The following is a 57671-nucleotide window of genomic DNA, read 5'->3' as shown; positions in this document are numbered from 1 at the left end:
GGGCGTAAAGCAGACAATACCAGCCCGCCTGCCAATAAAACCGCCAGACTTATACTACTATTTACAAGTTTCATACGCATGATTTGGTGAAACGTGGTCAGGAATAGCAATGATGCCTTAGCAAACATGTATTTTACTGACAAATTTTCAGCTTTTTAATCCTCCGATCAACAACAGTATCCAGCCGGCCAGCATGCATAACCCGCCAATGGGTGCAACGGCCCCGAATCTGGTGATTCCGGTAAAGCAGATGGCGTACAGCGATCCGCTAAAAATAACGACGCCAAGCAAAAAGCCGTAGCCAGCCCACGAATAATATTTGGCCGAAGCCGCCGACGTGGCGGGTAACTGCAGCAAAATTCCGATGGCAATGAGCGCCAGCGCGTGGTAAAACTGGTATTTGACGGCGGTTTCGAACGTGTCGGTTCGCTTCGAGAGTTCGAGCATGGCCCGGAAGGCATGGGCGCCGAACGCGCCGAGTGAAACGCCCAGAAAGCCCAGAATGGCGCCGGATTGTAAAAAGAATGGATGCATGATTGCCGTTTGATCAGTTTCGAGTCCCAAATATCGCACTTCCAACCCGGACCATCGTACTGCCTTCTTCAATTGCGATCAAATAATCCCCGCTCATGCCCATCGAAAGTTCCCGGAACTGGACGTTGGACCGTTGAAAATCGCTTAGCCGGTCAAAAAGCTGCTTGAGACTGCGAAACTCCTGACGAATCTGGGTTTCATCGTCCGTGTTACTTGCCATGCCCATCAGACCTACAATCCGGATATGTGTCAGTTTCGCTAGTTCCGGAGACTGGAGGAAAGCTTCAACTTCCGGTTCATCGAAACCAAACTTCGTCTCTTCCCGGGCAATATGAATCTGGAGCAGGCAGTCGATGATGCGATCATGTTTAGCCGCTTGTTTATTGATCTCCTGAAGCACTTTCAGACTATCGACGGAGTGAATCAGGCTCACAAACGAAGCCATGTACTTGACCTTATTGGTTTGCAAATGACCGATCAGGTGCCATTGGATGTCGGCTGGGAGCAGGGGTTGTTTATCAACCATTTCCTGTACTTTATTTTCACCAAAAAAACGGCAGCCGGCGTCGTAGGCTTCCCGGAGGAGTTCGACGGGTTTGGTTTTGGTAACGGCAATCAGCCGGGTTTTTTCGGGAAGTTGGCTTTCGATCTGACGGATGTTCGTGGCAATTGTCATTGTCTGATTACTCAATTTTTGCGCAAAGATAGCGGATGCAACCGGATTCCTTCCGAAGCTGATTTGCTTGGTACGGATGGAAAATAATGCGGTGTTTTATTGAAAAAAGGGCGGGAAACCCTTACTTTACGCCAAATAACATGAATCAAATTAAGTAATACTTATCCATGGAGTCGTATAACCAGGACCGACGTAATAACCGTAAAAATTACTTATTAGTGGCATTAGGGATTCTGGCCGCCCTGAATTTGCTGCTGCTCTATTTCTATTATCAGGAGCGGCAAACCAATAAAACCCAGCAAACGACGCTGACTGACAAAACCCAGGAAATGCTGGTGACCAAGACCCGTCTTGATTCCATTTCAACGCAGCTGGATGCCAAAATTTCCGAAATCCAGTCGCTGGGCGGCCGCGTCGATTCCCTGCTGAAGGTAAAAGAACAATTGGAAGCTGACAAACGAAATTTGCGGAATGTGGCGGCTTTTGACATCAAAAAATACGATGCAAAAATCAAGGAATACCTCTCCATTCTAGATGAAAAAGACAAGGAAATTGGTCGGTTAAAGGAAGAAAACAGCATTCTTACTTCACAAAATCAGACACTGACAGAAGAAAATACGAGCCTGAAAAATGAGCGACAGGCACTGAATGACACGGTTAGTAACATTGCAGAAAAAAACCGGGAACTGGCCGAAAAAGTTACGCTGGCGTCGGCGCTGAAAGCTGAAAATCTGGTGGTTAACGCCATCAATCGACGCGGGAAAGAAAGTGACGGGGGCGAATACCGGGCCCGGCGCATCGAGAAAATTAAGATTGCGTTTCGGTTAGGCACGAATCCATTGGCGCAGTTGAACGAAAAAGAGATTTTTCTCCGGATTCTGGATCCCAGCGGTTCAGTGATTTCGGACATGGCTACGGGTTCCGGGCAGTTCATTTTTAATGGCCAGGAAATGGTCTATACCGCAAAGCAAACCGTTACATACGACAATTCGGGGCAGCAGGTCGCGTTTGTGTATGGCCGGGGCAATATTCCGCTTAAAGAAGGCACCCACCTGATCGAGCTGTATTCGGAAGGATTTAAAATCGGGCAGGGCGAATTTACCGTGAAGTAGGGGAGGAGAGCAAGAAAGGAGGAAAGGAGGATGGGAATAAGGTTTAAAAAAAACCGATCGGCCCTTTCTCATTTCCTCCTTTTTATTTACCTTTGCGTCCTCATTTTGAAATCATTATCCATTTAACACAATTGTCATGCAGTTCACAAAGAACTATGAGACGGTGTTCATTTTAACTCCCGTTTTATCTGAAGCTCAGATAAAGGACACTGTCGACAAGTTCCGCAAAGTATTGACCGATAACGGCGCGGAAATTGTAAACGAAGAGAGTATGGGCCTGCGCAAACTCGCGTACCCGATTCAGCACAAAAACACAGGTTACTATTTCCTGGTCGAGTTTACGTCGGAAACGAAAGTTCCTGAAGCACTGGATGTGGAGTTCCGTCGTGATGAGCGGGTTATTCGCCACCTGACGACCGTGCTCGATAAGCACGCCATTGCGTACAACGAGCGTCGTCGGAAAGGACAACTGGGAAAAAGCAAACAACAAACTGAAAAAGCTGGAGAGGAGAAATAATCATGAGCCTGCAGAACGAACCCGTTAGCAAAAACGAAAACCGCAAGAAATACTGCCGTTTCAAAAAATCCGGTATCAAGTACATTGATTACAAGGATCCTAACTTTCTGTTGAAACTGTTGAACGAGCAGGGCAAAATTCTGCCACGCCGGATCACCGGTACGAGTCTGAAATTCCAACGCAAAGTGGGTCAGGCCGTTAAACGCGCCCGTCACCTCGCTTTGTTACCATACGTAGGCGATTCTCTGAAATAAGTTTACGGTTTACGGATTACAGTTTATGGTTTACGATTGTTCTGCTTGTTTGGAAACCGTATACCGTATACCGAAAACCGTATGCCATGAACTGAAAACTCATTCATATCATGCAAATCATACTGAAAACCGACATCGCCGGACTGGGTTTTAAGAACGACACCGTTGACGTAAAACCCGGCTATGGCCGTAATTACCTGATTCCGCAAGGCTTTGCTGTCATGGCAACGGAATCAAATAAAAAAGTGGTTGCCGAAAACATTCGTCAGGCTGCTCACAAAGCCGAAAAAACCAAGAACGACGCGCTGGCCCTGGCCGAAGCCATCAGTCAGCAGCCGTTGACGATCCTGGCCAAAGCGGGTGAGAGTGGAAAAATCTTTGGTCGCGTTACCAATACGCAGGTTGCAGATGCCCTGAAAGAAAAAGGATTCGACATCGATCGGAAGAAAATCACCATCGACGAAGCCAAAGTTCTGGGGACGTACAACGCCATTGTCAACCTGCACAAAGACGTGAAGCAAACCATCAAGTTTGATGTCGTTGCGGCTGAATAATTTATTGATTCACAGTGCGTTAGCTTATGAAATAATTTAAGGCGGTTCGGACTTTTTCGAACCGCTTTTTTGTTATCAATACATGGACTTTCGTACTGAACTATCGCCGGAAAAACTACCGGCTTTGATCCGGCCCGACGCCCGGATCGTGACCATTGGCTCGTGCTTTGCCGAGGTGTTGGGGCGCCAATTGATCGATAATAAAGTCAAGGTATTGAGCAATCCATTCGGGACGCTGTTCAATCCGGTATCCATCGCCAAACTCCTGCTGGCGGCTGTCGAGGGCTCCGAACCGGACCCGGCTCTGTACGTTGAGCGCGACGGTTTGTGGTTTCATTACGATTTTCATTCCTCACTCTGGGGCCGCAGCCGCGACGAACTGCACCAGCGACTGACGGATAGCTTGACCCAAACCGGTTCGGCCATGCGAAAAGCCGATTGGCTGATTCTGACACTGGGAACGGCGATGGTGTACCGCCACCTCGAAACCGGTAAAGTCGTGGCGAACTGCCAGAAAATGCCCGGTTTTCTGTTTGAAAAATACCTGTATACGTACGAACACACGCAGGCGGTTTTGACTGAGCTTGTGAAAAAACTGAAACGTGTCAATCCGAAGGTGCAGATGCTGCTGACGGTTAGTCCGGTGCGTCATACCAAAGATTCATTGTCACTGAATCAGGTCAGTAAGGCCGTTTTAAGGGCCATTAGCCATGATTTGACGATCTGGCACGATCAGGTGCATTATTTCCCGGCCTACGAGATTATGGTGGATGATCTGCGCGATTACCGGTTTTACGAAGCCGATCTGATTCATCCCAATGCCGTTGCCGAAACCTATATTTTTGAAAAGTTTGCCGAATGCGCATTTGATGCCGAACTTCGCACTTTCATAACCGAATGGCAGCAAATCCGGAAGGCGTTGTCGCATCGACCTTTTCACGAAGGATCGGAATCGCACCGGCGGTTTTTGGAAAATTTGCTGAAACAACTGGAAGCAGTTTCCGCAAAAGCCGATGTTGCACCGGAAAAAATGGACGTTGAACGCCGGTTGCGGGCTTTCAAAACGATTGACCCCGGCGCGAACCAGGCCGCCTGATTCGCTGTTTACCCATCAGACCCGTACTTATGTCAACGTATAAACTCACGAAAGAATCTGTATTAAATGCCCTCGGGCACGTCGAAGAACCGGACTTGAAGCGCGATTTGGTTACGCTCAACATGGTAAAAGACATTGAATTAGGAATTGATCAGGTGCGGTTTACGGTGGTTCTCACCACCCCGGCCTGTCCGTTAAAAGAACTGATTCGCAAACGTTGTGTCGACGCCATTCACACCCATATTGGCCCGGATATCGAAGTGATTGTGAACCTGACGGCTGATGTCAGTTCGACACGATTCAATACACCGGTTTTGCCGGGCGTGAAAAACATCATTGCCATCTCGTCGGGGAAAGGCGGAGTCGGTAAATCGACCGTAACCGCCAATCTAGCCGTGGCGCTGTATAAATCCGGGGCCAAAGTCGGGATCATCGATGCGGATATTTTCGGACCGTCGATCCCGGTTATGTTTGGTGCGGAAGAGTTGCAACCGGCGGTTGGACAGGTGAATGGCAAAAACATGCTGCAACCGATCCAGCAATTCGGTATTAAGTTGATGTCGATCGGTTTTCTGACGCCGAGAGACAATGCGGTGGTTTGGCGCGGTCCGATGGCGAGCCAGGCTCTTCGGCAGTTTTTTGGTGACACCAACTGGGGCGAACTGGATTACCTGCTGATTGATCTGCCGCCCGGTACGAGCGATATTCACCTGACGCTGGTGCAAACCGTTCCGGTTACGGGTGCGGTGATTGTAACCACTCCGCAAAAGGTTGCGCTGGCCGATGCCACAAAAGGTCTCGCGATGTTCCGGCAGCCTCAAATTAACGTACCGGTTTTGGGCGTAATCGAGAATATGGCGTATTTTACACCCGCCGAATTGCCGGATTCGAAATATTATATTTTCGGGAAAGGCGGAGGCCAGTTGCTGGCCGACAAATTTGATGTTCCGGTATTGGGGCAGATTCCGCTCGTGCAGAGTATTCGGGAAGCGGGCGACGAAGGAAAACCGGTGGTGACCGAAAACGATCCGGTGACCTCGGGCGCATTTCGCTCGGCGGCTGAAGCGCTGGCCCAGCAAATTTCGGTTCGGAACGCAACCCTCGACAAAACCCGACCTGTTGAAATTGTACGGCAATAAGCCAACTCGATTGGATTTAAGAGAGAAAAAACGTATTTTTACCATTAGTCATTTGACCACCTTGTCTAACGTTAGAATGGAAACTGTACTGGATAACGAAATATTGGTAGATCGTATCGAAAAGGCATTGAACAGCATCCGACCTTATCTGGAAGCAGATGGTGGGAATGTTAAAGTGCTGGAAGTGACCAGCGATAAAGTGGTACGGCTGGAACTGGTCGGTGCCTGCGGTTCCTGCCCCATGTCAACCATGACGTTCAAAGCTGGTCTGGAAGAAGCTATTTTGAAAGCCGTACCGGAAATTTCGCGGGTTGAAGCGATCAACCTGACCCCGGCATTTTAATTATAAGCAGAACCGTTCGAGTCCGGAGTTGCAAAGACTTTTGGCCGCTTTCCATCGGATAAGCGGCCTTTTTTGTTATTTTGCGGCTATGTGCCCACGGACCGGGCCGCGCAGGCGTTAGTCCGTGTTTATCCTGGATAGGGTCGAAGCATTGACCGCTACTTTTGTCAATTGTATCTTAATTCGCTCACGGACTAAAGTCCGTGGGTACGTCCAATGAAAATAGGAATCTTCTTCGGTGGCCCGTCGCGTGAACGGGAAGTCTCTTTTGCGGGCGGTCGTACGGCCCTGACCCATATCGACAAAGCGCTTTTTCAGCCCGTGATGGTGTTTGTGGATGGCCTGGGCAATTTCATTCTGATTCGGGAAGAGTTTCTGCACAAAAGCGCTATTCGGGCTTTTTATCCCCAGCAAACCGATGTCCGGTTCAGCGTTTACATTGAATCGTTAGCGGAATTGTCTGCTGAAGAACGGGAAGCGCAGATCAATGCGATTGGCCAGCGCATTCAGCCACAAGAGTTTAGTCAGCATTTCGACCTCGTTTTTCTGGCCATGCACGGCCCCGACTGCGAAGACGGCGCGATCCAGGGCCTGCTTGAATGGTACAAAATACCGTATACCGGACCTGGATTATTGGGTTCAGCGGTGGGCATCAATAAAATTCTGCAAAATGAACTGATCGCTCTCGTCAACGGCCAGGAGAAAAAGATGTCTGTCATTGGTCGTAACGCCTGGGATCGGGCGGATAAAGCTGTTTTTTTCGAATCACTGCAAAACCGGCTGAGTTTACCCATTGTCGTAAAAGCTCCGCATCAGGGTTCGTCCATTGGTGTGGTGATTGTGCGTGAAAACGATCTGAACCATTTTATTCGGGCCGTCGATCAGTGTTTTTTTCGGCAGAAAATTGACCTGGCTGCCTGGAAAAAACGCTCGGAAGAGGAAAAGCTTACGTTTGTGCAGGATGTTACCGAACTGGATTCCGGTATCGCTTATCCGGTGGTGATCGAAGAAACCGGAGAGACTGTTTACCACCCGGGCGAACTGCTTGAAAAAGCAAACTCCTGGGCGGCCGCGGGCAATGAATCGCTTGTGATTGCGTCGAACAATGCCGAAGACGACGTGTTGTTTGAAGAATTCATCAGCGGGCAGGAGTTTTCGTGCGGGGTAATTCAGGACGATGACGGCACCGCCGTTGCCTTGCCGCCAACCGAAATTTACAACGTCACGAGTTTCGATTTTAAATCCAAATACCAGTCCAATACCACCAAAAAGCGGATTCCGGTAGAAACCAGTCTGGAACATAACCGCGAAATTCAGCTGAGTGTGTCCGAGGTGTTCACCAGTTTGGGAATGAACGTCTGCGCCCGAATCGACGGTTTTTTAACTCCGGATCAGGATGACAAACCAGGTCGGGTGCTGCTTCACGACCCGAACACGATTCCCGGTATGTCTCCCACTTCCCTCATTTTCAAGCAAATGGCTGAAATTGGGTTGAATGTTACGCAGGCTATTACGTATTTTATCCGTCAATCGCTGCGCGAACGCATCCGCTCCGGAAAAGACATTATTCGTCTTCGTCAGCAACTGGCGGATCTGGACATCCGGATGGCCGACCGGAAAAACGTGCACGTACCAACTGAGGAATTCGTGGTGGACACCACCGCCGAAGCCGTGGATTCAACCTGGCTGGAAGCCAAAGCCTGGTATGGTTCGCAAGCCGCGCTGGGGCAGACAAAACCGGTTGTGGTGCTAAAAACCGCCCAGAAGCGGCACGAATTGCCCGTTAATTTGTTGTTTAAGGACACGGTTTCTGACGTACTTGAAGCGCTCAGCAAACCGGTGCATCCGTTAATACTGGAAACGCGGGAGCGGGCCCGGACGATCACGGAACGGTATTCTTAAAAACAACTGACGTATGGATTTGCAATTGAGCGGAAAAACCGCCCTGGTAACCGGTTCGACGGCCGGTATTGGTTTAGCTGTGGCCAAAACACTGGCACAGGAAGGAGCCACAGTTATTCTAAACGGCCGGAATCCGGAAAAAGTCGCAGCATTGGTTGAGAAATTATCCAGTGAAATGCCCGGTGCCAAATTCCGGGGCATTGCCGCCGATTTTAGTAAGGTCGATGATGTGAATAATCTGCTGGCGGAAGTGCCTGAAGTCGACATTCTGGTCAATAACGTCGGCATTTTCGAACCGAAAAATTTTGCGGACATTCCGGATGAGGACTGGATGCGGTTTTTCGAGGTGAATGTCTTGAGTGGCGTCCGGCTTTCCCGGCATTATTTCCCCCAAATGCTGGCGAAAAACTGGGGTCGGATTATCTTTGTTTCCAGCGAATCCGCCCTTCAGATTCCGACCGAAATGATCCATTACGGCACCACCAAAACCGCCCAGCTGGCCATTTCACGCGGATTAGCGGAATTGACCAAAGGTACCAATGTGACCGTCAACTCAATTCTGCCGGGTCCGACTTTTTCCGAAGGTGTCGGCGATTTTATCGGCAACATGGCAACGATGAATCAGGTTTCGGTGGAAGAAACGGAGAAAGACTTTTTCAAAAATGCCCGCCCGACGTCCATCATTCAGCGGTTTGCCACGACGCAGGAAATTGCCAACATGGTGGCGTATCTGGTAAGTCCGCTGGCATCAGCAACGAACGGTGCCGCTATCCGGGTCGATGGCGGGGTGACGAAGACGATTGCATAAGGCAATAATCAGAAATAAAAAACCGGTTGAAGGTTCAATTCCCTCAACCGGTTTTTCTATTTTAAGGACAATCTTCAGCTACGCCCGTTCCTCCCAAACCTGACACAGATTCACGATCACTTCAACGGCTTTTTCCATGTCCTGCACCGAAACCCATTCCAGCCGGGAGTGGAACGCGTGTTCGCCCGCAAAGAGGTTGGGGCAGGGGAGACCCATGAACGACAGCCGCGAACCATCCGTGCCGCCCCGGATGCTCCGGCGCTCGGGGGACAGTTCACTCCGGCGAATGGCTTCCAACGCGTTTTCGACTACCTGCGGATGTTGATCCAGCACTTCCTTCATGTTGCGGTATTGCTCCCGAACCTCGAACGTAGCGCTGGAATTCGGATAGGAAGCCAAAACCGTATTCAGCAATTGCTGGAGATACTCTTCTTTTTTGTGTAAACCGGCTATGCTAAAATCGCGGATGATAAACTCCACAACCGCCTGATCCTGATTGCCTTCCAGATGCCCTGGGTGAATAAAACCGTCATGCCCCTCGGTGGTTTCGGGCGAAAGCCTGTCTTTGGGTAAGGCAGCGAGCAAGTCGGCGGCAATTTTCAACGCATTTTCCAGTTTGCCTTTCGCAAAACCGGGGTGCGTGCTAACGCCCTGGATCACAATCTTGACCGCGTCGGCCGAAAACGTTTCGTCTTCCAGCGTTCCGCGCATCTCCCCGTCGATGGTATACCCAAAATCGGCACCGAGTTTTTCCATGTCGACTTTCTCCGTCCCGCGCCCCACTTCTTCATCCGGTGTAAATAAAATCCGAATGGTGCCGTGCTTGATGACTGAATTCGTCACCATGAATTCCGCTGCGGCCATGATTTCGGCCACACCGGCTTTGTTGTCCGCGCCGAGCAGCGTTGTGCCGCTGGCGGTAATGATGTCGTTGCCAATCTGATCGTTCAAATCGGGGTGGTCAGCCAGACGAATGAGTTGGGTCGGATCGTCGGGCAAAACAATGTCCGTGCCGTCCCAGCCGTGGTGGGTCAGCGGTTTTACGCCTTCGCCAGTCACGTCGGGCGAGGTATCCATGTGGGCGCACAGGCACAAAACCGGGACATTTGATTTGTCGGAGTTGGACGGAATCGTAGCGTAGACATAACCAAATTCATCAAGTTCGGCATCCGCAATCCCGATTTCGTGCAGTTCTTCCACCAATACCCTTCCCAGATCTTTCTGTTTTTCAGTCGAGGGATTGGTCGTTGAACGCGGGTCGGATTGCGTGTCGATCTGGACGTAACGTAAAAACCGCTGGGTGACGGAGGTATTTTCCAACATGGCTACTGTCAATAAAGGCGCTGAAATGAATTAAGCCTCAACTGCCGTTTTAAATTCGGAAGTAAAGTGAAACTTGATTTCGGGATTGTTTTGCATGTTCATCCGCAGAATCCAGTCCGATTCGGCCAGAAAAACCGGGTTGCTGTCTTTGTCGTACGCAATGGCCAGCCCTTTCAGCCGGATAAATTCGTCGAGTTTCTTTTTGTCATCCGACGTCAGCCAGCAGGCTTTGGTGACCGGCAGCGACACCCAGCGACATTTGGCGCCGTATTCGTGTTCGAGCCGGTATTGAATCACATCAAACTGCAGTTCTCCCACCGTACCGACAATTTTCCGGTTTCCGCTGGTCATCGTAAACAACTGGGCCACTCCCTCATCGGTCAATTGCTGAATCCCTTTTTCCAGTTGCTTGGATTTCATCGGGTCCGAATTAATCAATTCTTTAAAGATTTCCGGCGAAAAACTCGGAATCCCGACGTACCGCATTTCTTCACCTTCGGTCAATGTATCCCCAATCTTGAACGAACCGGTATCGTACAAACCGACCACATCGCCGGGAAAGCCTTCATCTACAATGCTTTTGCTATCGGCCATGAAACTGAACGGGCTCGAAAACCGCACGTCCTTATCCAGCCGGGTGTGGTGATAAAATTTCCCACGCTCGAAAACACCCGAGCAAATGCGGAGAAACGCAATCCGGTCGCGGTGACGCGGGTCGAGGTTGGCGTGAATTTTAAAGATAAAACCACTAAATTTTGGTTCGTCCGGAAAGACAATGCGTTTGTCAGTGGCGCGGGCAATCGGTTCGGGCGAAATGTTGCAGAACGTGTCCAGTAACTCCTTCACCCCGAAATTGTTAACGGCGGAACCGAAGAAAACCGGTGCTACTTTGCCCTCCAGATAGGTTTTCCGGTCGAACGGGTCGTAAACGCCCTCGATCAGTTCCGAATCTTCGCGGAGCTGCTCGGCATCCCGTTCGCCCACTTTCTGATCCAAAACCGGTGAATCAATGTCGATTTCCAGAATATCTTCTTCCACTTTCGTTTTGTTAACGCGGAAGAAATTCATCGTTTTATCGTACAGACTATAAACCCCTTTAAAAGCCGATCCCATGTTGACCGGCCAGGTCAGCGGGCGAACGCGGAGGTTCAGTTTTGTTTCCAGTTCGTCCAGTAAATCGAATGGACTCTGGCCTTCGCGGTCGAGTTTATTGATGAAAATAATCACCGGCGTATCGCGCATCCGGCACACTTCCATCAACCGCTCGGTTTGTTCTTCCACGCCCTTTACACAGTCGATGACCAGAATAACGCTATCAACCGCCGTCAGCGTCCGGTAGGTGTCTTCCGCAAAATCTTTATGGCCCGGCGTGTCCAGAATATTGATTTTTAGGTCTTTGTATTCGAACGTCATCACCGACGTAGCCACGGAAATACCCCGTTGTTTTTCAATTTCCATGAAGTCCGACGTGGCCGACTTCTTGATTTTATTCGATTTAACGGCACCGGCGGTTTGGATGGCTCCTCCAAAGAGCAGTAGCTTTTCGGTCAATGTCGTTTTTCCGGCATCCGGGTGACTAATGATGGCAAATGTTCGGCGACGGCTGATTTCTTCGATCGTACTCATTATAAATAATCTGCAACAGCAGACGGATTTGGCGTATCTGGTCGTGTTAAAACACAAAGATACGAAATTTTTAGGGGCGGGTTGAGCAACATTCCGTCGTCTGGCCGAGTTGACAGATTGTCTTTTCAACAGAATGATTAGTTTTGAAAAAAAACGGTCTACTTAACCTAACACATGAAGAAAACGTTATACCTCGTCCGGCACGCCAAAGCAGAGGATCGTGCCAGTTTCCAGCGCGATCACGACCGCGACCTGGTTCCGGAAGGCATTATGGCTGCCGCGCGGGTGGGACATCACCTGGCCGAACTGGGCGTAAAACCGGATTGCCTGATCAGCAGCACGGCCAATCGGGCCAAGGACACCGGGAAAGTAATGGCCGAGCAGTTGCGGGTCGATCCGGAAACGCTGGTGCTGGAACCCAAATTATTCGATGGTGGCCCAAAGGCGTATATTGCGGCCATTAACAACGTGGACCGGAATTGTAAGTCGGTAATGTTATTTGGCCATAATCCCGACATTTCCTATTTCGCCGAGTATCTGACCCACGCCGATGTGGGCTCGATGAGCAAGGGAGCAGTTGCCGTCATTGAGTTCGACGACCTGAACTGGGCGGAGGTTTCGGGCCGGACGGGGCATTTGGTCGACCTCATTTCGCCCAAAAAATTGAAAGAATCATGAATAAAAACCGGCGCATCCTGTTTACGGCCGCCCTCATTTTTACCCTAATTGTTGTTTTGGTAGCCGTCGATATGGGCCGTCGTACGACGGCCCCCTGGAATAAAAAGCGACAGCTTGAACGGGCACTACCCACCGAACCGGACGGAACGGCCATCGACACCTCGGCCCTGGATGTGGCTGACACGCTCTTTATTGAGGATAGTACCAGGCGATAAGATTAGCTAGTGCCGTAAATCCCAATTAAAACCGCATGCAATCGTTCACTTCATTCTTCAAACGAAAGATTCTCCGCAATAACCGCGACCGCTGGAATTACCAATATGACAAAGGGCTGTGGGATGGGCTGAAAGGACTCGACGAATTAGCCCGGTTTAGCGTCATTGTTGGATATATTAAATATCTGAAACCGGGTCAGCCTGAAATTCTGGAGATTGGTTGTGGGGAAGGTCTCCTGCAACAGCGGCTGCAAACCCAGAATTACGGAAGATTTGTAGGGATGGATATTGCAGACAGTGCGATCCAAACTGCTCAGGCTCTGGCCGACGAAAAATGCACTTATCTGGTGGCTGACATGGATCTGTACCAGCCTAGCGGCCAGTTTGATATAATCGTTTTCAATGAGTCAATCTATTACAGCAAACATCCGCTTAAAACGCTTCAGCGGTATGCTACTTATCTTAAAGCCAACGGTTTACTGATCGTCACCATTAACAACCATAAACACAGCGACGAGCTTTGGGATAGCATCAAAGGCGGTTTTGAACTCCTCGATGAAGCGACTACCGTTACTTCAAAATCGACCTGTGTTTGTAACGTCCTTCTTCCAAAGGAGACTGTTGACGATTGACCATTGACGATAGACCATTGCTTTCGGTCGATGGTCTATCGTCAATCGTCAGCACTCCCCATTTTGGCACATCGTTTGATTGATTTTTGTGCAAGCAAATTAACTCTTTATGAATACTATTTTAGGAATTGGATCGCGGGTGCGACATGCCGAATTTGGCCTGGGTGTGATAATTAATGTAAAATCGAATGGTTACGTTGTGACTTTTGTCGAATCTGGCGTCAAAATAATAAAGCTGGACATGCCACTGGAAATTATCGAACTGGTGGAACCGGACAGTGATCTGGTGAGCCTGTTTGATGTGGAGCAATCGTTATCCAGAATCCTGCAAAAATGGGCGGATGTTTCAGAAGTTGTGCCACTGGGCGATAAATGGAAGGGTGGCAAATTAATTTTAAAACCGGGTCGTTTGGATCTGGCGTCCAAAGAAATACCGATTGATGCCTTTTTTCATAAAATAGTCATGATGCGCGACCGGCTGCGGGTGTTGGAACAACGCGTCAATGCCAGTTCGATCGACGATGAAGAGAAGGTAAATATTCAGCAGTACATCACCCGGATTTACGGCAGTATGACATCATTTAATCTATTATTCAAACAACCTGAACATTATTTTTCCGGTGAAAAAACCACCGGAGAACCTTCGTAATCATTAAAAATAAAATGTGATTTGGGTTAGGGTTAACCGACGAGATTAGTACCCGCTATTGCTGATGGCGGGTACTTTTGTTTCCAGCCGATCGGGGATGGAAATCCGTAATAATTTGCTTTAGGTAATCGCGATCGAGGTGGGTATAGATTTCTGTGGTCGTAATTGATTCATGTCCAAGCATCTGTTGAACCGCCCGTAAATCCGCTCCTCCTTCAATCAAGTGGGTCGCAAAGGAATGCCGGAAGGTGTGCGGACTGATTTCCTTCTGAATTCCGGCTTCAAGCGCCAGCTTTTTGATGGTTTTAAAAACCGAAACGCGCGAGAGTGGACCACCCCGCAGGTTTAAGAAAACCGTATCCTCCGCACCTTTCTGGATATCCAGCTGATTCCGAACGTGCTCAACGTAGAGAGTTGTGTGTTTAATCGCATCTTTCCCGATGGGAACCAGGCGCATTTTATTCCCTTTGCCGGAAATCCGGATGAAACCGACTTCAAAATAACAGCTCGTCAGCCGGAGATCGAGTAATTCGGAAACCCGTAAACCAGAGCTGTACAGCATTTCGAGCATGGCGCGGTCGCGGGTGCCGCCGGGCGTCGAGAGGTCGATGACGCTCAGAATGGCTTCTATTTCGGGAAAACTGAGGGTGTTGGGCAGTTTCCGACTCAGTTTCGGCCCGTCGATCAATTGGGTGGGATCGGTTTGAATTTCGTTTTCCAGCAGCAGAAATTTGTAGAACGCCTTCAGGCCGGAGAGAATCCGGGCCTGCGAATGCGCCGACAAACCGAGGTCGGTCAGATAAGCCAGAAAATCAAAAATCAAACCTTCCGAAACCAGCGTTGGCGAAACCGGTTCGCCCGCCAGCTCCAGAAATTCGTGTAACTTGCTGATGTCGTGCAAATAGGCTTCAACGGAATTTTCGGCCAGCGAACGTTCCAGTTTCAGGTAGTTTTTAAATGCGTTAATGTAACTTTGCCACACAGTGTAAATCCCCGATTATCCGTTGCGAATTACGGATTTATTCGGAGATACCCAATCATCCGACGGCAACAAAAACCGCCCCTGACCATTTCACTATGAAACAAATTCTTATTCTGAACGGCCCGAATCTGAACCTGCTGGGTAAGCGCGAACCGGAAATTTACGGCAGCCGGACGTTTGTCGATTACCTCGAAACCATCGAACAGGCGTTCCCGGACGTTCAAATCCGGTATTTTCAGTCGAATCACGAGGGCGAAATGATCGATAAAATACACGAACTCGGGTTTACCATCGACGGAATCGTCATCAACGCCGGAGCTTACACCCACACCTCGATTGCCCTGGCCGACGCGTTATCAGCAGTTCCGGCACCGGCCGTTGAAGTGCATATTTCGAATGTTCACGCCCGCGAATCGTTTCGGCACCACAGCTACCTGTCGGCCAAGTGCAAGGGGGTCATCGTGGGTTTGGGGTTGCTGGGCTATAACCTGGCGGTGCAATATCTGTTGAGTTTAGAGCGTAAATCGTAAGGAAACGGAAATGATTACTTTTTATCCCGGCCCTTCCAAAGTATATCCGCAGGTTGCCGGTTATGCCCAGGAAGCTATTCAGTCGGGAATTGTCAGCCTGAATCACCGCAGCCCCGGTTTTATGGCCGTGGTGGAGGAAACGATTCGATTGCTGCACGAAAAGCTGGTGATTCCGGCGGATTATCACATTGCGTTTGCGTCGTCTGCTACGGAATGCTGGGAAATTATTGCCCAATCGCTGACGGTCACGAGCAGCCTGCATCCCTACGGTGGGGCATTTGGGAAAAAGTGGATGGAATACGCCCACCGCATCAAACCGATGATTCTGCCGGGCGAAGCGGATGTGCTTTGTGTCGTGCAGAATGAAACGTCGAACGGGACGCAGGTTCGGATGGATACCCTGACGCAGTTTCGGCGGGACTTTACGGGGCTGATTGCGGTCGATGCGGTTTCGTCGCTGGGTGGCTTAGCGTTCGACTGGTCGCTGGCGGATGTCTGGTTTGCTTCCGTTCAGAAATGCCTGGGATTGCCGGCGGGGCTGGCGGTTTTGATTTATTCGCCCAACGCGCTCGAACAGGCCGAAATCATCAACGACCGGCAGTTTTACAACAGCCTGCTTTTCATTCACGAAAATATGGAGAAATACCAGACCCCATTTACGCCGAATGGTTTGGGTATTTATCTGTTAATGAACGTATTGCAACAGTTACCGCCCATTGCGGAAGTGGATGCGGTTATTTGCCGACGAGCCGCCGACTGGTACCGGTTTATTGAGCAGGAAACCGACTGGCGGTTATTGATCGAAAATCCGGAGCAGCGCTCGGATACGGTGATTGCCGTTCGGGGAAACGAAGATGCCATCCGGGCGGTGAAAACCGCTGCGCAAAAAAACGGTATCACGCTCGGAAATGGCTATGGTGACTGGAAATCGAACACGTTCCGTATTGCCAATTTTCCGGCGATTGAGGACTGGGAAATTGAAAAATTAAAGAGCTTTTTACAAACCTACAGCCCGCCAGGCGGACCCGTTTAGTCTGTGTTTCTTTGTGTCGGAAGTAAAACAAATTAAAACACGGACTTCAGTCTATAGATATGATGTTAAATTTCAAGGAGATCATTTCTGTTACACTCATTCTGTTCTCGGTGATCGATGTAATCGGTTCGTTGCCGGTCATTATCGATATTCGTAAGAAAACCGGGAAGATCGAGTCCGAAAAAGCAACCCTGGCGTCGGCACTGCTGATGGTTGCGTTTCTGTTCGTGGGTGAATCCATTCTGAAGCTTTTCGGCGTCGATGTGTCGTCGTTTGCGGTGGCCGGTGCGCTGATTATCTTTTTGCTGGGATTGGAAATGATTCTGGGGCGAAATATCTTTAAGGCCGATGACCACGGCGTCGATGCCGCCCATATTGTGCCGATTGCCTTTCCGCTCATTGCCGGTGCCGGAACGATGACAACCATTCTCTCGCTGAAAGCGGAGTACGCAACCGCCAATATTCTGGTCGGAATTCTGATTAATCTGATATTGATTTACATCGTTTTGAAGTCTTCGGCCTGGATTGAAAACCGCTTAGGGCCGGGCGGAATGAACATCTTGCGGAAAGTGTTCGGCATTATTCTGCTGGCGATTTCAATTAAGTTGATCAAGAATAATTTCTAGACTATGATTACGGTGAATTTAGATGATGAAAATGATTAAAAGAGGAAGATGATAGCTAGAACATGTTTCATTGGTCTCATAATCAATATTTTAATTACAACAAATCAACCTAATCATCACCGTAATCATAGTCATCACTGCAATCATAGTCATCATCATTAATCACTGTAATCCTAGTGCAGACACCCGATTCATTAAACGCCGTTGCTGAATTTCACCGGACTTTTCACCACCCGGTTTTAGAACAACCCCAGATTCCGTCCGAAATCCGTTGCCAGCTTCGGGTGGCTTTACTGGCCGAGGAATTAAAGGAACTGGAGGTTGCCATTGTACAAAAAGACCTGGTGGAAGTGGCGGATGCGCTCTGCGATTTGCAGTACGTTTTGGCCGGAGCTATTCTGGAATTCGGCTTGGGTGAAAAATTCAAGTCGCTGTTCGACGAAGTGCAGCGGTCGAACCTCAGTAAGGCCTGCCTGACGGTGGCGGAAGCCGAAGCAACAGTGCAGCATTACCAGAACAAAGGGGTTGAATGCCACTATGTGGAGTCGGAGGGTAAATACCTGGTGTACCGGTCGGCAGATCAGAAGACGCTGAAAAACATCAATTACTCCCCGGCGAATCTGGCCGGAATGTTGGGATAGGTAAAAAAAGTCCGACCGGTCAAGTGACCGGCCGGAGCTTCCAATAACCTAAATAAATTACAGATAATTAACGGGTTGCCATTGGTTTTACTTTCGTACTCCGACGGATTGCCCGGGGATTCCGACAATGAGTTTAAACGGCCATTTGTGAATCGTTTGGCTGGTAACTGGCCTAACTATACCAGTGTTCACTTTTGGGTTTACTGAACGAATTGGGTTGGTGATAATCTATTCGGAGCGGTTTTTGGGATCGATTCCACCACACCAGCAGGGCCAGACCAACCAGAACAGTTCCTGCCATTTCTGAATATAACAGGGTAGGAGCAACCTCGTTCAGGGGGCTGAGATCGTTGACAAACAGCGCCGTTACTTTTCCGGATAACTTTATAAAAAAGGTGGGCAATAACCCAATCGCCAGAATTCCCAGACCTGCCATAACTTTGGGCATGATCATGTCGTCGGTCACCTCTTTCGCATTGACGGTGCTTTCGGACTGGGGCAGGCCCGAAAAAACATTTTCAAAGACTTTCATAAAACCGAATAACGTCAGTCCGGCAACGACAGTGAGGCCAGTGATTACGCCCCAGATAACCAGATTGAGCGATGCGGTTTCCTGCCGGAGCCCATTTAAAAGTCCCGAATAAATCAGGAATTCCGAGACAAAACCATTGAAAGGTGGCAGGCCACAGATTGCCAGCGAACCGAGTAAAAAAGCTACCGACGTTTTTGGCATGGTTTTGATTAAACCGCTCAGTTGCTCCATATTGCGGGTGTGCGTAGCCCTATAAATGGAACCAAAACTGTAAAACAGCAACGATTTGGACAGCGAATGATTGACAATGTGCAGGATACCGCCGGTGAAACCCAATGCCGCCAAAACCGGTGATTGAAAAGCCATTCCGAGCAAACCCGCACCAATGCCAATGCCAATAATTCCGACGTTAGCAATGCTGCTGTAAGCCAGCAGTGTTTTGCCATCGTGTTGAACAAACGCCAGTCGAATACCGACCAGTGCCGACAGCAGTGAAATGGCGAGTATGACCAGCCCAATCGAGAATAATTCGGTATGAATGGAGGTGAGTACCCGCAGGATCCCATAAATTCCCATCTGAATCAGAATGCCGGACATGATGCCCGAAACGTGTGACGGAGCTGCCAGCTGCGTTGGAGGAAGCCAGCTGTGGAAAGGAACAAAACCGGCGAAACTGCCAAAACCGATCAGCAGGAGAAGAAAAACCGGGAACACTTCGTGGTTGGCGAAATAAGTGCCGAGACTATCGAAACCAAATGCGTGGTGACTTGAGTGGCTGACCAGAAAGGCACCCAAAATGAAGGCGAAACCGGCCTGAATCTGAAGGAAATATTGGAGCCCTGTGCGGAAGATTTCTTTACGTTCTACCTCGAATATCACCAGTCCAAATGACGAAATAGCCATCAATTCCCAAGCTGTCAGAAACGCAATTCCACCCCGTGCCGTGCTGGCGAGAATCATGGAAATATGTAACCAGAGCAGCGCCAGGTGGTGAAAGGATAGTTGCAGGTCCGAGCGTGTTTGACGGTATAATTTCAGATAGCCTTTGGCATACAAAACCCCCGTTAACATGGTCAAACTGATTACTGCCAGAAAGAAAGCCGATAAACTATCGATGTTGACGGGTAAGGATAAACCAATTTTTTCGAGCAGATTGAATTGCATCAGGCCACCCGACGACAACGACCGAAAAGCCCAGGAGGAAGCGGTTACAATTAAGAGAATGTGAAGAAAGAGACTGTGGTAAAATTTTGTCTGTCCCCGGAATAGGAATACTCCAAGGCTACCGGCAGCGACAACTAATAAAACAACAGACTCCATGTACAAATGAATTGTAACTCAGAAGTCAAAGTTGTCTGAAAACTGTTAAAAGTGAATTAAGGGCAAGTTAAAAACAAGTTAAATCGGTTGTATTTCCTATTCATCCAGCTCGAATGCGACCGGTTTTTCGGCTTTAACAATCTTTCGGACAGGAACCGTTACCTCCACCGAAGTGCCTTTTCCAATCTCGGATTCTACGTGAATCTGGCCTTTATGAAGCGTCACGATGCGGTGGGTCAGTGCTAGTCCGATGCCGTGCCCAATGATGCCGGACGTGGTTTCGGAGCGGAAAAAGGGCTCAAACAGGTGGGGGAGATCTTCGGGCGGGATGCCGTACCCGTGATCGGTAAAGGTCAGGAGAATGTTGTCTTCGCGGGCGTTGAGGGCCACCGTAATGTGATGATCTTCGGAGTATTTACAGCCGTTTTCAATCAGATTCTGAAATGCCATTTGGAGCAGCGATTCTTCCCCCATGACAATCAGTTCTTCCTCATTTCCGGGTAGTTTTTCATATTCAATATCGATCCGGTATTCCTCATTTTTTTGCAATAAACGACTGCGTCCCTGCCAGAGCAATTCGTCGATCCGGACCGGTTGAAAGGACAAGGTTGCCGCATCTGCATTGACCCGCGCCAGTTCGAGCAAACCGTTGACGAGGTTGTTCATTTTCTTGCCTTCTTCCAGCACACTTTCCAGCGCCTGTTTATACTCGAATTCATTGCGCGGCTGCATCAGCGTTACATCGACCTGCCCTACCATGATGGTCAGCGGTGTCAGGAGCTCGTGAGAAGCGTGTGAAACGAAGCTTTTCTGGAGGATAAAGGCCTGCTCCAGTCGTTCGAGCATTTCGTTGAAGGTGTCTGCCAGTTTGGCGAGTTCATCTTTCTGCCGTCCGACGCGCAGCCGGGCGTAGATGTTCGTAGCCGAAATATCTTTTACCTGATCAATAATATCAGACACCGGTTTGAGCGCATCACCGGCAAAAAACCACCCCGCCAGCAACACAATTCCCATACTGACGAGCCAGCTAACCACCAGAATATCGCGTAACCATTCAATCTTGGTAAAACCGTAGCGGTCGATGGCTGTGGCTACGATTACAAGCATTCGTTTATGACGATCGGGAAACCGGATTCCCAGTGTTTCGACCATACCATTGCGTTGGAAAATCTCCTTCCCGTTGCGGACCTGTTCCAAAAAATGGGGAGAAACCATCTCCCGTTTCGAGTCGGTCGAGTGCAGAATCTGGTTATTGGGCAGGTAAATGGTTACGTGTCCTTTATACAACGACATGTAATTCAACTCAATCTGTTGCAGCATTTTATCCGTAATACCGCTGACAGCAACATTTTCGAGGAGTTGAGCGGTGGCTAACGCATTCTGACGGAGACGATCATAGAACTCCCGTTCACGGTATTGATCGAATAAATAATAGATCGTGAGCGAAAACAGCAGGATGATTGAACCAACCAGCAGCGCAAAAAGTACAGTTAGCCGGGCTCTGATATTCATAATAGTGGCAGAGTGAGCAGGAAGGAAATCGGGTAGAAAGACCGGAGATGTGCCTGAAACGATAATTTCTTTCCTTTCTTCTTCGCTTCCTTATTCCTCTTTTAGCATATAACCCATTCCGATCACGGTATGGATCAGTTTAACCGGGAAATTTTTATCTACTTTCTTTCTCAGAAAATTTACGTACACGTCAATGACGTTGGTGCCGGTGTCAAAATGAATGTCCCACACTTTTTCAGCAATATCGATTCGGGAGACAACCCGGCTCCGGTTTCGCATCAGGTATTCCAGCAAGGCAAATTCCTTGGCGGTCAGCTCGATTCGCTTACCACCCCGACGGGCAATTTTTTCGTTCAGATCCAGCTCCAGATCCGCCACTTTCAGCAAATTAGCCTGCAAACTGGTATCAATCGTTCGCTTGCTCAACGCCCGCAGCCGGGCCAGCAATTCCCGAAACTCGAACGGTTTTACCAGATAATCGTCGGCCCCGGCCTCAAAACCTGCCACTTTGTTGTCGAGCGAACCCATGGCCGTCAACATCAGAATGGGCGTTTTGATGTTTTCCGAGCGCAGCGATTTGGCCAGGTCGTAGCCATTCATTTTCGGGACATTCACATCGAGCACGATGACATCATAGCTGTTGCTTAGGGCCAAATTCCGTCCGATCTGGCCATCAAAGGCAACATCGACTTCAAACGATTGTTCTTCTAACCCTTTTTTTACGAACGAAGCAAGTTTCGGTTCGTCTTCTACCACTAGAATTTTCATAACTGATCAGGAATAGGCTTATCCGGATTTATCAGACCCGTTTCGAGATACCATATATAACGCAAGTAAACAAAAAAGCTACCCGAAATTTATCTTCAGGTAGCTTTTTTCATCCTATCCACACCATTCAAAGCTAATTTTCATCAGCTCTGATGTTCAACCTCCCTTTTGTAAGAAACTAGCTGACTTACAGCGGAAATTTGATCGTTCAAAAGTAAAAGGGGTAGATTAAACCGGAGTTAAAGAGAGGTTAAAATCAGGTGAAATCACGAAGGAGGTACAACAAAAAAGCTATTCGAGACTGCCCGAATAGCTTTCCGACTATATCCACACCATTTAAAAACAGCCGCCCGTTCAGGCTTAGGCTGTCTTTAACAATGACCCGACCGGTGGTCAGGTCAATATCGTTACTTAGTTGTTTCCAAGAATTGTATGCAAATATAATAGTTGTTTACAGCTTCAGCATTAAAATTTCGTCAAAAAATCAAAGAAAAATACCTAGTTATTTTTTGATTAATGCTGGTCTCAATTCAATTCAATGGTCAATTAGGTTCAATGATCATAAAAATGCCGTTTTTTTCTCAATTAACCAAATCTGAACGAATTAAAATTAGTTGGTTCAACGGTAGCAAAGTGCAAATAAAATAAGTAATAAAAAAACGAAACGCCCATTTTTAAGGCGTTTCGCTACTTATCATATCGTTGAGTAAATCAAATAAGTGGCCTTTAAGCCCTGGCAAATAGCATCGAATGGGGGTTTAGTCCACTTTGATTGACTTCTTAGCTGCATCCACACCATCATGCGCTTTATCCGCAGCAGTTTCGACGGTATCATTAAACTGCTGCTTTTTTTCTTCGCCTTCGTTCTGCAGTTTGCCGGTCCACTGATTGACCTGCGATTTTACCTGCTCGACTTGCGATTTTACCTGTTCAACGCCTTTGCTCCATTGATCCTGTAAATCTTTGGTGCGTTTATCGGCTTCATCCTGGATCCATTGGCGGCTTTCCTGACCACTTTTCGGTGCTGTCAAAATACCCGCAACCACGCCTGTGATGAATCCTAACAGAAAATCTCTTGAACTTTTCATGGTGTTTCCTTTTTTAAGTTTGCAACTTATGAAGGTAGCAAATTTACTGAATTAATGTTTAGAATTGCGTTCCATGCGCTCTACAGTGCCTTTCGTACGCGAAGCTACTGTATCAACGGCGTCGTTGTATTTGGAAGATAGATTGCTTTTGGCATCATCATATTGATTCCGGATGCTGTTGAATCCGTCGGCAATCGTGTCCTGCAAATCTTTCAGAAATTTGTCTGAATCGTTCGAAATTTTCTTACGGGTATCTTTCCCACTGCGAGGTGCTAACAAAAGACCCAGGGCAGCGCCTGTCAAAATGGCAACCAGTAGACCACTGAAATTCGATTTCATAACCTTTAGAACGGTTTAAGTGAAACAAACGCCCGCTTACGGCGGATACAGCTGTTACTAGAAAAATTCGTACCACAGTCCGTAAGTGACATTGAAACTTAGGGGTAAGTAATTGATTTACAATGCAATTTATTTTTTGAAGGACCGGTTTACACATAGGCGGTCCTATGGGCGGATGAGGAAAAAAATCCACAAACTGTAGAATCAAGTATTGATGGAGTTACGCACCGGAAGAGAAAAGTTTATGGACCAGAGCGGTTTTTTGTTGAAAATTCAGTTTCGAAACGCCCCGATCTTTGCAACAAAAAATCCCTGCACTCAAATTTGGTGCAGGGATTCCGTACCCACCGTAACTTGTACTTAACCTAAAATGAAACCACCTAAACCTAAACGTGTCGCTAAGACTAGGTTCGTAGCGAATATGTCGACGGTCGCTTGACTATTGAGTCAACGGCGTTTTTAAATGATGTGCGAATATCAGACACCTCTTCCGCGTATTAAGCGGAGCAGGATGGCAACGATTGCAATGACTAACAGGATATGAATCAGATTATTACCGGCTAAACCTGTCCCCAATACACCAAAAAAACCTAATGCCCAGATAATAATTAAAATAACTGCGACTGTGTAAAGTAAGTTTCCCATAGTTATTGGTAAAGAGTAAAACCGTAGTCAGTAACTGCTTCTGTCTCCTTTATATGAAAAAGGTGTGCCAAAAACATGATAATAAATAGAGTATCTTTAAAAAGTCCAAATATGTAATAATTAGTAGTATCTTTCCTTGAAAAATGATCGTTTATTGATTCGAAGAGCCATTCTGAATGTAAAACAGTTGTGGAATAAATTCTACAGCTGTGGAAATTTGTGTAGAAAAAAAACGTCTTTTTATAAAATATGAAAATATTTTTTCCGTTCCGCTTTAGCCGTGTTTTGGTTTTTTTTGAGCGAATGGGAATTATTTTTGTGTGAATTCAGGCAAATAAGCGGTATTTGGACCAATGAGCCATTTTTAGGCACATTATTATCTATATACATAGTGACGTAACATTTGTGTGATGATAAACGAGATAACATTGTGGAGAGCATGAGGGGATGGCAAACCGGAACTCAGTTGAAACCGGTACTAACGAACATGACCAATACGAAGAAAGTACTAATCGTCGACGACGAAGCCGATATCTGTTTGTTACTTTCTGGTTTATTGAAGCGAATGGGCTATCAACCAACTTGTGCCAATTTTCTGGAAGAAGGTCGTCAGCGACTGGCTCAACAGGCGTTTGATGCCGTATTTCTGGATTTGAGTTTGCCCGATGGAGTGGGATTCGATTTGTTGTCCCACATCCGATCGAATGCAACCGCCACTAAAGTAATTATGATCAGCGCCTTTGATGGCATTGCCGAACGCAAACGCGCCTTGCAGGAGGGTGCCGATTATTTCATTGGCAAGCCTTTTAATCGGAAGACCATCGAACAGGCTTTACAATATATCCAAGTTTAGTTAACTTTATCCCCTCATCAAGTAACGGGCACTGTAACTGTCCCCCTATGGAAAGAATCTTAATCGTTGACGATAATACGGATATATGCCTGCTTTTAGAACGCTTTTTGTCAAAACAAGGATATAAGACGGCTTCTGTTCAACGAGGAGATGACGCCTTGGCTCTACTGCGCAAAGACTCGTTTGAGCTCGTTATCTGCGATTTTAAGTTACCAGATGTTGATGGTCTCGAAATGCTGCGTCGAATAAAAATACTCGACCCTTCAACGGCAGTCATTATCATTACGGGCTATTCCGATGTTCGCATGGCCGTGCAAACCGTTAAGCATGGGGCCTACGATTACGTTACCAAACCGCTTTATCCCGACGAAATCCTTTATACCATTAAAAGTGCCCTCGAACGGCGCAGTCAACGGACGGATGCCCGTCCAATGGCGGTTTCTCCCGTGGGCACCGATGCGGAAGACGCCCCCGATTTGAGTCCGGCAAAACCGGTTGTCCGGGTTGCCAAGTCCGCAATGATTGTCAATGGTGGCAAGCGGTTTATTTTTGGCAAAAGCCGGGCCGCCGAAATTCTTCAGAAGCACATTGATTTAATCGCTCCCACCAATATGTCGGTGATTATCACCGGCGAAACCGGTACCGGGAAAGAGTTTGTAGCCAACGCCATTCACCAGAAAAGCAAACGGGTTGGAAAACCGTTCGTGGCAATTGACTGCGGAGCCTTGTCGAAAGAACTGGCAGGCAGTGAGTTATTTGGCCACACCAAAGGCGCTTTTACGGGAGCTACCTCCGATAAAATGGGGAGTTTCGAATACGCCAACGGTGGGACGCTCTTTCTGGACGAAATCGGAAATCTCTCGTACGAAAATCAGATCAAGTTGCTTCGCGTATTGCAGGAGCGGAAAATCCGGCGTATTGGCAGTAACACCGATATTCTGGTGGATGTGCGCATCCTGGTCGCTACCAACGAAGACCTGCGGGAAGCCGTCCGTCAGGGCCGTTTTCGGGAGGATATTTTCCACCGTCTGGACGAATTCCGGATCGATCTGGTGCCACTTCGTGAACGGAAAGTCGATATTCTTCTCTTTGCCGAACATTTTCTGGAACTGGCCAACGAGCAACTGGAAAAGAACGTTCAGGGGTTTGACGACGAAGTCAAAGAAAAATTGAAGGAATATTATTGGCACGGTAACCTGCGTGAAATTCAGAACGTTGTAAAACGTGCTGTCTTGCTGTCACAAACTGACCTGATTACCCTGGAGTGCCTCCCTTACGAAATTATCTCGCCAAGTTATCAGATGGAAGATAGCGGAGCAGCGGTTTCGCCTACAACACCTGCCAATAACCTGAAATCAGTTTCGGAAAATGCCGAACGGGCCGCTATTATTAAAGTTCTGGAAAAAACCGGGTACAATAAAACCAAAGCCGCTGAAGTTCTTAACATCGACCGCAAAACGCTCTATAACAAGCTGAAAGCTTACGATATTCATCTTTGATTTTAATGAACAATGAACAGTATGTATCTGACTGTTCATTGTTCATTAAGTTTATTATTTAATCGTAAAACCCAGTGAGAGCTGTCCTACTGCATTTTTAGCTTTTCCCATTAAAAGTCTGGCACCGCCATCTTTGGCAACAGGCTGTAGCCCTTGTGCAAACCGTAATCCAAGCATTGCCGTTCCGAAATAAATGTTCAGACCACCAGCCAGACCGTAGTCGAGCGAGTTAAAGTTATCGCGGTTGATATTTCGATAATCACTTCCCAGATCACCATCCGTTAAAACCTTTGAATTCAGTAGGTAGGACGCATACGGTCCGGCCTGTAGATCCACCGAATTTCCTAATTTGAAGGTAGCCAAAACCGGTAATTCCAGATAATTCAGCTTAAACGTGTTTTTACCCGTTGCCCCCAGAAGATTGTAGTTGGCCGAAACGCCTTTTGTACTATATTGAAGCTCGGGTTGAATGGCGAAAAAACTGCTGACCGGTACCTGCGTAAAAACGCCGACGTGAAAACCAATTCGTTCATTACGGTTGTCAACATTATCTAAATAAAGGGTGCTGGCGTTGAGACCGCCCTTGATGCCGGTACGGGCTGTTGTTTGGGCCGAAACGCCCAAAACCGTCAGGCAACTGATGACAAGTGACGCGAGTAGCCATTTAACAATCGGTCTTTTCATGAATCAAAATTCGTTTGGTATATGCATCCATACCTGATAAATTTATGCCAAACGAAGTAGTTTATACTTGTAGATGGGTGTAAAATGTTGAAAATCAGTTATTAGTATTTATTTGGGCCAATGAAGCCGACAATCGAAAAAGAAAGGGATCAAAGCGGTTTTGTAGAAGATAATACTCAAAGTGTAGAAGACATTGAGTAAATAGTAATGAATTTATTAAACACCTGAAATACAAACGTGTTCCTAGTAGACAGGCGAGAGACGAACCTGGTCTTTGGAACTTAACTGGGAAATTGGTTTCAAATTATATCCACGGGAATGACGAATAAGCCATATAATACCAGCATATTAATTGCTGAAGATGATGCCGATGATCGCATGTTGATTGAGCAGGCTTTCCGGGAATGTAACCTGAAATCAGAGTTATACTTTGTGGAAGACGGCGAAGAGCTCATGGATTATCTTTATCAGCGGGAAAATTATACAGCCGCCATACGACCGAGCCTGATCATTCTGGACTTGAACATGCCCCGGAAAAACGGAATTCAGGCTTTGCGTGAAATCAAGGCAAATGAGCAATTCCGGCAAATCCCGGTCGTTGTATTAACAACATCGACGGCAGAGGAAGACATTCTCCGCACCTACGACCTGGGAGTGAGCTCGTACATCTCCAAGCCGTTCGATTTCAGTACGTTACTCGATATTACAACCACTATAAAAAAATACTGGATTGACACCGTTTCCTTACCTGATGACTCAATCCGATGAATTTTCGGAGAAACCAATCCGGGTATTGTTGGTGGAGGACGATGAAGATGATTTTGTGTTGACAAAATCCCTGGTTTCGACCCGCGACAATGCCAATATCAACCTCGATTGGGTGAGCGATTTCGACTCGGCTCTGGAACATATTTATCGCAACGACTACGATGTCTACCTGATCGATTACCGGCTTGGAGAACGAACCGGTATTGAGTTGATTCAAGAAGCCTTTAAAGCCGGTTGCCAGACGCCGATGATTTTGCTGACGGGTCAGGACGACCTGGAAGTCGATTATTCCGCTCTGAAACTCGGTGCGGCTGATTACCTGGTCAAAGGCCGGATCGATGCACAATTGCTCGGCCGCAGCATTCGCTATGCCCTGCGACAAGCCAATGTGGTGGGAGAACTGGCCGAAAAAGAGAATAAATACCGTTCCTTGTTTGAACGGTCGATTGACGCCATCTTTGTTACCGACCGGCAGTTTGAATTTCAGGAAATCAATCCGTCGCTGGAAAAACTGACCGGTTATTCAAACGACGAATTACTGAAAATGGACGTTCGGGAACTGTTTGATAAATCGGAGGTATATGACCAGTTGCGTCGGCAGATCGAAGAGTCGGACCACGTCAAGGATACGGAGATTGTGCTGGTGAGTAAAGACCGTAAAAAAATCGACTGCCTGCTTTCGGTGATTGCCATTCCCGACAAAGGTGGGATCACCAATTGGTATCAGGCCATTTTGCGGGATGTTACGCAGCAGAAAAAAGCCCAGCGTGATTTATTGGTTGCCGAAAAATTGAGCATGACCGGCCAGATTGCCCGGAGCATTGCCCATGAAGTGCGAAACCCGCTGACCAATCTGCACCTGGCTCTGGAACAGCTGAAGGAGGATTTGCCCCCGGAAGACCCCGGGTTGTCGCTCTATATCAACATCATACGGCGGAATGCTGAGCGAATTGGACAATTGATCACCGAAATGCTCAACTCGTCGAAACCGCGTGATTTGGAGTTGAAACCTTACAACCTGAACGATGCGGTGAAAGAAGCACTGTATCTGGTGCAAGACCGATTGCAATTGAAGGGCATGAAACTGGTCACCGATTTCACTTCTGAAGAGTGCGCGATTCCACTCGATAAGGAACAGTTTAAAACCGCTTTGCTGAATATTCTGATCAACGCGGTTGAGGCTATGAAAGAGTTGACCGGCGTATTGACGGTCAAAACTATTCCGGTTACTGACCGGGCCTTGATGGTTTGTGTGGAAGATAATGGCTCCGGAATTTCGGAGGCCAATCGCCAGCGGCTCTTTGACCCGTTTTTTACGGGGAAGCAAGGCGGTATGGGCCTGGGCCTGACCACCACGCAAAATATCATCAACAGCCACCGGGGGTCGATCGAGGTAGAAAGTCAGGAAGGAACCGGGACGACTTTTCGGCTGATTTTTCCACGCTGACTTTTTAATTCATACCGAATAATGGTTGAATGGCCGCTGCGAAAACAGAGGCCATTTTTTATGGAATCAGCTGTGGATTTTTTTGCCCACTGGGGAAACCGATTTCTACAGGCTTACAGTAAAAGGAGAATTTTATTTTGTGTTTTAGCGGGATGGTTTAACTAAACTAGATTGATAATCAGCATACTAATAGTTTTGAAATTGATGAGTTAGTGGGTTCAATAAAATGGCATAATTATCTCATTAAGGTTGGCATCAACAAGCGATAAAAGAACATGGTCTGGAATCAAACCCGTTTTCCCGCAGCAATGCGTTCGCTAACTCCCAGTGTTCGGGCAAAGGCAATTGAAATTGCTAACACCCTGTTAGCGAAAGGAGCACCCGATTCTAAGGAGGTTATTTCAACCAGTATTTTTGAAGCACGCGCCTGGTCCCGGCAACGGTTTTTTGAGTCGAGCGTGGGCGCATCCAGTTAATAATCTGTATAGTCTGAATATTGTCATTATTACGAACCAGGAAACTTGACATGGTATGATTTGGAAGAAAAATGTTTACGATACGCTGGTTGCCTGCGCAACAGCTTGTGATGAATATGCCACGGAATGCTCGCGGCAACAGGATATTGAGGAGTTGTACCGGTGCATTTTCCTGAGTCTGGACTGCGCGGATTTATGCCGTCAGGTGGCGGTTTTATACGTTCGGGGTTCCGAAAACACCCGGCTTCTGGCCCGTACCTGCATTGAAGTATGCGAAAAATGCGCCGAAGAATGTGAACGGATGAGTGCCGAGCGGGCCTGCCAGATTGCGTCTACCTGTCGCCAGTGCATCCGGGTTTGTATGACAATCCTGGAAATGTCTGTTCAGCCCGACAGCGAATCGGAGGTTTCGAAGACCCTGTTTGTTGCGCTGGGGCGTCAGGAAATGATTTACAATTAAATCCACTGGCAATACGCTATTAAAACGGTGCTGGTAACTGAACCAGCCGGGCCATCGGTCATCGGGAATGTCTGTCGTAATTGCGTCGTCGGGAGCAAAGGAGAGGGGAAACCAACTGTTCAATTCATTGACGACACGCACTAAGGATTGTGGATTCCGGATGTAAAAACCGCTTCTGAACTGGCTATACGAAACTGCGCCAGATGCCTGAAAGCGGAAAGTCGGATGAAGACCCGCGACTGGAAATCGGCACCGTCATAACTATTTTATCTCAAAAGGCCGGTTGTTTTTAGCGAAAACTAAATACGATCGGCCCGTTATTTTTACGATTAATCAACGGAATTATGGAAACTTTGGAACAACGGAATGGGGACATGGAAAAGGTGACGAAACTAATCTCCGATATCCGGATTGGAATGTTAACCACACAGGATGAACACGGAAATCTGGTTAGCCGGCCAATGGCCGTTATGCAGGTGGACGAGGAAGGTAATTTATGGTTTTTAACGAAGGAACACTCGCCCAAAACTGAACAGATCGATCAGCATTATAAAGTAAATGTCGCATTTGCCGATGCGTCGGATTCGTCGTTCGTGTCGGTGAGCGGTTCGGCGGAGGAGCTTCAGGATCGGGCGAAAATCGAGGAATTATGGTCGCCGATGGCCAAACCGTGGTTTCCGGAAGGAAAGGACGATCCACAGTTGTCTCTTTTGAAAGTACACATCGAAACTGCGGAATACTGGGATTCCAGTTCCAGTCGAATGGTTCGACTTTTTGAAATGGCCCGTGCGGCCCTGACTGGGGATACGTACAAATTAGGCGAAAACAAGCTGGTTGAAAATCATTAATTTTAATACATACCATTGCAAAATGCCGATCCGGAAAGTCGGCATTTTGCGTATATGGCTGGTAGCTTAAGCGTTATGATTGTTAAAAGCAAAGACTTTGGTTGGGAATTGATTCATCAGCAAGCACACGGTTTATTAGCCGTCAAGATTGCAAATCATTGGAAACCAGACATCCGAACCGGCCGGTGGCTGGAAACGCTGGTGGCCCTGACGGAACACGATGATGGACAGGAGCCCTGGGAGGGTAGAAACCACCTCACCGAAGCGGGGGCTCCTCTGGATTTTCGCATTGAAATGTACTCGATTGGTCAGGCAAAGCGAATGATTGAAATTGCACTGGAGAAAAGCCGCTGGAATGCCCTGTTGGTATCGCGGCATGCCACCTTTCTGTATAGTTCATTGGCACAGCAGAATGACGAAATGGCTGATTTCCTGAAGCAGCAACGGCACAACCAGCAAAAGTGGATGAAACAATTGAACGTGGCAAAGTCCACCGTTGATTCCGCTTATGCTTTTGTCCAGTGGTGCGATGCTCTGTCCCTGATTCTTTGCCAGGGCCAAATACCCGAAAACGGTCGTCAACTGGAAATCAGCCCCGGACCGGACGAAACTCCTTATTTTATTTTTCAGCGATCCGATCAGTCCGTCGGCGTGGTGCCCTGGCCCTTTGAAACGCCGAAATTTTCGTTGCAGGTGGAAGCCTATCAATTGCACCAGCTCAGTTTTAAAAATGATGCCGAATTATATGCCTGCATCCAGGAATCGCCGGTTGAGGAGAAAGAGTGGTTGTTTAGAGAAAATGAAAAGTAAAGAACGCTGAAAGATAATGGAAAACCGCTCTCTTTCAGCGTCTGTTCTTTCCTGATTTTAGTCCTGCAATCGCATAAAAACCACCGAACGCCCCTGGATTTCAAACGGTTCGCGGGCCGAAACTTCATAGGGAACGTTGGCGTCGAGGTCCGTATTGACCAAAACCTGCCAGGTATGCTTTCGGCCAACTTTCGGTAATTTGAAAGAGAGCGGCTCCCAGAAAGCATTGAATAAAATCAGCAGATGACCTTCGCCAATGGCTTCTCCGTTTTCATTCTGTTCGTCCACTTCTGTTCCATTGATCAGGAGCCCCAGGCAACGCGTAATCCCGTCTTCCCAGTTCTCTTCTTTCATGGGTTTTCCGTCGATGCGGAGCCAGACCATTTCTTCGGAACGGTAGAATTTTCGCCGGCTTAGCAAAGGCATTTTATGACGCAGCGCTGTTAGGTGACGCGTAAAATCAAACAACGCCTGCTGGTCGGCTTTCCACTCCCAATTGAACCAGCTGATTTCATTGTCCTGAGCATAAGCATTGTTATTGCCCTGCTGGGTCCGTCCGCACTCGTCACCCATTACCAACATCGGCGTTCCCTGACTCAACAGTAAGGTTGCCAGAAAATTCCGCTTTTGTTGCTCACGCGCGCGCTGAATGGCTTCATCGTCGGTCGGTCCTTCGGCGCCCATGTTCCAACTCCGGTTGTCGTTGGCACCGTCCCGGTTATCTTCCCCGTTGGCGTCATTGTGTTTGTCGTTGTAACTGACCAAATCGTTGAGCGTAAACCCGTCGTGTGCCGTAATCAGGTTAATGCTGTTGGCGGGCTGGCGACCGTCGTTGTACAGATCCGGGCTTCCGAGCACCCGTGCGGCCAGTTCGCCCGCCAAACCGGTATCGCCTTTCCAGAATCCCCGGACGCAATCCCGGTATTTCCCGTTCCACTCCGACCAGTTTACCGGAAAATTTCCCACCTGATACGTCTGAATATCCCAGGGTTCGGCAATCAGCTTGACTTGTGACAAAACCGGGTCCTGCTGAATGGTTTCCAGAAACGACGATAACTGACCCGCGGCACTCAGGCTATGCGCCAGCGCCGTGGCCAGATCGAACCGAAAACCATCGACGTGCATTTCCGTCACCCAATACCGCAGACTGTCCATCACCAGTTGCAGCGTGCGGGGATGACTGACGTTAACCGTATTGCCGGTTCCGGTGTAGTCCATGTAAAACAACGGATTTTCTTCCACCAGCCAGTAATAAACCGGATTGTCGATTCCGCGAAAGGAAAGGGTAGGACCGTGCTGATTGCCTTCGGCGGTGTGGTTGTAAACCACATCCAGAACTACCTCGATGCCGGCTTTATGCAACGCTTTAACCATCGACTTGAACTCCTGAACGACGTTATGCCTGGCACCTTTGACCGCGTATTCGCTATGGGGGGCAAAAAAACCGATGGAGTTGTAACCCCAGTAACTGTCGCCGGTGAATTGGTGAACAGGCAGCAATTCGACCGTCGTGATGCCCAGCGATTTCAGATAGTCCGTTGCTTCGGTTGTTGCCAGCCCGGCGTATGTTCCGCGGATTTTCTTGGGCAGTTCGGGATGTTGCTGCGTAAATCCTTTGACGTGCAGTTCGTAAATGATCGTGCGGTTGAGCGGAATATCGGGTCGCTGGTCATCCTCCCAATCAAACGTGGAATCAATCACGACCGATTTCGGCACAAAAGGCGCACTATCGTCATTCTGAGGCTCCGAATAGCGGTTTTCATCCTGATTGTCGGGCGCAAATCCCAACTGGGCGATGTGGCTTTCGATTGGACCACTAATGGCTTTGGTGTAGGGATCCAGCAGCAGTTTATTCGGATTGAATAACAGCCCCTGCGACGGTTCAAAGGGGCCTTCGACCCGATAACCGTACAATTGTCCCGCCGGGATCGCTTCCAGATAAATGTGCCAGACCTGTTCCGTTCGCTCGGTCAGCGGAATACGTCGGGTTTCTTTGGTCGAATCTTCGGCATCGAACAAACATAAAATAACGCCAGTAGCGTGTTCACTAAAAAGGGCAAAATTGACACCTTCGTTGTCCCAGGTTGCGCCCAAAGGATAAGGCTTTCCCGGTCTGGAGCGGATTTCTTCCGGATTTTCTACGGTATTTGTGGGTTCCATAATAGTTAATGAGGAATGATGGATTACTGATGCGTATGGAGTGGCATTTATTCCCTATCATTCTTTGCCGACCTGATTGTTTGGTCAAATACTCAACTAGTCGTCTCGCGGGATTGTTTTTGATCGCAAAAAAAAGTCTTCGACCGGCCGCGGTCGAAGACTTTTTCATTTCACTAACCGGTGATTAAACGACATTAGCAAGCCGCGCCATCGACGCGTGCGCAGCTTGAATCCGTTCTTTCTGTAGCAAGAGCAATTCACGCGTGCTGGCCGCCAGACTGGTGTTTTTCAGGATTTCCTGATAATCATCCAGGGCCTGACCATCACCGCGTTTACACTCCTCCACAACGGCTTTGTCGTCGTTACCGGTAAAGGACGTTTTGATGTTGATCCAGGCGCGGTGGAGATCGGCCATCAGGCTCGTGCTCGTTTCCGGGTCACCGCCCAGCGTCCGGATTTCCCGGTCAATTTCCGTAGCATATTCGCCCCGCTGCCGCGACTGGGCCATAAACAGGCTCTTCAGTTCAGCATCCTTTACATTTTCGGCGGCTTCCTGGTAGCCTCGTTCGCCGTCACGCGTGCGCGTCAATAGCGTATTCAACCGATCCAGAATTTCGCCGTTTGTGTTTCTCGCTTCCATAACGATGTAAAATAGGTGTTTAGAACTGCTTAACTATTTATATTTCCAATGGTTCCGCGTTCGGCCGCTTTTCTTAGTTTATCGTTAGCAAAAATAGCTACTTCAACCCGGCGGTTTTGCTGACGACCCGCTACGCTGCTGTTGTCGGCAATGGGCTGACTTTCTCCATACCCTTTCTCCGCCAGACGGTTCCCCTTGATTCCTTCCGATTGCAGAATCTTTGCGACGGTTTTGGCCCGACGTTCCGAAAGCGTCAGATTGTGCTTGTCCGAGCCGGTGTTATCGGCGTGACCTTCAATGAGAACTTCGGTATCGTCGTATTTTTTTAACGTTTCGGCTAGCTTCTCGATGTTTTCCCGGTTGGCCGTCTTGAGGTTGTATTTATCCACGTCAAATAGAAAATCGGAGTCAAAGGTGATTTTTATACCTTCTCCAACCCGCTCAATCCGGGCATTTTCGAGTCTGCGCCGTAATTCTTCTGCCTGTTTGTCCATCTGCCGGCCAATTAAGGCACCACCCGCACCACCGACTGTTGCGCCCAAAATAGCTCCGATGGCGGTGTTGCCCGACTTCCGGCCGATCAGCCCGCCCGCTACGGCACCGGCACCGGCACCAATAATGGCTCCGCGCTGAGTATTGTTCGTTTTATTCCGAATTGATTTACATCCCGTCATTGTATCAACCGCCAGAATACTACCGGCTAATACCAGTGCCACCGCTCGTATCTTAATAAATCCTAAAGATTGGCTGTGAGTGCTCATAGTAATTTGAAACGTTGGTTTCCTCAGCATAATCCAAAAGCTGTACCATTTGTTGGAAGACCGGTTTTATTTTTTATAACTTACGCTATTAATATCCTGTAAATTAGTAGGTTATGGCAAGAGTGGTCAATTTGAAAAACCGTATTATATCTTTGAATCGGTGGGGAGCAGAAGAAACAGGATGAATGAGCTGGGGAAGACTTTCTACACTCAAATTGGAAAAATACAATAAATAACATATTTTAATGTAAATAGAAAAATACTCACTTCGTCAGAAATAAATGTTAGTTTTTGGTAAATGATAGAATCAAATTTTTACCTAATATTGCCTTATTTTACTAAACGGTTACAATAGAGAAATCTCTGGCCTGATTTATGCACGTGATTGAAAGATAATTCTATTGTTTACTCTACGTGTATGTATTCTCGAGATTCAACTATTACGCTACGTTTAAGGCGGAGTGTGGCATTTCCTCGACTTGCTGAGATGTTGAAAGAAGCACGGCTGTCCGAATTTAAAACATTAATGCAGGCGATTGATTGCGCGAATAATCGCTATGTAAAAGGTAACGACCACTGGATTGTGCGCGGAGACAATGGTGTTTATTGGGTAGTTCGGCCGCGAGTTGCCGAATATTTGGTAAACGCCGGGTATGAACTGGCATTTGGAAGGTAAGCGAATTACAAAAAGCAGAAGGGATGAAAATTGAAAAAGAGCGAGACTTTTTCTATTTTCATCCCTTCTGCTTTTTACTAGTATAACATGAAACAGCGCCGGGGATTGTGGGTGAGCTTAGTGAGTGGCTGGTTGCTAACGGGTTGCATGGCTTCCAACTGTCCGATCAGGAGTTGTCACGTTCGGATGGAGCATCAGCATGGCGGACGAATTTATCGGGGAACCACATTCGGAACGATGCACAGCCCAACCTGGTGGCTGTCGAATCGCAAAGGAGAAGGCGCCCGGGCTTCGATGGCCAGCGACCGCAAAGGACTCAAAAAAGAGAAAGGGGACGGAAAAAAGAAGAAAGTCAAGAAGCAATTCCGGTGGGAACGCGTTTAATTAAGCGGTATGAATGAAGAGTTATATGCGTCAGCCAACTCTTCATTCATACCGCTTCATTCATAACTAATAAACGCGTACCGTGTGAGAACCGCGGGTTACATTGATTTTACCCGGCATTTTTTCCAGCGATGGTTTGTCGCCTTTGGTCACTTTCCAGAATTCGATGGCACCGGAGCGGTCGCCATAGTCGAGGTATTCTGAAACCGCCACGGCGATCGCATTGCCGCTCTTGTCAAATTCGATGCTCTGGGGAGAAATTCCTTCGAATGGATATTCGTTCGCCAGCGTTAACTTCCCTTCCTTATCCAGTGAATAAACCGAAAGGGAGCTTTTACCGGCACCGGCGTTGGAAAAAGGCTGGTACGACTGACCCGAATTAGCCACAATCACCATCGAACCATCCGGGCTAACCGTCAGTGCTTCTGCGCTCTCGCCCGAAGCGGTTTGCGACACAATTTTGTGTTCGCCAGGTGTATCTTCGGTGCTAAACTGAACGACGAACAATTCACCTTTGCCAGCGCCCTGGGCATTGGCGGCTTTCTTGATATCGGATACAATGAAGAATTTTCCGTCGGGAGAGAATTTACCGGTTGCGGGCAATCCACCTACTTTAATCGGCTTGCCGTGCGGAACGATGTTCGGTTTTTTAGCTGCGTCGAGTGAGTATTTCATCACGCCTACTTCCTGCGAATCTTCAATCGAGTAAGCAATAAAATCACCCGCCGGACTCCACACCAGGTCCGTAATCCGGGCGCCCGGAACCGGAGAAGGGGCCGTAATGACGCGTTTCGGTGTACCGGTATTGTCGATCTCGATCAGTCGCATTTCTTTTCCGGCTTCACCCGAAGCAACGGCCAGCGTATTTCCCTGCGGATTGATCGTGATGGCCGTCGGCAATGCGCCAACACTCACGACTTTGGCCGTCGGCTTAGCCGGGGCCAGATCGACAATAAACATCCGGGCTGCGGATGGCAGGTCTTTTATACCGCCTTTCAGCGTCGCCAGGCTATCGCCCAATTGACCGCGCCCTTCCAGCACGAAAGCGAAGCGTCCGTTGGGCGTTACTACGGCGGCTTTGTCGTAGAGCACCGATGAATTGGAAATGGGCGCCGTTGTAATGTTTTGACCCGAGCGATCGAGCGGAAATTTGACAACCGTCAACGCATCGCGGCTGGTTTTACTTTTGTACAAGTTACCATCAACCAGGGCAGAAGCAGCCATGTCGGCGTCGGACAGAACTACAATTCCTTTGGCTGTGAACTGAATGGGGTCCTGCTGGGCAAAAGCCCCCGTTGTTAATAAGGTGGCAAGGGCAACCAAACTCTGTTTTTTCATGCTGCTAATAGAAGGGTTATATCTTTGGATATTACGCAAATATAGACGAAAGCGGCAATTTTAGTAAACTGGGAGGGCGTTTTCATAAACTTTCTTTCGTCCTGACTCCCAAATCAAAATTTGGTTCGGGACGGTTTTTGATTTGGGTTTGAAAGCAGGTTGCTCCTCTTTCCTGATTCCCGGTCAATACTTCATAATCCCGAGTTCTTTTTCCACCGCCGACCGGCCCTGTTTCATCCACGGAGGCAGCGCAGCATCTTTCAGGTAATGATCAAAAAACTGATACATCCGGATACTGAGATCTTTGGCGTTGTGCCGCTGGGTCAGGTTATGATCCTCGCCATTGTACACCAGCAGCCAGGCCGGTTTGCCCAGCCGCCGGAGCGCCGAATAAAACTCGATGCTCTGGTACCAGGGCACTGCACCATCCTGATCGTTGGCCATCAGCAGGAGCGGGGTTTCGATGCGGTTGGCGTAAAACAGCGGGGAGCTTTCGAGGTAATTCATGGGTTTGTCCCAGAGCGTTCCGCCAATGCGGCTCTGTGTTTTTTCGTACTGGAACATGCGGCTCATGCCGGTTCCCCACCGAATGCCGCCGTAAGCGCTGGTCATGTTCACCACCGGCGCACCGGCCATGGCGGCTTTGAACAGATTCGTCCGGGTTACCAGATAGGCTGTCTGATAACCGCCCCAGCTCTGGCCCTGCAACCCGATGCGGTCGCGGTCGACGAACCCTTTTTCCAGTAAATTCAGCACACCCGGCACAATGCAGTCGTAGGCGTTCTGGCCCGGTATTCCGGTCGTATAAACAATATCGGGGACAAAAACCAGGTAACCGTTTGATACACAGTATGCCATGTTGATCGTTGAGCGGCTGGGCGCGGGTGTTTTGTAGTCGTTCAGCGTTTCGGCATTGCGTTCGTAGTAATACACTAACATCGGGTATTTCTTCCTGGGGTCGAAATCATCCGGTTTATACAGAAGTCCTTCCAGCTTGGCACCATTGTTCCCAACCCATTTAACCAATTCAACAGTACCCCAGCGAACGCTGTCCTGTTGGGGATTGATGTCTGTCAATTGCTGCAATTCGGCAAAGGTCGTATCCGTCAGGTACAGGTTGTTGGATTCGCGGAAGTTGCCTTTCTGAAAGGTCAGCGTCGGCCCTTTTTTCGCTTTTGATAAACCAGAGAACCGGTAACCGCCCTTTGTTAAAATAACCGGATCGACCCCCGGATTTTCGACCGGTTTCTTCAAAATTCCCGTCGATTTATCGTTTTCCCAAAAACCGGTCAGCCAGAGGTTTCCCGTCAGCGTAACAAATTTTTCCTCCGGATCGAGATTGGTGCGACGCAGCCGAATGCGGTTTTTACGCCCGTAGCCCGCCGTCAGGTTGACCGGTTTTTCCTGCCCTGTCGGGTCGATGCGCCACAGATCGAAGCGATCATAAATCAGCACATAGCGGTCGTCTTTGGTCCAGCCGGCGGCTCCGTAACTGCCGGGCAGGTCGGGGGTGTCATGTTCTTCGTCGAAAAACCGCACCGGAATGCCCCGCGTCAGGTCAATGCGTTTGCCTTCTGCCAGCGACCAGGCCCGCCAGAGCGAATCGCGCTCGTCGTACCACCAGGCGTATTTACCACCCGGCGACAACTGGGCGTACGACACCCGGGCGTCGTTGGCGATCTGTTTTTTCTGACCGGTTTTTGAGTTGATCAAGTACACATCCGTCTGACCGGGGTCCCACATGCTGTTGATCTGGTACGGCAAATTACTCAGTCCCAGCCAGTAGGGTTGGTCGGATTTAAGATCAATCTGAACATTGGGCATATCCCGGTTTCCCAATTGCGTAATACCACCAGTCGTTAAATCACAAACCGCCAGAAAACCGCGTTCTTTTTCCTGCTTCAACTGCTTGAGTTGCATCGGCTGAATCGTCGGGTCGTTCCAGCTCCAGACGTCTACTTTTACCCGCTCTTCGTCCAATACCGTCGAGTCTTTGATCGGTTTGGGCGGCAAAATCGACGTCGCGAAATACAACCGCTTTCCGTCTTCTGAAAAGGATGGCGTCCGGTATTCATTCACATTCCAGCCTTTGGGATAGGCTTTGGTCAGGGTATCGGCCAGCACAACCGTTTGCCCCGATGAACCGGCAAAAACCGGGGCCGTTTTTCGTTTTTTAGTCGGGATAGAACCGGCCGGAACCAGGTGTTTGTAATACAGCGTATACGCCCGGACATCCGCTTCGGCGCTGTCGCCGGTGGCCATCCAGGCCAGTTGCGTACCGGTTTTATCGACGGCCAGTCCTTTATACACTTTGCGTTTCGAGCTTGTATCGACCAGCATTTCGTTCTGTTTTTTGGTGTCGAAAATAAATACTCCCGCTTTTTTCAGTGTATCGTTTACCGCGTCCTTCGTATAAAAAACCGTATTGCCATTATCCGAAACCGTTGCGTACGTCACGTACCGGAATGATTGCGTGGCACCGGTTTCCAGATTCAGCAGGATCAGATCGTCGCCTTTTGGCTTTTTCGTGGATGCCGTGGCCCGAACCCGTGATGCCGGTTTTTGGGCTGTAGAGTCTTTTTTCACGCCTTTTACTTCCTGGTGTTCCTGCAAAATGGCCGCCCACGACCCGCTTTCTTTCGGAAGGGTATACGATTTGATATTGGCAAAACCGATCCGGTTTCCGGTTTCGAGATTGAACACCAGCAAACTATCTTTCGGCAATTGATCCGCCTTGACTTTTTTCTTTTTAGCCTCCCGCGTTAGTTTGAACGGCGCCTTTAGCCGCATCACCAGAAACCGGCTGTCGGGCGTAAACTGCGCCAGATACCCCCGTGCGAATACATATTTTTTGGTCTCTGATGGATTTAATGGGACAGCCTGGCGATTCGTGGATGCATTTGGTCCGCCCGCCTTGGCTTCCAGGGTTGGGTCTGACTTTTTCGCCGGCGGGGAGCCCGGCACCCGAATCAACTCCAGAACCCCATCGCCTTCCTGCGGATCGATCTGGTAGCTGAGCCACTGGCCATTGTTGGAATGCTTCTCGAAGCGAACGGTTTGCCAGCGGTCGTAATCGGCATGGGTTAGCGGGCGTTTGGTCGTTTGCGCGACGAGCGACGTTTGTTGGAAAAGGAAATAGCAAATGAAAAGAAAAGCGCAGTGACGCATAATTCAAGTGGGTTAACGGTCTACTAAATTACGCAAAAACTAGCTAACAAATTACGTTGGCATCAGCCGTTGGGCTATTAATAAAAACGAACAAATAATTTTTAAATAAAAGAACGTTCGTTTATTTTTGATCCCGCTATGAGATTACGCGACGAAACAAAAGAACAGGCGATTCGGGAGCAGGCGATGAAAATGATCGTCCGGGAGGGCTTCGACGGGCTGAGCATGCAGAAACTGGCGAAGGCTGCGGGGGTTTCGCCGGCCACGATCTACATCTATTTCAAAGACCGCGAGGACCTGATCCGGCAGATTTATTACGAAGAGATGCAGATGATGAGCCAGGAAACGCTCCGGGGATTTGACCCGGCCATGCATTTTGACGAAGGGTTGCGGGTGCAATGGATGAACCGGGCCAATTACTGCATGAAATATCCGCTTCGGATGCATTTTATGGAACAGATGCGCCATTCGCCCTTTCACGAAAAGTTTCAGACCGATGCTCAAAACCCGTTTTCGGTCGCGATGAAAGTCTTCGTGATGAATGCCATCCAGCGCAATGAACTCGTGAAGCTGCCGGTTGAGGTATATTGGTCGGTAGCGTATGCACCGTTGTATCAGCTGATTAAATTTCAGCAGTCGGAGCAGGGAATGCCGGGCTGGGGCAAATTCGTCCTGGACGAAAAGGTACTGGAGCAAACCCTGAGCCTGGTGTTGAAAGCACTGAAACCTTAATTTTTTCAAGAAAATAGTGAGCGAAGTCAGTTGTCGGCCCGAAAACGAAAACCGGAGCGGATTTTAATCCCGATTTTAAGTCGTCCTATTATATTACTGCCGAAAGAAAAACCTATGCAAGCCGCCGAACCCAAAACTGTTTTTACATCCTACGAAAAGGCCATCATCGGAATGCTGGCTTTTATCCAGTTTACGGTCATTCTGGATTTCATGGTGCTCTCGCCACTGGGCGCCCAATTGTTGACCGAACTTAACATCACGACGGCCCAGTTCGGCTGGGTGGTGTCGGCCTACGCTTTCAGCGCCGGAATTGCGGGTTTGCTGACGGCTGGTTTTGCCGACCGCTACGACCGCAAGAAACTGTTGCTGTTTTTTTACAGCGGTTTTGTGCTTGGAACGCTCCTGTGCGGGATTGCCCCCGACTACCATTTCCTGCTCATCGCCCGCATCGTTACAGGAATTTTTGGTGGGGTCATCGGGTCGATTGGCTTTGCCATTGTCACCGATTTGTTTGCGTTTCAGGTGCGCGGCCGGGTCATGGGCGTTATCCAGTCGGCGTTTGCCGGTAGCCAGGTTTTGGGAATTCCGGTGGGATTATACCTGGCCAATAACCTCGGCTGGCACGCGCCCTTTCTCCTGATTGTGGGCGTCAGCGTCGTCGTTGGCCTCGCCATTGCCCTGTATATGAAACCGGTAACGGCCCACCTGAACCTCAAATCGGACCGGAATCCGTTTCAGCATTTGCTGCATACGGTTTCGCAGACGAGTTACCTGCGCGGTTTTGCCAGCACGGTTTTGCTGGCGACGGGCGGTTTTATGATGATGCCGTTTGGTAGTGCCTTTGCCATTTATAACCTGGGAATTTCGCAGGAACAACTGCCGCTGATTTACATGGTAACCGGCATTTCAGCCATCATTATCGGGCCGCTGGCCGGAAAACTGAGTGATAAAATCGGCAAGTTTCCACTGTTTTTCTACGCATCGATCTGGGGTATTATCGTAACGATTGTCTATTGCCACCTGGAGATTACTCCGCTTTGGGAAATCATGATCATCAACGTATTGCTGTTTGCCGGTATTTCGGCGCGGATGGTGTCGTCATCGGCGCTGGTATCGGGCGTCCCCGACCCGCAGGACCGGGGTGCGTACATGGGGATCAACTCGTCGGTTCAGCAAATTTCGGGCGGTATTGCTTCAATGATTGCCGGGCTGATTGTGGTGCAGGCCAAGGGCGGCAAATTGGAACACTATGATACACTGGGTTATATCGTAGCTGGAACAACGGCCATCACCATTGTGATGATGTATTCAATTAATCAATACGTTACGCGGAAACAGGCCGCTGAAGCGGCCAAAAAGGCGCCTTCTTATAATGTGTAATAACTGATCACTTGTGATAGCGCTGTGATCCGGCCACGGTAACAGCAGCAGTGGTCATCATCAGGAACATGAATAGTAAAAAAAGAATCGTTTCTGAGTTTTTAGACTGAAACAGAAGACTTATCGCTCCGAATAGCCAGGAGACAATACCAGAACCCATTAGGCATTTCCCGTTCCACCGGGCAAAACCATCCGGATCAATAATTTTGGTTTCATCGTAACCAGCAATTGCCCGAGCTATTTTGAATTTCCAGATAATCCATCCAAGCAGTACTAGAAAAGCGCCAACGAGTGCCAGAATAATAAAGGGAAACATCATTCAGGAGTAGTTTTTGAGTACGAAAAATTTAACTTGTAAACCGTAAATTGGACGAAATTCCGGACAAAAAGTAACGACAACAAAACGTTGACTGCCAGTCGGAAATAGCAATGGACTTGTAGAACAGATCAATGAAGGACATTCTTTTCAAGAACATCACCCTTTTCGAAGAAAAAAAAGTACGCCATTCTTGACCTTTTCAAAACGTATAAAAAAGGAACGGTTTTATTGAAATAAGGACAATTATCCACACATGGCGGTCATTTCATTTATTAATAAAAAAGGAATAACGGCAGCACATTACCAGCAACGACGGTCCCGGAATGAGAAAGGCGCTACCAATGGAGCTGTCTAGAGAAATGGCCTGAAAGACCATAAATCCAGCCAGAACGAGCGCTATTCCTGAGAAGATAAAATTGAAAATCTTCTTTTGGTTGTAGAGCATCATTTTGTCCGCTGGACTGAGCGGTAGCATCTGGGCGGTAGCAGAAGATTGAGGAGCGAAAACAGATGTCATTTTTCGTATCGTGTTGGTTTGATTGAACGATACAAAGTGCCGCCAAAACGCGACGCCCGTAAATTCGGGAATACCCTGTTTTTGGATTGAGAAAACCGGTATTTTGAGATTATAGGTTTTCCTATAGCCTTCAAATTGGCCTCCTGTTTTTTAGTGAATCGATCGGTTACGTCTGCACTAACTCCGCGACACCCACGCAATAATCGGCAGCTCCGTAATAGACCAGAATCCGGCCATCGGGCATCCGAACCCAGCCGTTGGTGAACACAACATTCGGAAAAAAACCGGTTTTCTCCCACTCGAGTTCGGGGACCAGCAACGGTTCCGTGGACCGATCGAGCAATTGGGTTGGATCGTCGCGGTCGAGGAGGGCGAGGGCCAGCGAATAGGCGTGATCGACACTGGCGCCGTGGTAACAGACCAGCCAGCCTTCGTCGGTCAGGAGGGGTTCGGGACCGACGCCAATTTTCAGATGTTCCCAGGGCGTTCCGGTGGCTCCGAACAAAAACCGGTGGTCACCCCAGTGAATACCGTCCGGCGACCGGGCGAGCCAAACCGACGGCTTTCCGATGTCCGACACCATCGGTCGGTGCAGCAGGTAATAAAACCCGTTGATTTTCTGGGGAAACAGACAGGCGTCTTTGTTGGGTGGCGCAAGAATCATTCCCTTCCGTTCGAAGGTCACAAAGTCTTTCGTAACGATTAGTCCAACGCCGGGTCCATTTTCCGAAACTGCCGTGTACGTAATCCAGTATTGATTGTCGAGAAATGTGATCCGGGCGTCTTCCACGCCAAACGATTCATCGGCCCGTTCCGGAAAAATAAATGGGTTGGGGTCGACCGTAAAATGAATACCATCCCGACTTCGCGCCAGCCGCAAATGACTCAGCGAGGTTAAATACACCTGATCGCCGATTTGCACCACGCGCGGATCGTAGTCGCCTTCCGGTTCCGGGAACGTTTTAATAACCAGCTGAAACTGGCCATCCAGTTGCTGCACGATCGGCACCTGGATCTTTCCAGGCAGGGTATCGACGGCTTCAGCCACCCGCAGCAACAACAGAATTTCATCGCCAAACCGGCAGGCTGCGGGGTTGAACGCACCCATCACCTGAAACTGCGGATGCGATGGTTTTACATCGGCGGCTGTGATAACCGGGTGATCCGAAAGTCGGCGGAGCTGGTACATTTTCATATCAGTGGTTGGCCGTCATCAGAATTTTAGGCGGGTTTTCCGGTTTTACTGAATCGGCGTAGGCATTCAGAATATTGACAATGATCTGCGTCATGTATTCCCGCTTGTTGAACACAATGTCATGGCGGTTTTCCGGTAACAGATATTCCCTGGATTGGGCGTTAATCAAATGCGAACGGCCAAAGGCCACATTGGTCGGAAAAACCAGGTCGTCGCGCTGGCCGTGCAGAAACGTAACGCCGGCTTTGATTTTGTTCCAATCAGGCAGAATTTCGGTCAGGGCCTGGCGATGCGCCAATTTTTCGTCATTGGCAAGAAGCAGCAAACGCGGAATCAGCCAGCGTAATGGCGGTTTGTCAATGAAATAACTAATGGGGTAGGTCCGCTCCAGTCCCGGCCCGAGGGCGGAGGAGACGAAAACCACCTGATCGACCAGATTTGGATTGTTCATTGCCAGCCGTGCCGCCACCGAACCGCCGTACGACGACCCAACCAACATGAAATACGACGCTTTTCGGTAATGATCCATCAGCGGCTGAAGGAGTTGAGCCTGTTTAACGATCGAGGTTTCCACCCGGCCAAAATCGGAATAACCGTAGCCTGGCCGATCCACCGCTACCAGATGCGCGTGGTTGACGAGCGTCGTATCCTTGAAAAACTTCATAAAGAACGAAGAAGAACTGGGGGCGCCGTGCACAAACAAAACCACGGGCAATGAATCCTGGCCGGGTTCGTCCGTTTCAATGTACCGGATGGTTCGGTCGGCCACTTTATACCGGTGAACAACGGCTTTCACCCGTTCATTCCGAAAACTTTCCGCAATTTCTTCGTCACTGTCCCGCGATTCGACCCAATGGGCGGCAGTCAGTAATCCGGCAAAGACGACAATGATAACGATCAAAGCCCAACGTAGGACACGCAAAAATAACTTCATACCTACTATAACGACTGACGCGGGGCGGAGGTTTCAGAATCGAGCCCTGAACGCAGTAGAAAAATAAAATTCGGGCGCGAAATCACCACAGGTTTTCGACCAATGGCCTAGCAAACCGGGCGGTTCAATCCGAAAGATAGGGAGGGAGTTCGGATTGAAATGAAAACGGTTCCCTGAAACATTCCGATAAGGGAACGGTTACTGATTGAACACACGATTAAACGCATTCATGAAAAATCAGGAGCCGACATTGCCGGAAACGGAGGAACATCGGGACGCCATCGGTCTGGAGACCAAACCGGAACTAGCCAATCCCGCCGATTCACCCAAAGAAGATGAAACAGATTCGCTCGAGCCCGATGGCGGGCTCGATGGGAATGATACAGAACCGGGTACCGGCGCGTCGATTGGATACGCCGGCGCCGGTTTGTCAACGCGTTAAAAGAACCCGGCCACTCTGGGTTTTGAGATCCGTTTTGAGGTGAATGAAATGCACACCGGGTGTATTTTGGCTGATATCAATGGTTTCTTCCTGCGGCTGACCGGTTCCCAGAACATCCCGTTGGTGCAGGGTTCGGCCGAGCAGGTCGGTGACCCGCAACCGGGCTTTTTCGTTTTCGGCTAACTGGAATCGGGCGGTAACCAGACCGGTTGTCGGATTGGGAGTTAGCGATAACGGAATAAGCGATGCTTCATCAGCGGATTCGGATGTCCCCATTCGCTGCTGATTGGGCGTGCAGTTGATGGTTTTAGGCGACCAGGTCAGAATAAAACTACTGCCTTGAACGCGCCCCCAGATCGTTTTTTGCTGACTGGTTTTTAAACTTTGGGGTACGTAATAAATATAGCCGTGTGCTCCGTTGCCTTTCCCGGCATTTTTCAAATCCTGCCGGAATATATCCGCGTTGGTCGTTCCAACCAATTTGGCGGCCGCCAGCGTTGTGCCTTCGAGAAATTCAACGGGAAGTGATAGATTCGGTTTATCCCGATCCCAGACCCAGCCGGAAAAACTGGAGCAATTGACCACATCCAGATACCCTTCAAAACTCCCGGTGATCGGAACCGGGTTGACCGTCAACGTCAATGTCAAATCCGTTTTCGCATTCTTATTATCCGTTGCTGAATACGTCAGCGTGTGAGTCCCCGTCGAACTGGGTGTGCCGCTCAACACCCTGGTGCCGGCGGTAAAACTTAGCCAGGCTGGAAGTCCGGTAACCGTATGCGTCAACGCACCATTTTCGGGATCGTTGAAAGCCGTCAGGGTGGTTGTAAATGCTTTCCCAACCGTAGCCGTCAGCGACGCAATGGATGGGGCCACCGGTGCTTTATTGGCGGGTGGCGCACTGGCAACCGTCATGCGAACAACGGTCGAAACGGCTCCTTTACCGTCATTCGCCGAATAGGTTACACTGAAGGAACCGGCCTGCGTAGGCGTGCCATTCAATACCCGGCTGGCGGTATTAAACGATAACCCGGGGATTGTTCCCGTTAAACTATACGTCAGCGGATCGTTATCGGCATCGGTAAAAACCGCTAAGGTTGTGGTAAAGGCCTGACCTACGGTTGCGTTCAGCGTGGCGATGGAGGGTGCAACGGGCGAACGGTTTACCGGCGCCGGACTGACAATGGTGATCCGAACGGTGGTTGAAACGGCTCCTTTGCCGTCATTCGCCGAATAAGTCACGCTGAATGAACCGGCCTGGGTGGGCGTTCCTGCCAATACCCGGCTGGCGGTGTTGAATGTTAATCCCGGAATGGTTCCCGCCATGCTATAGGTCAATGGATCGTTATCGGCGTCCGTAAAAACCGCCAGGGTCGTGGTAAAAGCTTGCCCTACGGTTGCACTCAGGGACGCAACCGATGGCGCTACCGGTGGCTGGTTGGTAGGAGCAGGTGTGGATACCAACATGCGAACGGTGGTCGGAACGGTGGTTTTCCCATCGTTCGCAGAATACGTTACGCTGAACGAACCGGCCTGGGTGGGCGTTCCTGCCAGTACCCGGCTGGCGGTGTTGAATGTTAATCCCGGAATGGTTCCCGCCATGCTATAGGTCAATGGATCGTTATCGGCGTCCGTAAAAACCGCCAGGGTTGCCGAAAAAGATTGTCCCACTGTTGCACTCAGGGAAGCAATGGCAGGCGCAACGGGCGGCTGGTTGGTAGGAGCGGGAGCCGTCACCGATAGCCGAACCGTCGTGGAAACCGTAACTTTTCCATCATTTGCGGAATAGGTCAGGCTGAATGAACCGGCCTGGGTGGGCGTTCCACTCAAAATCCGCGTAGCTGCGTTGAACGATAAACCCGAAACCGTACCGGTCAGGCTGTAGGTCAACGCATCGTTGTCGGGGTCGGTGAAAGGCGCCAGGGTCGTTGAAAATGGCTGCCCGACCGTAGCTGTCAGAGTGCCAACGGAAGGCTCCACGGGCGGACGATTTGTGGGCGTCACAGGACCGGTACAGCTTATTGGTTTCGGAGCCAGTCGCAAAACGTAGGCCGAACCAGCCACACGCGCCCAGATGGTATGGGTCTGATTGTCTTTTAGTTGCGCAGGAACGGAGAAGACGTAACCGTGATAGCCATTGCCTTTTCCGGCGGTTTTCAGATCCTGCCGAAACATATCGGCCTGCGTCACATCGATGAGTTGCGCCGTTTCGATGTTCGATCCGTCCAGAAATTCGACCGTGAGCGCAAGATTGGGTTTGTCCCGGTGCCAAACCCAGCCTGAAAATATGTCGCAGTTGACGGTTGATAAATACCCATCATAGCCCGCCAGGCTTAAGGGGGGTGTCGTAACCGTACTCGAAACCGTAAGCGTTACTGCAACCGTTGTCTCCAGATTCTGATTATCATCAGCGGTATACGTCAGGCTGAACGTACCGGTCGTTGTGGGCGTTCCGCTCAATGCCCGGGTGTTCGGATCGAAGCTCAGTCCCGGTACACTACCGGCCAAACCGTAGGTGAGCGGGCCGTTTTCCGGATCGGTAAATGGTGCCAGGGTTGTGGTGTAAGCGACACCCACCGTGGCCGAAAGCGAAACCGGCGCTGGGGCTACCGGCGGCTGATTGACCACCGGCGGGCTGACGACCACGATCGTGAGCGTTGTGGGAACGGAGGCAGTGCCATCGCTGGCGGAATAGGTTAAACTGTACGCGCCGGTCGTGGTGGGGACTCCGCTTAAAATCCGCGTTGCTGGGCTGAAATCCAGTCCCGGCACCGAACCCGTTAACGTGTACGTCAGCGGATCGTTTTCGTTATCGGTAAAAATCGGTAACGTAGCCGAAAAGGAATCCCCGGTCGTCAGGGTCAGCGAAGCCACTGCAGGAGCTACCGGTGGCGTATTGACCACCGGAGCGTTGCTGACGGAAATATTGAGCACCAGCGGAACCGAAACCGTGCCGTCATTCGCCGAATAGGTTAAGCTAAACGTGCCGGTGGTGGTTGGTGTGCCACTCAAAATCCGGGTATCCGGATTGAAACTCAAACCGGCAACTGAACCGGTCAGGCTGTAGGTCAGTGGGTTTGCGTCGGCATCGGTGAAGGGTGCCAGTGTGGTCGTAAACAGTTGCCCGGTCGTGGCGGTAAGAGACGCAATCGCAGGGGCCACGGGCGGCTGATTCGGCGGGGGTGTTCCGGTTCCTTCGCACGTCAACGTCTTGGGATTCCATTTCAACCCGTATACGCCCTCGGCCCGTCCCCAGATGGTGTGGGTGCGGTTGTCCTTCAAACTTTCCGGAACTTTAAACCGGTAGCCATGGGCACCGTTTCCTTTTCCGGCGGTTTTTAAGTCCAGCCGGTAAATATTGGCGACCGTCGACCCGACCACGGTAGCGGTTTCCATCGTAGCACCATCCAGAAACTCGATGGTGATGGGTGTATTGGGTTTATCGCGGTTCCAGGCCCAGCCGGTAATGCTGTCGCACCGAACTTTATCCAGATACCCGTCGTAGACGTTTAAATTGGCATTGATCAAAACCGACATCACCGCCGTGGTCGAAGCCCCCTCGGTATCCGTCGCCTGTACGACCAGCGGGAAATTTCCCGTTTGCGTAGGTGTTCCACTCAATATCCGGGTGCCGAGATTGAACGTGAGACCGGCAACGGTGCCACTGATGGCGTGCGTTACGGTACCGCCTTCGGGATCGGTAAATGCCGGTACGGTATACGAATAAGCTTTATTCACCAGCCCGGCCGGGGGGCTCAAGGTAGGGGCAATTGGAGGGCGGTTTTCAGAATCTGACGGAGCCGAAAGGAAGTCGTACGAACCGGAGCCAACCTGGAAAACGGCCCGTTTGTCTTCCATCCGGAGAAACGTAACGCCCGTTGCATTCTCGGCGGGCTGGTTGCCTTCCTGAACCCAGGACAGGCTCTCGGCAGGCACCGAAACCAGAGCCGTCGTGTTACCGGGCACCGTAATTTTCCAGCGGAACTGCTCGCCGGAAGTGGTCCATTCGCTGGCGACGGTTCCGTAAGCAGATGCAAACGTTGAATTGACCCGGCTCAGGTTTCCGGAGGGAACGGGGCGCATGACGATGGATTTAAAACCGGCTTCTCCCGACTTGATCCCCGCCAGGTTTTCGTAGAACCAGATGGGCATATCGCCCAGCAGCATCACGTGGTTGAAGGAGTTCATAAAGGCCGGAGCCTTGTTGCCATTCCATAATTCCCAGGTGGTGGTAGCCCCATTCTGGACCATGTACCCCCAACTCGGATAGCCGGTGTTGGTCGCCAGCCGCATCGCCAGATCCGCCCGCCCGTTCGCGGTCAACGTCCGCATCAGCCATTGGGTACCGACAACACCCGTACTGAGATGGCCGTTGAACTTGCCCTCAATGACCGCCGTCAACTGATTGAAAACCGCCTGTTGCTGACCGTCGGGGACTAATCCGCACCCTAATGCGACGAGACTGGCCGTGGCGGTGTTATTATCGTATTGATTGGTAATCGGATTGAAAAAAGTCTGGTTGAAGGCCGTCCGAACGAGCGCGGCCCGGCTGCTGAAACCGGCACGATCGCCTTCGTTTCCGGTCAAAACCGCAAACCGCTCCATCAGCTTCAGCATGTAATAATAATAGGCGGTATTCAGCAACCGGCCATCGGTTTTCCGGGTTGGATCTTCCGATTTGGTCAGTGACATGGATTCCGGTGGCAGCGACCAGTCTGCATATTCGTCGGCTTGCTGAATGTAATTTTCGCTGTATTTCTCCAGATACGTCACCCACTTTTTCATCGACGAATAATGTTTCCGAATCGGCTCGTCGTCGCCGAATTGCTCGTATAACATATTCGCTATCAAGACATAGGCCGAAGGCCAGGTGACGCTGGGCGTGGCATATTTCCAGTACGTCGGGACTACGTCCGGGATACCACCGTCCGATTTCTGCGCACTCTCGATGTCATCGAGCCACTTGGCGTACAAACCCTGATTGCCATACATAAAGCTTTCGCCCGTCGAAACCGTCGCCCGGTCGCCCAGCCAGCCCTGGCGTTCGTCGCGCTGCGGGCAGTCGGTCGGCATACCCCGGTAATTTCCGCGAACCGACCAGAACGCATTGTTGTAAATCCGGTTCAGCATGTCATTCGACGTCGTCATTGACCCCGTCTGCGGCAGGTCGTCGTGCACAATCCGGCCTTCCAGCGTTTGCGTCGTTGGAGTGCCGGGAAAACCGGTCATTTCGATGTAGCGAAAACCGTGGTACGTAAAACGCGGTTCCCAAATTTCCTCCCCGCCACCTTTCAGCGTGTAGATGTCCTTCTGTTCGGCCGAACGCAGGTTTTCGGTCATCAGATTTCCGTCGCTTTGCAGCACTTCGGCAAACCGCATCGTCACCTGCGTACCACGGGTCCCCTGTACCTTCAGTCGGGCCCAGCCAACGATATTCTGGCCCATGTCGAAGATGAATTTTCCGGGTTCCAGTTGCCGGACCGAAACCGGTGTCAGGTTTTGCGTCACCCTTATCGGTGGATTGGTCTGCGATTCGACCCGGCTGGCCGGGGCGCTCACGATGGGAGCGGATAACCAGCTGGACGCGTCGTAACCGGTTTTGTCCCAGTTGGTTAATTCGCGGGTGGCGTCGTATTCTTCGCCGTCAAATTCGTTGTTGGCCCGAATGGGACCATCGGCGGTTACCTTCCAGCTCGCATCACTGACTACTTTTTCAGTCGTTCCGTCCGCGTAGGTTATTTCTATTTGCAGCCGCAGCTTTGGATAACCGTAGTGAGTTGTGGCCGGTGTTTTGGGCAAACCAACGCGCATACCGAAATAGCGACCGTTGCCGAGCGTTACACCAACCGCATTTTCCCCGGTTTGCAGGTAACTCGTTACGTCGTATGTATTGTATAAAACCCGTTTGTCGTATTCTGTCGGCCCCGGTGCAAGCACGGCATCGCCCACTTTCTGGCCGTTCAGCGAAAGTTCGTACAGGCCCAAACCGCTGATGTAAGCCGTTGCCTGTTTGATGGCTTTAGCAAATGTGGCCTGTTTTCGAAAATACCGGGCCGAGAGCCGCGTATTGACCGCTTTGGGCGCATCCCACTCAAACGCCTGATCCAGACCAATCCACTGCGCCGACCAGTCGGACGATTGCAACAGCCCCATGCTCCAGCGGGCTGGTTGGCTCCAACCGGATTCGACGCCGTCCTGACTCCGGATTTTTACTTTCCAGAAGCAATTCTGACGACTCGTGAGCGACTGCCCTGCGTAGGCAACCCACTGGGAGCGGTCGCTGCTGACGAGCCCGGAATTCCACAAATCACCCTCGTTCTGGTTGAGTTTATCCAGCGAGGAAGCCACCAGAATCTGGTATTTTTCCTGTTTGAGATTGCGTTGATTGCTGGTCAGAATCCAGCTAAACCGGGGAGAAGATTTCGTAATGCCTTCCGGATTGGTCAGATTTTCGGTGTGTAAATCCGAAATCGTTATCGTCCGCTGAGCAAGAGTTGGTAGTGAAAGGCAAAACACTAATACGTAAAGAATCCAATTCATACTGTGTGGTTTTGAGTGCGCTTAAACGATTTATTCTTCAAAATTTGGTTTTATCGGGGCGTCCCAACGAGCGGGGGCGCTTTTCGATCAGAATAATTAACTGAATAATAACCAGACAATAATAATAGCTTATAACTCATTCCATAAAATTGTATCAATAGTTATTCCAAACTTTACCAGACAAAAAGAGGAGACACGCTTTCATTCAAAAAGTCCTGTTATATAGTGGGTTTCCATTCAAAGAATCGCATTAATTCCGAAAAATAAATTTACTAATTAACGCAGAAAAACAATCAAATGAAGGTATATAAGTTTATTTGTGAGACTAAATTATCAGACGGTTGAAATTTGTCGTCCTAACCGGTTTTTTGGGTTATTTTGAATCTAGATTCTAATTACTTACCTTCCAATTTTTAGAAGCGGTTTCGAAACCAGTTTTCGACGATCGGAGCCGTATCCGGGCGATTTGCGTCGAAATCTGGTTTTTTGCGGACCTGTAACCACCGAGATGGACACCCTCCTTTTTTGTTTTGCCAACGACCGCGATCATCCGCTGTTGTCCCTCCGGGATGAAGATGAGGGCATCGACCGGCTGCTGGATTTGCGGAGCAGCAAAGGCCACTTCCAGAAAGTGCGGGAGTCGTTTGCAACCACCAGTTCGGTAGCCGACAAACTGGCGGCCTACCAGAATACCCTGAGTTTGTTTCACTTCAGCGGCCACGCCGGCAGCACGGTTTTGCAACTCGAGGATATGGTGGCGCGGGGAGCGGGGATTGCCCAGTTGCTCGGTCGCTGTCCGAACCTGAAGCTGGTTTTCCTGAACGGCTGCTCTACCTTGCAACACATCAAACTTCTGGCGGACCAGAACGTAAAAGCGGCCATTATTGCCACCAGCACACCGATTGAAGACAAAGCTGCGTCTAATTTTGCCCTTACCTTTTACCGCGCCCTGGCCAATCAGTATTCGATTGGAGAATCGCTCGAGCAGGCTCAGTTGAAACTCCAGGTGAGCGAACCCACCACCATTCAGGTCATGAACCGCGCGATGGTCGATATGGAGGAAGCGGAGGTCAGCCGGAATTTATGGTATTTCCACCGCCCGTCCGACGAAGCCGCCCGGTGGGAACTACCGACGGCCGCCGAGCAAACCGCCGTTGAATACAAACCCAACAGCGCCCTCCGAAACGCTCTGTTCAACGCGCTCAATAAATACGAACCCAGCTTGCGGGAGAAGTTCATGCAGGTCGGCAAGCAATCGCCCGAATCGCAGATTCTCTGGGTCAACGACGCCATTCTGAGCCGCCTGCCGTATCCGATTGCCGAACCCGTCCGGCGGTTATTTACGCCCCCGTTTACGCCCGAAGGCAAGAAAATGCCGGTCAGAAGCGACCGGGAACGCCTGCTCAATTACACCGCTTTGTTTGAGTCGGCGGTTGATCTGCTCGTTATCACCCTGCTGGCGCAGGTGATCGATCGGCTGATTCATTACCGGAAAGATGGGGTGGAACCGCCCCTGACGGCCGACACCCGGGCCTTGTTGCAGCGGCTCCTGACCGAAGGCTGGTCGAATCTGAACCCCGGCGAGGTGGAACAGGCGCTGAGAAGCCTGAGTGCGTTTCTGAGCAACAGCCAGGAAGCGCTTTTTATGCCCGAAATGCACGAACTGGCCCGGCAGTTTAACGAAAAGGACGCTTTTTACGAGTGTTTTCTGTTTTTCGATGATTTGCGTCGGCGACTCAACAGCTCCGTCGGAGTGGCCAATATTCCATCGCTCTGCCAGGTAGGCGAAGATCAGTTGGTGGAACTGTGCAAACGGATGGGTTTCTGGGCCAATTACCAGCTGGAATCGTACAAAAATATTCGGGTAGTGCGGTTTTTTTACCGGCCGGAGGAATACAAACACGAAAAGGCGGTTTTGCGAACCACCCAGAATCCGTACGAAGACAAGTCGTTTCAGGAAATCAACCTGTCGAATCCCTGGGCGTCGCAATCGGTTTTGCTGGTGAAAGTTCAGCGGGAAACCGCTACGGGTGTGCCCGAAACCGCTGATTTTCTGAACCTTTCGCCCCTCCTGATCGACCAGAACGTCTACATCAAAAGCAACGTATTCGATCCGTACAGTTTTCATTCGTCGGGCGAGGGCGCGTTGCGATTCAAGCACATTGCCCGGCCCGAAGATCCGTTGCTGAGCGTTTTGTTTAAACCCAATGAAACCGAATTGCTGCAAAAACAGGATTTTACAACCTTGCGTGAACAGTTCAGTACTGTGATGACGCTGCTGGCGTTGCCCGATCCGCTGGCAGGTACCCCCAACGAGCCGATTACCGAAGCAACTGACACGAACATTGACCTGCTTTCTTTGTCCGACTAACTCATGCCCGCTCCACTCGCCGTAAGTAGTCCCTTTAAATTTCTTGACGCCTACACGTCCGCCGATAAAAACCGGTTTTTCGGGCGGAACGCGGAGCAAAAGCGTCTGGTCGAACTCCTGTTTCGGTCGCGGCTGGTGTTGGTCTACGGGCCGTCGGGAACCGGAAAAACCAGCCTGGTTCAGTGCGGTTTGGCCAAAGCGATTCCCGCTTCCGATTATTTTTCGGTCCAGGTTCGTCGCCGGGGCGATTTACGGCAAACACTGGTGTCGATTTTGACCGGTATTCTGGAAGAAACCGCAGCTACCGAACCGACGGGGCTCATTGCGGAATGCATTCGGTACGCACTGCGCCCGATTTACCTGATATTCGATCAACTGGAGGAGTTATTCATCAGCGGTTCGGCGGAGGAGCAAACGTGGTTTGCCGGTTTTTTGAAAGAAATCGAACATTCGTCAATTGCCTGTAAAATTGTGTTGGTGATTCGGGAAGATTTTCTGGCGTACCTCTACGCCTATGAGGATCAACTGCCCGGCCTGTTCGATTTCCGGATGCGGGTCGAGCCGATGAGCGAGCGCAATCTGCAGGAGGTGATCGTTGGTACCTTCAGCCAGATTGAAGAAATTCGGCTGGTTGATGAACCGAAAACGGTGGATCTGATTCTGGAAAACAACCGCAGCGCGGCCAATACATTTCAACTTCCTTATTTACAGGTTTATCTGGATCGGCTCTGGCGGCAGGAAAACGAAAAAGAGCCCGAACCTCCGGTCTGGATCACCCCGGCTCTGGTGGAAGAAGTGGGCCGGATCGACGACGTGCTTGAGGTCTTTCTGGCGGAACAGAAAAAGTCGATTACCGACCAGCTTCCGCCCGACGAACAACCCGCCGTCAGTCAGGTACTGGAATCGTTTGTGACGTTTGAAGGCACCCGCCGGGAACATCGGCTGGCGTCGCTTGAAGAAACCGCCCGGCTGCCCATTTCCCTGCTCATGCGGATTTTGACCGAACTGGAACGGACCCGCCTGATTCGCCGGGATGAGGAAACCTACGAACTGGCGCACGACAGTCTGGCCAAAGTAATCGACAAAGGGCGGTCGGCAGAGCAGCGGCAGATCAACGACATCATCCGTCGGCTGAAGGAAGCGTACCGGGAATACATCGAGAAAAAAGAAGCGGACGATTTGCTGCTTTCGCCCCGGCGGTTGTCCGAAATTCAGTTGTACGAAAAATCCGTTCACAACGAACTGGAACGTAGTTTGGGCAAGTCGGAAAGCGACGCCAAATGGCAATACATCAAAACGAGCCGCGAGTTTCACCAGCGCGAACAACGCCGGGAACTGGAAGAACAGCGGCAGAAAAATGCCCGGCTGAAACGCAGCATTGCGATTGTATCGGTTTTCCTGCTGGTGGCCCTGGTTTCGGTCTGGTTTGCAATCAATCAGTGGAACAAGACCAACCGAACCCGCATCGTGCTCCAGTCGGACCGGATGGACCCCGTTCAGGCACTGGTAACGGTTGCCGAAGCGTACGAAAAGGATCCGAACGAGCTGAACCGGAAGGCACTCTATAACCATTTTTATAACCACCGGCTGTATTCCTCCAAAATCGAACTGGATGGCACCGCCATTCGGGGTGTTGATTTTTCGAGCGACGGAAAGCGGTTATTGCTGGTTGCGGAGGATAACCGGGTTTACCGCTGGGACCCAACCGGCCAGCAAAACGGGGAAGGGCTGTTTATTCCCGGGCGGTATTTGTCGGTTGAATTGTCGGATGATGGCCGGCGCGTGGTCGCGCTGGTGGAACCGGGCAAGCTGTTTTTCGGGGACCTTGAAACCCATCAGGTGCAGCGGATCGGCACCGACAGCACCATCAGTACCGCAACGATTTCGCGGGACGGCCGGAACGTTTTAACCACCAACGCGGAGGGTCTGGTAACCGTTTGGAACACAAACGGGAGCAAAGTCGGAACGCTGGATGCCCTTTCGCCGGTCGAGCTGGCCGATTTTTCGCCCGATGATAAAATGCTGCTCACCGTTCCAAAACTTTCGAATGAGGACGGTAGCCTGAACAAAAAACTCCAGCTCTGGGACCGAAGCGGGAATAAACTGATTGATTCACAGGTGTTTATCGATGCGGTTTTGTCGGCTGTCATGAGTGGCGATGGAAATGTGCTGATCGTGAGCACCCTCAGGGGCCA

At 49.8% G+C, this 57671-nt stretch carries 54 protein-coding genes (2 of these 54 cut by a window edge); 31 read left to right on the top strand and 23 right to left on the bottom strand.

Translation table 11 applies throughout. From position 1 onward, the window contains the following. The 3 genes from EHT25_RS21710 to EHT25_RS21700 form a co-directional block, all read right to left on the bottom strand. Positions 1 to 74: the beginning of a hypothetical protein gene (locus tag EHT25_RS21710; RefSeq protein WP_229311724.1), read on the bottom strand. Its footprint begins 331 nt before the window's first position; the window shows 74 of its 405 coding nt (coding positions 1-74); the start codon lies at positions 72 to 74; its stop codon lies beyond the left edge, outside the window. A 73-nt stretch (positions 75 to 147) separates the two neighbouring features. Then, a complete protein-coding gene (locus EHT25_RS21705; RefSeq protein WP_124877274.1) occupies positions 148 to 534 on the bottom strand; it encodes a DUF423 domain-containing protein in 387 nt (128 codons plus the stop codon). Positions 535 to 547: 13 nt separating this feature from the next. Beyond that, entirely contained in the window at positions 548 to 1210 is a 663-nt protein-coding gene (locus tag EHT25_RS21700; protein WP_124877273.1) for a YggS family pyridoxal phosphate-dependent enzyme, read from the bottom strand. A gap of 167 nt (positions 1211 to 1377) precedes the next feature. Between EHT25_RS21700 and EHT25_RS21695 the strand changes: the two genes are divergently transcribed. From EHT25_RS21695 to EHT25_RS21655, 9 genes are all read left to right on the top strand, one after another. Beyond that, positions 1378 to 2322 (top strand): DUF8428 domain-containing protein, encoded by a 945-nt coding sequence (locus EHT25_RS21695; protein ID WP_124877272.1) that lies wholly within the window; start codon positions 1378 to 1380, stop codon positions 2320 to 2322. Positions 2323 to 2458: 136 nt separating this feature from the next. Beyond that, positions 2459 to 2839: a 30S ribosomal protein S6 gene (rpsF, locus tag EHT25_RS21690; protein WP_124877271.1), complete on the top strand. Its 381-nt coding sequence runs from the start codon at positions 2459 to 2461 to the stop codon at positions 2837 to 2839. A 2-nt stretch (positions 2840 to 2841) separates the two neighbouring features. Further along, positions 2842 to 3093: a 30S ribosomal protein S18 gene (gene rpsR, locus EHT25_RS21685; protein ID WP_111629733.1), complete on the top strand. Its 252-nt coding sequence runs from the start codon at positions 2842 to 2844 to the stop codon at positions 3091 to 3093. A gap of 110 nt (positions 3094 to 3203) precedes the next feature. Continuing rightward, positions 3204 to 3647 (top strand): 50S ribosomal protein L9, encoded by a 444-nt coding sequence (rplI, locus tag EHT25_RS21680; RefSeq protein WP_124877270.1) that lies wholly within the window; start codon positions 3204 to 3206, stop codon positions 3645 to 3647. 82 nt (positions 3648 to 3729) lie between these two features. After that, positions 3730 to 4743 (top strand): GSCFA domain-containing protein, encoded by a 1014-nt coding sequence (locus tag EHT25_RS21675; RefSeq protein ID WP_124877269.1) that lies wholly within the window; start codon positions 3730 to 3732, stop codon positions 4741 to 4743. 29 nt (positions 4744 to 4772) lie between these two features. After that, positions 4773 to 5882, top strand: coding sequence for an Mrp/NBP35 family ATP-binding protein (locus tag EHT25_RS21670; protein WP_124877268.1), 1110 nt, complete (start codon positions 4773 to 4775; stop codon positions 5880 to 5882). Positions 5883 to 5958: 76 nt separating this feature from the next. Next, positions 5959 to 6225, top strand: a complete 267-nt coding sequence (locus EHT25_RS21665) for a NifU family protein (protein ID WP_124877267.1) — start codon at positions 5959 to 5961, stop codon at positions 6223 to 6225. Positions 6226 to 6441: 216 nt separating this feature from the next. Beyond that, positions 6442 to 8127: a D-alanine--D-alanine ligase family protein gene (locus tag EHT25_RS21660; protein WP_124877266.1), complete on the top strand. Its 1686-nt coding sequence runs from the start codon at positions 6442 to 6444 to the stop codon at positions 8125 to 8127. A 13-nt stretch (positions 8128 to 8140) separates the two neighbouring features. Continuing rightward, positions 8141 to 8935 (top strand): SDR family NAD(P)-dependent oxidoreductase, encoded by a 795-nt coding sequence (locus EHT25_RS21655; protein ID WP_124877265.1) that lies wholly within the window; start codon positions 8141 to 8143, stop codon positions 8933 to 8935. Between the two features lie 78 nt (positions 8936 to 9013). On the opposite strand, the gene pepT is transcribed toward EHT25_RS21655, so the two are convergent. Continuing rightward, complete coding sequence (gene pepT / locus EHT25_RS21650) at positions 9014 to 10258, bottom strand: peptidase T (protein WP_124877264.1); 1245 nt, start codon at positions 10256 to 10258, stop codon at positions 9014 to 9016. A 30-nt stretch (positions 10259 to 10288) separates the two neighbouring features. Continuing rightward, positions 10289 to 11884, bottom strand: a complete 1596-nt coding sequence (locus tag EHT25_RS21645; protein ID WP_185731445.1) for a peptide chain release factor 3 — start codon at positions 11882 to 11884, stop codon at positions 10289 to 10291. A gap of 174 nt (positions 11885 to 12058) precedes the next feature. Here EHT25_RS21645 and EHT25_RS21640 point away from each other — a divergent pair, with 174 nt between their 5' ends. From EHT25_RS21640 to EHT25_RS21625, 4 genes are all read left to right on the top strand, one after another. After that, the gene (locus EHT25_RS21640) at positions 12059 to 12562 is read left to right on the top strand and encodes a SixA phosphatase family protein (protein WP_124877263.1); all 504 of its coding nucleotides are present in this window, start codon (positions 12059 to 12061) and stop codon (positions 12560 to 12562) included. Continuing rightward, entirely contained in the window at positions 12559 to 12777 is a 219-nt protein-coding gene (locus EHT25_RS21635) for a hypothetical protein (protein ID WP_124877262.1), read from the top strand. Before EHT25_RS21640 ends, EHT25_RS21635 begins: the two co-directional genes overlap by 4 nt. Positions 12778 to 12812: 35 nt before the next feature. Next, the gene (locus EHT25_RS21630) at positions 12813 to 13409 is read left to right on the top strand and encodes a class I SAM-dependent methyltransferase (protein ID WP_124877261.1); all 597 of its coding nucleotides are present in this window, start codon (positions 12813 to 12815) and stop codon (positions 13407 to 13409) included. 109 nt (positions 13410 to 13518) lie between these two features. Beyond that, a complete protein-coding gene (locus EHT25_RS21625) occupies positions 13519 to 14058 on the top strand; it encodes a DUF8685 domain-containing protein (protein ID WP_124877260.1) in 540 nt (179 codons plus the stop codon). A 55-nt stretch (positions 14059 to 14113) separates the two neighbouring features. On the opposite strand, the gene xerD is transcribed toward EHT25_RS21625, so the two are convergent. Beyond that, a complete protein-coding gene (xerD, locus tag EHT25_RS21620) occupies positions 14114 to 15040 on the bottom strand; it encodes a site-specific tyrosine recombinase XerD (RefSeq protein WP_124877259.1) in 927 nt (308 codons plus the stop codon). Positions 15041 to 15135: 95 nt separating this feature from the next. On the opposite strand from xerD, the gene aroQ reads away from it, so the two are divergent. The 4 genes from aroQ (at position 15136) to EHT25_RS21600 (ending at position 17870) form a co-directional block, all read left to right on the top strand. Next, positions 15136 to 15570 (top strand): type II 3-dehydroquinate dehydratase, encoded by a 435-nt coding sequence (aroQ, locus tag EHT25_RS21615; RefSeq protein WP_124877258.1) that lies wholly within the window; start codon positions 15136 to 15138, stop codon positions 15568 to 15570. Positions 15571 to 15580: 10 nt separating this feature from the next. Next, positions 15581 to 16603, top strand: a complete 1023-nt coding sequence (locus tag EHT25_RS21610; RefSeq protein WP_124877257.1) for an aminotransferase class V-fold PLP-dependent enzyme — start codon at positions 15581 to 15583, stop codon at positions 16601 to 16603. A gap of 62 nt (positions 16604 to 16665) precedes the next feature. Next, complete coding sequence (locus tag EHT25_RS21605; RefSeq protein WP_124877724.1) at positions 16666 to 17229, top strand: MarC family protein; 564 nt, start codon at positions 16666 to 16668, stop codon at positions 17227 to 17229. Between the two features lie 176 nt (positions 17230 to 17405). After that, entirely contained in the window at positions 17406 to 17870 is a 465-nt protein-coding gene (locus tag EHT25_RS21600; RefSeq protein WP_124877256.1) for a pyrophosphohydrolase domain-containing protein, read from the top strand. Positions 17871 to 18042: 172 nt separating this feature from the next. Here the strand turns inward: EHT25_RS21600 and EHT25_RS21595 are convergent, their stop codons facing one another. The 6 genes from EHT25_RS21595 to EHT25_RS21570 form a co-directional block, all read right to left on the bottom strand. After that, positions 18043 to 19722 carry a proton-conducting transporter transmembrane domain-containing protein gene (locus EHT25_RS21595; RefSeq protein ID WP_124877255.1) on the bottom strand — a complete coding sequence of 560 codons (1680 nt, stop codon included), beginning with the start codon at positions 19720 to 19722 and terminating at the stop codon, positions 18043 to 18045. Positions 19723 to 19818: 96 nt separating this feature from the next. Then, the gene (locus tag EHT25_RS21590) at positions 19819 to 21234 is read right to left on the bottom strand and encodes a HAMP domain-containing sensor histidine kinase (RefSeq protein WP_124877254.1); all 1416 of its coding nucleotides are present in this window, start codon (positions 21232 to 21234) and stop codon (positions 19819 to 19821) included. A 90-nt stretch (positions 21235 to 21324) separates the two neighbouring features. Continuing rightward, positions 21325 to 22002, bottom strand: a complete 678-nt coding sequence (locus EHT25_RS21585) for a response regulator (RefSeq protein WP_124877253.1) — start codon at positions 22000 to 22002, stop codon at positions 21325 to 21327. A gap of 758 nt (positions 22003 to 22760) precedes the next feature. Then, on the bottom strand, positions 22761 to 23090 hold the full coding sequence (locus EHT25_RS21580) for a YtxH domain-containing protein (protein WP_124877252.1): 330 nt from the start codon (positions 23088 to 23090) through the stop codon (positions 22761 to 22763). A 51-nt stretch (positions 23091 to 23141) separates the two neighbouring features. After that, positions 23142 to 23429, bottom strand: a complete 288-nt coding sequence (locus EHT25_RS21575) for a YtxH domain-containing protein (protein ID WP_124877251.1) — start codon at positions 23427 to 23429, stop codon at positions 23142 to 23144. A 477-nt stretch (positions 23430 to 23906) separates the two neighbouring features. Continuing rightward, a complete protein-coding gene (locus EHT25_RS21570) occupies positions 23907 to 24074 on the bottom strand; it encodes a lmo0937 family membrane protein (RefSeq protein WP_124877250.1) in 168 nt (55 codons plus the stop codon). Positions 24075 to 24540: 466 nt separating this feature from the next. On the opposite strand from EHT25_RS21570, the gene EHT25_RS21565 reads away from it, so the two are divergent. Together EHT25_RS21565 and EHT25_RS21560 are read left to right on the top strand one after the other, a co-directional pair. Beyond that, on the top strand, positions 24541 to 24927 hold the full coding sequence (locus tag EHT25_RS21565; protein ID WP_229311723.1) for a response regulator: 387 nt from the start codon (positions 24541 to 24543) through the stop codon (positions 24925 to 24927). Positions 24928 to 24974: 47 nt separating this feature from the next. Beyond that, positions 24975 to 26426, top strand: coding sequence for a sigma-54-dependent transcriptional regulator (locus EHT25_RS21560; RefSeq protein ID WP_124877249.1), 1452 nt, complete (start codon positions 24975 to 24977; stop codon positions 26424 to 26426). A 54-nt stretch (positions 26427 to 26480) separates the two neighbouring features. Here the strand turns inward: EHT25_RS21560 and EHT25_RS21555 are convergent, their stop codons facing one another. Beyond that, positions 26481 to 27110, bottom strand: a complete 630-nt coding sequence (locus tag EHT25_RS21555; RefSeq protein WP_124877248.1) for a porin family protein — start codon at positions 27108 to 27110, stop codon at positions 26481 to 26483. Positions 27111 to 27428: 318 nt separating this feature from the next. Between EHT25_RS21555 and EHT25_RS21550 the strand changes: the two genes are divergently transcribed. The 5 genes from EHT25_RS21550 (at position 27429) to EHT25_RS21525 (ending at position 31919) form a co-directional block, all read left to right on the top strand. Next, entirely contained in the window at positions 27429 to 27878 is a 450-nt protein-coding gene (locus EHT25_RS21550) for a response regulator (RefSeq protein WP_124877247.1), read from the top strand. Further along, a complete protein-coding gene (locus EHT25_RS21545) occupies positions 27862 to 29325 on the top strand; it encodes a hybrid sensor histidine kinase/response regulator (RefSeq protein WP_124877246.1) in 1464 nt (487 codons plus the stop codon). The genes EHT25_RS21550 and EHT25_RS21545 overlap by 17 nt, the downstream gene beginning before the upstream one ends. Positions 29326 to 29856: 531 nt before the next feature. After that, the gene (locus EHT25_RS21535) at positions 29857 to 30261 is read left to right on the top strand and encodes a four-helix bundle copper-binding protein (RefSeq protein WP_124877244.1); all 405 of its coding nucleotides are present in this window, start codon (positions 29857 to 29859) and stop codon (positions 30259 to 30261) included. Positions 30262 to 30605: 344 nt separating this feature from the next. After that, positions 30606 to 31109 carry a pyridoxamine 5'-phosphate oxidase family protein gene (locus tag EHT25_RS21530; RefSeq protein ID WP_124877243.1) on the top strand — a complete coding sequence of 168 codons (504 nt, stop codon included), beginning with the start codon at positions 30606 to 30608 and terminating at the stop codon, positions 31107 to 31109. 75 nt (positions 31110 to 31184) lie between these two features. After that, a complete protein-coding gene (locus EHT25_RS21525) occupies positions 31185 to 31919 on the top strand; it encodes a DUF3891 family protein (RefSeq protein WP_124877242.1) in 735 nt (244 codons plus the stop codon). 57 nt (positions 31920 to 31976) lie between these two features. Here the strand turns inward: EHT25_RS21525 and glgX are convergent, their stop codons facing one another. The 3 genes from glgX to EHT25_RS21510 all read right to left on the bottom strand — a co-directional run bounded on the left by glgX (position 31977) and on the right by EHT25_RS21510 (position 35480). Continuing rightward, on the bottom strand, positions 31977 to 34079 hold the full coding sequence (gene glgX / locus EHT25_RS21520) for a glycogen debranching protein GlgX (protein ID WP_124877241.1): 2103 nt from the start codon (positions 34077 to 34079) through the stop codon (positions 31977 to 31979). A gap of 184 nt (positions 34080 to 34263) precedes the next feature. Further along, positions 34264 to 34719, bottom strand: a complete 456-nt coding sequence (locus tag EHT25_RS21515) for a ferritin-like domain-containing protein (protein ID WP_124877240.1) — start codon at positions 34717 to 34719, stop codon at positions 34264 to 34266. A 29-nt stretch (positions 34720 to 34748) separates the two neighbouring features. Continuing rightward, on the bottom strand, positions 34749 to 35480 hold the full coding sequence (locus EHT25_RS21510; RefSeq protein ID WP_124877239.1) for a YiaD family glycine zipper/OmpA-like lipoprotein: 732 nt from the start codon (positions 35478 to 35480) through the stop codon (positions 34749 to 34751). Positions 35481 to 35967: 487 nt separating this feature from the next. Here EHT25_RS21510 and EHT25_RS33030 point away from each other — a divergent pair, with 487 nt between their 5' ends. Further along, positions 35968 to 36156, top strand: a complete 189-nt coding sequence (locus tag EHT25_RS33030) for a hypothetical protein (protein ID WP_124877238.1) — start codon at positions 35968 to 35970, stop codon at positions 36154 to 36156. An 87-nt stretch (positions 36157 to 36243) separates the two neighbouring features. Beyond that, the gene (locus EHT25_RS21500) at positions 36244 to 36540 is read left to right on the top strand and encodes a hypothetical protein (RefSeq protein ID WP_124877237.1); all 297 of its coding nucleotides are present in this window, start codon (positions 36244 to 36246) and stop codon (positions 36538 to 36540) included. A gap of 66 nt (positions 36541 to 36606) precedes the next feature. Here EHT25_RS21500 and EHT25_RS21495 read toward each other — a convergent pair whose 3' ends face one another. Together EHT25_RS21495 and EHT25_RS21490 are read right to left on the bottom strand one after the other, a co-directional pair. Further along, on the bottom strand, positions 36607 to 37878 hold the full coding sequence (locus EHT25_RS21495) for a beta-propeller fold lactonase family protein (protein WP_124877236.1): 1272 nt from the start codon (positions 37876 to 37878) through the stop codon (positions 36607 to 36609). Positions 37879 to 38061: 183 nt separating this feature from the next. Beyond that, positions 38062 to 41046, bottom strand: a complete 2985-nt coding sequence (locus tag EHT25_RS21490) for a S9 family peptidase (protein ID WP_124877235.1) — start codon at positions 41044 to 41046, stop codon at positions 38062 to 38064. 138 nt (positions 41047 to 41184) lie between these two features. Here EHT25_RS21490 and EHT25_RS21485 point away from each other — a divergent pair, with 138 nt between their 5' ends. Beyond that, positions 41185 to 41778: a TetR/AcrR family transcriptional regulator gene (locus EHT25_RS21485; RefSeq protein WP_124877234.1), complete on the top strand. Its 594-nt coding sequence runs from the start codon at positions 41185 to 41187 to the stop codon at positions 41776 to 41778. A gap of 114 nt (positions 41779 to 41892) precedes the next feature. Further along, positions 41893 to 43158 (top strand): MFS transporter, encoded by a 1266-nt coding sequence (locus EHT25_RS21480; RefSeq protein WP_124877233.1) that lies wholly within the window; start codon positions 41893 to 41895, stop codon positions 43156 to 43158. A 7-nt stretch (positions 43159 to 43165) separates the two neighbouring features. Here EHT25_RS21480 and EHT25_RS21475 read toward each other — a convergent pair whose 3' ends face one another. The 4 genes from EHT25_RS21475 to EHT25_RS21460 all read right to left on the bottom strand — a co-directional run bounded on the left by EHT25_RS21475 (position 43166) and on the right by EHT25_RS21460 (position 46090). Then, entirely contained in the window at positions 43166 to 43477 is a 312-nt protein-coding gene (locus tag EHT25_RS21475; protein WP_124877232.1) for a DUF3784 domain-containing protein, read from the bottom strand. A gap of 265 nt (positions 43478 to 43742) precedes the next feature. Further along, positions 43743 to 43994: a hypothetical protein gene (locus tag EHT25_RS21470; protein ID WP_124877231.1), complete on the bottom strand. Its 252-nt coding sequence runs from the start codon at positions 43992 to 43994 to the stop codon at positions 43743 to 43745. A 166-nt stretch (positions 43995 to 44160) separates the two neighbouring features. Next, positions 44161 to 45189, bottom strand: coding sequence for a glycoside hydrolase family 130 protein (locus tag EHT25_RS21465; RefSeq protein WP_124877230.1), 1029 nt, complete (start codon positions 45187 to 45189; stop codon positions 44161 to 44163). Between the two features lies 1 nt (position 45190). Then, complete coding sequence (locus EHT25_RS21460) at positions 45191 to 46090, bottom strand: alpha/beta fold hydrolase (protein WP_310588772.1); 900 nt, start codon at positions 46088 to 46090, stop codon at positions 45191 to 45193. A gap of 262 nt (positions 46091 to 46352) precedes the next feature. Here EHT25_RS21460 and EHT25_RS21455 point away from each other — a divergent pair, with 262 nt between their 5' ends. Next, positions 46353 to 46565, top strand: a complete 213-nt coding sequence (locus EHT25_RS21455) for a hypothetical protein (protein ID WP_124877228.1) — start codon at positions 46353 to 46355, stop codon at positions 46563 to 46565. On the opposite strand, the gene EHT25_RS21450 is transcribed toward EHT25_RS21455, so the two are convergent. Then, a complete protein-coding gene (locus tag EHT25_RS21450) occupies positions 46554 to 53105 on the bottom strand; it encodes a family 78 glycoside hydrolase catalytic domain (RefSeq protein WP_124877227.1) in 6552 nt (2183 codons plus the stop codon). The genes EHT25_RS21455 and EHT25_RS21450 overlap by 12 nt on opposite strands. Before the next feature lie 508 nt (positions 53106 to 53613). Here EHT25_RS21450 and EHT25_RS21445 point away from each other — a divergent pair. Then, complete coding sequence (locus EHT25_RS21445) at positions 53614 to 55476, top strand: hypothetical protein (RefSeq protein ID WP_124877226.1); 1863 nt, start codon at positions 53614 to 53616, stop codon at positions 55474 to 55476. Between the two features lie 3 nt (positions 55477 to 55479). Then, a protein-coding gene (locus EHT25_RS21440; protein ID WP_124877225.1) for an nSTAND1 domain-containing NTPase crosses the window boundary here: on the top strand, positions 55480 to 57671 show its 5' portion. 1465 nt of this gene lie beyond the right edge of the window; only the first 2192 of its 3657 coding nucleotides appear in the window; its start codon is at positions 55480 to 55482; the stop codon falls past the right edge of the window.

Origin of the sequence: Larkinella rosea, from assembly GCF_003858635.1 — a bacterium.
Taxonomy (GTDB): Bacteria; Bacteroidota; Bacteroidia; order Cytophagales; family Spirosomataceae; genus Larkinella; species Larkinella rosea.
This window is presented reverse-complemented; position numbering and strand designations above follow the sequence as displayed.

What these genes read in the sequence shown, in the direction of transcription:
- EHT25_RS21670 (WP_124877268.1), top strand. Translation starts at nt 4,773, where the DNA reads ATGTCAACGTATAAACTCACGAAAGAATCTGTATTAAATGCCCTCGGG.
- EHT25_RS21660 (WP_124877266.1), top strand. Translation starts at nt 6,442, where the DNA reads ATGAAAATAGGAATCTTCTTCGGTGGCCCGTCGCGTGAACGGGAAGTC.
- EHT25_RS21475 (WP_124877232.1), bottom strand. Translation starts at nt 43,477, where the DNA reads ATGATGTTTCCCTTTATTATTCTGGCACTCGTTGGCGCTTTTCTAGTA.
- EHT25_RS21580 (WP_124877252.1), bottom strand. Translation starts at nt 23,090, where the DNA reads ATGAAAAGTTCAAGAGATTTTCTGTTAGGATTCATCACAGGCGTGGTT.
- EHT25_RS21510 (WP_124877239.1), bottom strand. Translation starts at nt 35,480, where the DNA reads ATGAGCACTCACAGCCAATCTTTAGGATTTATTAAGATACGAGCGGTG.
- EHT25_RS21530 (WP_124877243.1), top strand. Translation starts at nt 30,606, where the DNA reads ATGGAAACTTTGGAACAACGGAATGGGGACATGGAAAAGGTGACGAAA.
- EHT25_RS21665 (WP_124877267.1), top strand. Translation starts at nt 5,959, where the DNA reads ATGGAAACTGTACTGGATAACGAAATATTGGTAGATCGTATCGAAAAG.
- rplI (WP_124877270.1), top strand. Translation starts at nt 3,204, where the DNA reads ATGCAAATCATACTGAAAACCGACATCGCCGGACTGGGTTTTAAGAAC.
- EHT25_RS21500 (WP_124877237.1), top strand. Translation starts at nt 36,244, where the DNA reads ATGAAACAGCGCCGGGGATTGTGGGTGAGCTTAGTGAGTGGCTGGTTG.
- EHT25_RS21515 (WP_124877240.1), bottom strand. Translation starts at nt 34,719, where the DNA reads ATGGAAGCGAGAAACACAAACGGCGAAATTCTGGATCGGTTGAATACG.
- EHT25_RS21445 (WP_124877226.1), top strand. Translation starts at nt 53,614, where the DNA reads ATGGACACCCTCCTTTTTTGTTTTGCCAACGACCGCGATCATCCGCTG.
- EHT25_RS21625 (WP_124877260.1), top strand. Translation starts at nt 13,519, where the DNA reads ATGAATACTATTTTAGGAATTGGATCGCGGGTGCGACATGCCGAATTT.
- EHT25_RS21450 (WP_124877227.1), bottom strand. Translation starts at nt 53,105, where the DNA reads ATGAATTGGATTCTTTACGTATTAGTGTTTTGCCTTTCACTACCAACT.
- EHT25_RS21700 (WP_124877273.1), bottom strand. Translation starts at nt 1,210, where the DNA reads ATGACAATTGCCACGAACATCCGTCAGATCGAAAGCCAACTTCCCGAA.
- EHT25_RS21495 (WP_124877236.1), bottom strand. Translation starts at nt 37,878, where the DNA reads ATGAAAAAACAGAGTTTGGTTGCCCTTGCCACCTTATTAACAACGGGG.
- EHT25_RS21675 (WP_124877269.1), top strand. Translation starts at nt 3,730, where the DNA reads ATGGACTTTCGTACTGAACTATCGCCGGAAAAACTACCGGCTTTGATC.
- aroQ (WP_124877258.1), top strand. Translation starts at nt 15,136, where the DNA reads ATGAAACAAATTCTTATTCTGAACGGCCCGAATCTGAACCTGCTGGGT.
- EHT25_RS21545 (WP_124877246.1), top strand. Translation starts at nt 27,862, where the DNA reads ATGACTCAATCCGATGAATTTTCGGAGAAACCAATCCGGGTATTGTTG.
- EHT25_RS21525 (WP_124877242.1), top strand. Translation starts at nt 31,185, where the DNA reads ATGATTGTTAAAAGCAAAGACTTTGGTTGGGAATTGATTCATCAGCAA.
- EHT25_RS21485 (WP_124877234.1), top strand. Translation starts at nt 41,185, where the DNA reads ATGAGATTACGCGACGAAACAAAAGAACAGGCGATTCGGGAGCAGGCG.
- EHT25_RS21695 (WP_124877272.1), top strand. Translation starts at nt 1,378, where the DNA reads ATGGAGTCGTATAACCAGGACCGACGTAATAACCGTAAAAATTACTTA.
- EHT25_RS21555 (WP_124877248.1), bottom strand. Translation starts at nt 27,110, where the DNA reads ATGAAAAGACCGATTGTTAAATGGCTACTCGCGTCACTTGTCATCAGT.
- pepT (WP_124877264.1), bottom strand. Translation starts at nt 10,258, where the DNA reads ATGTTGGAAAATACCTCCGTCACCCAGCGGTTTTTACGTTACGTCCAG.
- EHT25_RS21535 (WP_124877244.1), top strand. Translation starts at nt 29,857, where the DNA reads ATGATTTGGAAGAAAAATGTTTACGATACGCTGGTTGCCTGCGCAACA.
- glgX (WP_124877241.1), bottom strand. Translation starts at nt 34,079, where the DNA reads ATGGAACCCACAAATACCGTAGAAAATCCGGAAGAAATCCGCTCCAGA.
- EHT25_RS21560 (WP_124877249.1), top strand. Translation starts at nt 24,975, where the DNA reads ATGGAAAGAATCTTAATCGTTGACGATAATACGGATATATGCCTGCTT.
- EHT25_RS21655 (WP_124877265.1), top strand. Translation starts at nt 8,141, where the DNA reads ATGGATTTGCAATTGAGCGGAAAAACCGCCCTGGTAACCGGTTCGACG.
- EHT25_RS21630 (WP_124877261.1), top strand. Translation starts at nt 12,813, where the DNA reads ATGCAATCGTTCACTTCATTCTTCAAACGAAAGATTCTCCGCAATAAC.
- EHT25_RS21610 (WP_124877257.1), top strand. Translation starts at nt 15,581, where the DNA reads ATGATTACTTTTTATCCCGGCCCTTCCAAAGTATATCCGCAGGTTGCC.
- EHT25_RS21605 (WP_124877724.1), top strand. Translation starts at nt 16,666, where the DNA reads ATGTTAAATTTCAAGGAGATCATTTCTGTTACACTCATTCTGTTCTCG.
- EHT25_RS21635 (WP_124877262.1), top strand. Translation starts at nt 12,559, where the DNA reads ATGAATAAAAACCGGCGCATCCTGTTTACGGCCGCCCTCATTTTTACC.
- EHT25_RS21490 (WP_124877235.1), bottom strand. Translation starts at nt 41,046, where the DNA reads ATGCGTCACTGCGCTTTTCTTTTCATTTGCTATTTCCTTTTCCAACAA.
- EHT25_RS21455 (WP_124877228.1), top strand. Translation starts at nt 46,353, where the DNA reads ATGAAAAATCAGGAGCCGACATTGCCGGAAACGGAGGAACATCGGGAC.
- EHT25_RS21470 (WP_124877231.1), bottom strand. Translation starts at nt 43,994, where the DNA reads ATGACATCTGTTTTCGCTCCTCAATCTTCTGCTACCGCCCAGATGCTA.
- EHT25_RS21590 (WP_124877254.1), bottom strand. Translation starts at nt 21,234, where the DNA reads ATGAATATCAGAGCCCGGCTAACTGTACTTTTTGCGCTGCTGGTTGGT.
- EHT25_RS33030 (WP_124877238.1), top strand. Translation starts at nt 35,968, where the DNA reads ATGTTGAAAGAAGCACGGCTGTCCGAATTTAAAACATTAATGCAGGCG.
- EHT25_RS21705 (WP_124877274.1), bottom strand. Translation starts at nt 534, where the DNA reads ATGCATCCATTCTTTTTACAATCCGGCGCCATTCTGGGCTTTCTGGGC.
- EHT25_RS21595 (WP_124877255.1), bottom strand. Translation starts at nt 19,722, where the DNA reads ATGGAGTCTGTTGTTTTATTAGTTGTCGCTGCCGGTAGCCTTGGAGTA.
- EHT25_RS21575 (WP_124877251.1), bottom strand. Translation starts at nt 23,429, where the DNA reads ATGAAATCGAATTTCAGTGGTCTACTGGTTGCCATTTTGACAGGCGCT.
- rpsR (WP_111629733.1), top strand. Translation starts at nt 2,842, where the DNA reads ATGAGCCTGCAGAACGAACCCGTTAGCAAAAACGAAAACCGCAAGAAA.
- EHT25_RS21570 (WP_124877250.1), bottom strand. Translation starts at nt 24,074, where the DNA reads ATGGGAAACTTACTTTACACAGTCGCAGTTATTTTAATTATTATCTGG.
- EHT25_RS21645 (WP_185731445.1), bottom strand. Translation starts at nt 11,884, where the DNA reads ATGAGTACGATCGAAGAAATCAGCCGTCGCCGAACATTTGCCATCATT.
- rpsF (WP_124877271.1), top strand. Translation starts at nt 2,459, where the DNA reads ATGCAGTTCACAAAGAACTATGAGACGGTGTTCATTTTAACTCCCGTT.
- EHT25_RS21640 (WP_124877263.1), top strand. Translation starts at nt 12,059, where the DNA reads ATGAAGAAAACGTTATACCTCGTCCGGCACGCCAAAGCAGAGGATCGT.
- EHT25_RS21585 (WP_124877253.1), bottom strand. Translation starts at nt 22,002, where the DNA reads ATGAAAATTCTAGTGGTAGAAGACGAACCGAAACTTGCTTCGTTCGTA.
- EHT25_RS21465 (WP_124877230.1), bottom strand. Translation starts at nt 45,189, where the DNA reads ATGAAAATGTACCAGCTCCGCCGACTTTCGGATCACCCGGTTATCACA.
- EHT25_RS21550 (WP_124877247.1), top strand. Translation starts at nt 27,429, where the DNA reads ATGACGAATAAGCCATATAATACCAGCATATTAATTGCTGAAGATGAT.
- EHT25_RS21480 (WP_124877233.1), top strand. Translation starts at nt 41,893, where the DNA reads ATGCAAGCCGCCGAACCCAAAACTGTTTTTACATCCTACGAAAAGGCC.